Origin of the sequence: Kitasatospora sp. NPDC096204 (genome assembly GCF_044763205.1) — a bacterium.
GTDB lineage: Bacteria > Actinomycetota > Actinomycetes > Streptomycetales > Streptomycetaceae > Kitasatospora.
The window spans coordinates 1-50,602 of sequence record NZ_JBIWFT010000055.1 but is presented as its reverse complement, the minus strand read 5'-3'; the positions used below and the strand labels follow the sequence as shown (position 1 = coordinate 50,602).

General features: G+C 74.2%; 44 protein-coding genes. 22 read left to right on the top strand and 22 right to left on the bottom strand.

Annotated elements, in window-relative coordinates; genetic code table 11:
• Window positions 1–489 precede the first annotated feature (489 nt).
• Complete coding sequence (locus ACIQ87_RS37130) at window positions 490–1,305, bottom strand: polysaccharide deacetylase family protein (protein WP_402415955.1); 816 nt, start codon at window positions 1,303–1,305, stop codon at window positions 490–492.
• Between the two features lie 749 nt (window positions 1,306–2,054).
• Between ACIQ87_RS37130 and ACIQ87_RS37125 the strand changes: the two genes are divergently transcribed.
• From ACIQ87_RS37125 to ACIQ87_RS37115, 3 genes are all read left to right on the top strand, one after another.
• On the top strand, window positions 2,055–2,327 hold the full coding sequence (locus ACIQ87_RS37125) for a hypothetical protein (RefSeq protein WP_392883918.1): 273 nt from the start codon (window positions 2,055–2,057) through the stop codon (window positions 2,325–2,327).
• A 279-nt stretch (window positions 2,328–2,606) separates the two neighbouring features.
• Window positions 2,607–3,158 (top strand): sugar transferase, encoded by a 552-nt coding sequence (locus tag ACIQ87_RS37120; protein ID WP_402415952.1) that lies wholly within the window; start codon window positions 2,607–2,609, stop codon window positions 3,156–3,158.
• Window positions 3,159–3,168: 10 nt separating this feature from the next.
• Window positions 3,169–3,657: an NUDIX hydrolase gene (locus ACIQ87_RS37115; RefSeq protein WP_402415949.1), complete on the top strand. Its 489-nt coding sequence runs from the start codon at window positions 3,169–3,171 to the stop codon at window positions 3,655–3,657.
• Between the two features lie 85 nt (window positions 3,658–3,742).
• On the opposite strand, the gene ACIQ87_RS37110 is transcribed toward ACIQ87_RS37115, so the two are convergent.
• Window positions 3,743–4,282 (bottom strand): PTS-dependent dihydroxyacetone kinase phosphotransferase subunit DhaM, encoded by a 540-nt coding sequence (locus ACIQ87_RS37110; RefSeq protein WP_392883915.1) that lies wholly within the window; start codon window positions 4,280–4,282, stop codon window positions 3,743–3,745.
• 377 nt (window positions 4,283–4,659) lie between these two features.
• On the opposite strand from ACIQ87_RS37110, the gene ACIQ87_RS37105 reads away from it, so the two are divergent.
• The 4 genes from ACIQ87_RS37105 to ACIQ87_RS37090 all read left to right on the top strand — a co-directional run bounded on the left by ACIQ87_RS37105 (window position 4,660) and on the right by ACIQ87_RS37090 (window position 8,031).
• On the top strand, window positions 4,660–4,923 hold the full coding sequence (locus ACIQ87_RS37105) for a DUF397 domain-containing protein (protein WP_402415946.1): 264 nt from the start codon (window positions 4,660–4,662) through the stop codon (window positions 4,921–4,923).
• Between the two features lie 735 nt (window positions 4,924–5,658).
• Complete coding sequence (locus ACIQ87_RS37100) at window positions 5,659–6,153, top strand: hypothetical protein (protein WP_402415944.1); 495 nt, start codon at window positions 5,659–5,661, stop codon at window positions 6,151–6,153.
• A gap of 100 nt (window positions 6,154–6,253) precedes the next feature.
• Window positions 6,254–6,337 (top strand): putative leader peptide, encoded by an 84-nt coding sequence (locus ACIQ87_RS37095; RefSeq protein ID WP_402415968.1) that lies wholly within the window; start codon window positions 6,254–6,256, stop codon window positions 6,335–6,337.
• A 464-nt stretch (window positions 6,338–6,801) separates the two neighbouring features.
• The gene (locus tag ACIQ87_RS37090) at window positions 6,802–8,031 is read left to right on the top strand and encodes an acyl-CoA dehydrogenase family protein (protein ID WP_402415942.1); all 1,230 of its coding nucleotides are present in this window, start codon (window positions 6,802–6,804) and stop codon (window positions 8,029–8,031) included.
• A 59-nt stretch (window positions 8,032–8,090) separates the two neighbouring features.
• Here ACIQ87_RS37090 and ACIQ87_RS37085 read toward each other — a convergent pair whose 3' ends face one another.
• The gene (locus tag ACIQ87_RS37085; RefSeq protein ID WP_402415965.1) at window positions 8,091–9,098 is read right to left on the bottom strand and encodes an aminoglycoside phosphotransferase family protein; all 1,008 of its coding nucleotides are present in this window, start codon (window positions 9,096–9,098) and stop codon (window positions 8,091–8,093) included.
• Between the two features lie 745 nt (window positions 9,099–9,843).
• Here ACIQ87_RS37085 and ACIQ87_RS37080 point away from each other — a divergent pair.
• Entirely contained in the window at window positions 9,844–11,325 is a 1,482-nt protein-coding gene (locus ACIQ87_RS37080) for a hypothetical protein (protein WP_402415940.1), read from the top strand.
• A gap of 75 nt (window positions 11,326–11,400) precedes the next feature.
• On the opposite strand, the gene ACIQ87_RS37075 is transcribed toward ACIQ87_RS37080, so the two are convergent.
• Window positions 11,401–11,958 (bottom strand): PAS domain-containing protein, encoded by a 558-nt coding sequence (locus ACIQ87_RS37075; protein ID WP_402415938.1) that lies wholly within the window; start codon window positions 11,956–11,958, stop codon window positions 11,401–11,403.
• A gap of 288 nt (window positions 11,959–12,246) precedes the next feature.
• Here ACIQ87_RS37075 and ACIQ87_RS37070 point away from each other — a divergent pair, with 288 nt between their 5' ends.
• Window positions 12,247–13,758 carry a HEAT repeat domain-containing protein gene (locus tag ACIQ87_RS37070; RefSeq protein ID WP_402415935.1) on the top strand — a complete coding sequence of 504 codons (1,512 nt, stop codon included), beginning with the start codon at window positions 12,247–12,249 and terminating at the stop codon, window positions 13,756–13,758.
• 169 nt (window positions 13,759–13,927) lie between these two features.
• Here ACIQ87_RS37070 and ACIQ87_RS37065 read toward each other — a convergent pair whose 3' ends face one another.
• Together ACIQ87_RS37065 and ACIQ87_RS37060 are read right to left on the bottom strand one after the other, a co-directional pair.
• Window positions 13,928–14,770: an undecaprenyl-diphosphate phosphatase gene (locus ACIQ87_RS37065; RefSeq protein ID WP_402415963.1), complete on the bottom strand. Its 843-nt coding sequence runs from the start codon at window positions 14,768–14,770 to the stop codon at window positions 13,928–13,930.
• 252 nt (window positions 14,771–15,022) lie between these two features.
• Window positions 15,023–15,718, bottom strand: a complete 696-nt coding sequence (locus ACIQ87_RS37060) for a class I SAM-dependent methyltransferase (RefSeq protein ID WP_402415932.1) — start codon at window positions 15,716–15,718, stop codon at window positions 15,023–15,025.
• Between the two features lie 146 nt (window positions 15,719–15,864).
• Between ACIQ87_RS37060 and ACIQ87_RS37055 the strand changes: the two genes are divergently transcribed.
• Window positions 15,865–16,434 (top strand): DUF4396 domain-containing protein, encoded by a 570-nt coding sequence (locus ACIQ87_RS37055; protein ID WP_402415929.1) that lies wholly within the window; start codon window positions 15,865–15,867, stop codon window positions 16,432–16,434.
• Between the two features lie 160 nt (window positions 16,435–16,594).
• Here the strand turns inward: ACIQ87_RS37055 and ACIQ87_RS37050 are convergent, their stop codons facing one another.
• Window positions 16,595–17,140 carry a PadR family transcriptional regulator gene (locus ACIQ87_RS37050; RefSeq protein ID WP_392883906.1) on the bottom strand — a complete coding sequence of 182 codons (546 nt, stop codon included), beginning with the start codon at window positions 17,138–17,140 and terminating at the stop codon, window positions 16,595–16,597.
• A 135-nt stretch (window positions 17,141–17,275) separates the two neighbouring features.
• Here ACIQ87_RS37050 and ACIQ87_RS37045 point away from each other — a divergent pair, with 135 nt between their 5' ends.
• On the top strand, window positions 17,276–18,046 hold the full coding sequence (locus ACIQ87_RS37045) for an alpha/beta fold hydrolase (protein ID WP_402415926.1): 771 nt from the start codon (window positions 17,276–17,278) through the stop codon (window positions 18,044–18,046).
• A gap of 107 nt (window positions 18,047–18,153) precedes the next feature.
• A complete protein-coding gene (locus ACIQ87_RS37040) occupies window positions 18,154–19,077 on the top strand; it encodes an aminoglycoside phosphotransferase family protein (protein WP_402415923.1) in 924 nt (307 codons plus the stop codon).
• Window positions 19,078–19,110: 33 nt separating this feature from the next.
• On the opposite strand, the gene ACIQ87_RS37035 is transcribed toward ACIQ87_RS37040, so the two are convergent.
• The 5 genes from ACIQ87_RS37035 to ACIQ87_RS37015 all read right to left on the bottom strand — a co-directional run bounded on the left by ACIQ87_RS37035 (window position 19,111) and on the right by ACIQ87_RS37015 (window position 23,404).
• Window positions 19,111–19,974, bottom strand: coding sequence for a biotin-dependent carboxyltransferase family protein (locus ACIQ87_RS37035; RefSeq protein WP_402415920.1), 864 nt, complete (start codon window positions 19,972–19,974; stop codon window positions 19,111–19,113).
• 68 nt (window positions 19,975–20,042) lie between these two features.
• A complete protein-coding gene (gene pxpB / locus ACIQ87_RS37030; RefSeq protein WP_402415917.1) occupies window positions 20,043–20,669 on the bottom strand; it encodes a 5-oxoprolinase subunit PxpB in 627 nt (208 codons plus the stop codon).
• Window positions 20,666–21,430 (bottom strand): LamB/YcsF family protein, encoded by a 765-nt coding sequence (locus ACIQ87_RS37025; RefSeq protein WP_402415961.1) that lies wholly within the window; start codon window positions 21,428–21,430, stop codon window positions 20,666–20,668. The genes pxpB and ACIQ87_RS37025 overlap by 4 nt, the downstream gene beginning before the upstream one ends.
• A 174-nt stretch (window positions 21,431–21,604) precedes the next feature.
• Window positions 21,605–22,129: a hypothetical protein gene (locus ACIQ87_RS37020; protein WP_402415915.1), complete on the bottom strand. Its 525-nt coding sequence runs from the start codon at window positions 22,127–22,129 to the stop codon at window positions 21,605–21,607.
• Window positions 22,130–22,351: 222 nt separating this feature from the next.
• The gene (locus ACIQ87_RS37015) at window positions 22,352–23,404 is read right to left on the bottom strand and encodes an IPT/TIG domain-containing protein (protein ID WP_402415914.1); all 1,053 of its coding nucleotides are present in this window, start codon (window positions 23,402–23,404) and stop codon (window positions 22,352–22,354) included.
• A gap of 209 nt (window positions 23,405–23,613) precedes the next feature.
• Between ACIQ87_RS37015 and ACIQ87_RS37010 the strand changes: the two genes are divergently transcribed.
• The 4 genes from ACIQ87_RS37010 to ACIQ87_RS36995 all read left to right on the top strand — a co-directional run bounded on the left by ACIQ87_RS37010 (window position 23,614) and on the right by ACIQ87_RS36995 (window position 31,671).
• Entirely contained in the window at window positions 23,614–25,131 is a 1,518-nt protein-coding gene (locus ACIQ87_RS37010; RefSeq protein ID WP_402415958.1) for a hypothetical protein, read from the top strand.
• A 120-nt stretch (window positions 25,132–25,251) separates the two neighbouring features.
• Window positions 25,252–26,127, top strand: coding sequence for a hypothetical protein (locus ACIQ87_RS37005; RefSeq protein WP_402415911.1), 876 nt, complete (start codon window positions 25,252–25,254; stop codon window positions 26,125–26,127).
• Window positions 26,128–26,244: 117 nt separating this feature from the next.
• Entirely contained in the window at window positions 26,245–30,807 is a 4,563-nt protein-coding gene (locus ACIQ87_RS37000) for a hypothetical protein (protein WP_402415908.1), read from the top strand.
• A gap of 96 nt (window positions 30,808–30,903) precedes the next feature.
• Window positions 30,904–31,671, top strand: coding sequence for a metallophosphoesterase (locus ACIQ87_RS36995; RefSeq protein ID WP_402415906.1), 768 nt, complete (start codon window positions 30,904–30,906; stop codon window positions 31,669–31,671).
• A gap of 15 nt (window positions 31,672–31,686) precedes the next feature.
• Here the strand turns inward: ACIQ87_RS36995 and ACIQ87_RS36990 are convergent, their stop codons facing one another.
• Together ACIQ87_RS36990 and ACIQ87_RS36985 are read right to left on the bottom strand one after the other, a co-directional pair.
• Complete coding sequence (locus ACIQ87_RS36990) at window positions 31,687–32,184, bottom strand: hypothetical protein (protein WP_402415903.1); 498 nt, start codon at window positions 32,182–32,184, stop codon at window positions 31,687–31,689.
• Window positions 32,185–32,388: 204 nt separating this feature from the next.
• Window positions 32,389–33,084 carry a FadR/GntR family transcriptional regulator gene (locus tag ACIQ87_RS36985; RefSeq protein WP_402415900.1) on the bottom strand — a complete coding sequence of 232 codons (696 nt, stop codon included), beginning with the start codon at window positions 33,082–33,084 and terminating at the stop codon, window positions 32,389–32,391.
• Window positions 33,085–33,275: 191 nt separating this feature from the next.
• On the opposite strand from ACIQ87_RS36985, the gene ACIQ87_RS36980 reads away from it, so the two are divergent.
• Together ACIQ87_RS36980 and ACIQ87_RS36975 are read left to right on the top strand one after the other, a co-directional pair.
• Window positions 33,276–33,830, top strand: a complete 555-nt coding sequence (locus ACIQ87_RS36980) for a gluconokinase (protein WP_402415897.1) — start codon at window positions 33,276–33,278, stop codon at window positions 33,828–33,830.
• A 2-nt stretch (window positions 33,831–33,832) separates the two neighbouring features.
• Window positions 33,833–35,221 carry a gluconate:H+ symporter gene (locus tag ACIQ87_RS36975; RefSeq protein ID WP_402415957.1) on the top strand — a complete coding sequence of 463 codons (1,389 nt, stop codon included), beginning with the start codon at window positions 33,833–33,835 and terminating at the stop codon, window positions 35,219–35,221.
• A gap of 132 nt (window positions 35,222–35,353) precedes the next feature.
• Here the strand turns inward: ACIQ87_RS36975 and ACIQ87_RS36970 are convergent, their stop codons facing one another.
• Window positions 35,354–35,971 (bottom strand): TetR/AcrR family transcriptional regulator, encoded by a 618-nt coding sequence (locus ACIQ87_RS36970; RefSeq protein ID WP_402415894.1) that lies wholly within the window; start codon window positions 35,969–35,971, stop codon window positions 35,354–35,356.
• 151 nt (window positions 35,972–36,122) lie between these two features.
• Between ACIQ87_RS36970 and ACIQ87_RS36965 the strand changes: the two genes are divergently transcribed.
• A complete protein-coding gene (locus tag ACIQ87_RS36965; RefSeq protein WP_402415891.1) occupies window positions 36,123–37,343 on the top strand; it encodes an amidohydrolase family protein in 1,221 nt (406 codons plus the stop codon).
• Between the two features lie 197 nt (window positions 37,344–37,540).
• Here ACIQ87_RS36965 and ACIQ87_RS36960 read toward each other — a convergent pair whose 3' ends face one another.
• From ACIQ87_RS36960 to mmuM, 5 genes are all read right to left on the bottom strand, one after another.
• The gene (locus tag ACIQ87_RS36960) at window positions 37,541–39,136 is read right to left on the bottom strand and encodes an FAD-dependent oxidoreductase (protein ID WP_402415889.1); all 1,596 of its coding nucleotides are present in this window, start codon (window positions 39,134–39,136) and stop codon (window positions 37,541–37,543) included.
• A 172-nt stretch (window positions 39,137–39,308) separates the two neighbouring features.
• Complete coding sequence (gene glpK, locus ACIQ87_RS36955) at window positions 39,309–40,829, bottom strand: glycerol kinase GlpK (protein WP_402415886.1); 1,521 nt, start codon at window positions 40,827–40,829, stop codon at window positions 39,309–39,311.
• A gap of 113 nt (window positions 40,830–40,942) precedes the next feature.
• Window positions 40,943–41,662: an MIP/aquaporin family protein gene (locus ACIQ87_RS36950; RefSeq protein ID WP_402415885.1), complete on the bottom strand. Its 720-nt coding sequence runs from the start codon at window positions 41,660–41,662 to the stop codon at window positions 40,943–40,945.
• Between the two features lie 371 nt (window positions 41,663–42,033).
• Window positions 42,034–42,798, bottom strand: a complete 765-nt coding sequence (locus ACIQ87_RS36945; RefSeq protein ID WP_402415882.1) for an IclR family transcriptional regulator — start codon at window positions 42,796–42,798, stop codon at window positions 42,034–42,036.
• Between the two features lie 227 nt (window positions 42,799–43,025).
• Window positions 43,026–43,970, bottom strand: coding sequence for a homocysteine S-methyltransferase (gene mmuM, locus ACIQ87_RS36940; RefSeq protein WP_402415880.1), 945 nt, complete (start codon window positions 43,968–43,970; stop codon window positions 43,026–43,028).
• A 188-nt stretch (window positions 43,971–44,158) separates the two neighbouring features.
• On the opposite strand from mmuM, the gene ACIQ87_RS36935 reads away from it, so the two are divergent.
• The 3 genes from ACIQ87_RS36935 (at window position 44,159) to ACIQ87_RS36925 (ending at window position 47,819) form a co-directional block, all read left to right on the top strand.
• Window positions 44,159–45,061 carry an NUDIX hydrolase gene (locus tag ACIQ87_RS36935; protein ID WP_402415878.1) on the top strand — a complete coding sequence of 301 codons (903 nt, stop codon included), beginning with the start codon at window positions 44,159–44,161 and terminating at the stop codon, window positions 45,059–45,061.
• Between the two features lie 50 nt (window positions 45,062–45,111).
• Window positions 45,112–45,660: an NUDIX domain-containing protein gene (locus ACIQ87_RS36930; RefSeq protein WP_402415875.1), complete on the top strand. Its 549-nt coding sequence runs from the start codon at window positions 45,112–45,114 to the stop codon at window positions 45,658–45,660.
• 140 nt (window positions 45,661–45,800) lie between these two features.
• Window positions 45,801–47,819, top strand: coding sequence for an acetoacetate--CoA ligase (locus ACIQ87_RS36925; RefSeq protein WP_402415873.1), 2,019 nt, complete (start codon window positions 45,801–45,803; stop codon window positions 47,817–47,819).
• Window positions 47,820–47,890: 71 nt separating this feature from the next.
• On the opposite strand, the gene ptsP is transcribed toward ACIQ87_RS36925, so the two are convergent.
• Together ptsP and ACIQ87_RS36915 are read right to left on the bottom strand one after the other, a co-directional pair.
• Entirely contained in the window at window positions 47,891–49,561 is a 1,671-nt protein-coding gene (gene ptsP / locus ACIQ87_RS36920) for a phosphoenolpyruvate--protein phosphotransferase (protein WP_392883872.1), read from the bottom strand.
• A gap of 96 nt (window positions 49,562–49,657) precedes the next feature.
• Window positions 49,658–50,107 carry a PTS glucose transporter subunit IIA gene (locus tag ACIQ87_RS36915; protein ID WP_402415871.1) on the bottom strand — a complete coding sequence of 150 codons (450 nt, stop codon included), beginning with the start codon at window positions 50,105–50,107 and terminating at the stop codon, window positions 49,658–49,660.
• Window positions 50,108–50,602: the final 495 nt, after the last annotated feature.

Sequence of the window (50,602 nt, the reverse complement as noted above, 5' to 3'; positions counted from 1 at the left end):
TATTCTTCCTCGGCCCCATGCCCAAGGCATCGGCCGTTTCCGGCTCCGACGAAACCGATCCGTCAGGAACCGACTCGATCCGGTGGTCCGCCAGCGAGCTCATCAGTGTCTCCCTTGATCAGGGTGTCCACCGAATTCATGACACTCCCACTTCCCACGCTCGGTTGGACGGTCGCGGGTGTGGCCTGTTGCCCGTTGGGGCCCTGGTGGCGCATGGAAAGTCGGTCTGGCCGACTTCTCGTGCGCCCGCCTGTGGGCGTGCTTTATGGGGCGCTCTGGTTCCCCCAAAGGCCCGGGGTCGTGATTGGTGGGCGCAGGAAGTCGACCCGGCCGACTTCCTGCGCGGGGCTCTGAAATTCCTGGTGGCAGGCGAGGGTTCGAGAAATCCCTTGGTGCTGGGGGAGGAGATCTACTTGCCGACAGATCAGCCCGTGTGGTGCGCACAGGAAGTCGACCGGGTCGACTTCCTGTGCGGTGAGGGTGGGTTCGTCAGGCGACGGCTTGGCGGCGCCAGCGGCGGTAGGCGGGTTCCAGGCCGGAGAGGATCGTGTCGAAGCGGCGGGTGCTGGTGGTGGAGTCGACCTGGAGGCGGCTGATCTGGAGGGGGTGTGAGGGGAGGCGGGGGCCCAGGCGGTGGTCGGAGAGGAATCCGAGGCGGTAGCCGAGTTCCTGCAGGACGGTTTCAGCGCGGACGTCGTGGCCGCCGTCCGGGTAGGCGAAGGCGATCGGCGGTTCGCCCAGCCAGCGGGTGAGGGCCTCGTGGGCGCCGGTGATCTCGGTGCGCACGGTGTCGTCGTCGCAGCGCCCGAGGCAGGGGTGCCCCTGGGTGTGGTTGCCGATCGCGACGCCTCCGTCCCGCAGGGCGAGCAGGTCGGCCGGGGTCAGCTGTTCCTGCCGGGGCGGCCGGCGGTCGGCGCTGACCCGTAGCTCGTGCAGGCTGCGCCGGCGGTCCGGGTCCGGCATGGCCTTGAGCCGCGGGAGCAGCTGGGACGGGTGTCCGCAGTCGAGCGAGCGGGCCCGGCCCCCGTGCCGGGCGAGGAAGGCGGCCTCGTGCCACCAGAACGGCCGTTCGGTGCCGATGAGCTCCGAGATGACGAACGCGGTGGCCGGAATCCCCCGGGCGTCGAGGGCCGGCAGGGCGTGGGTGAACACGCTCCGGTCGGCGTCGTCGAAGGTGACCAGGACGCTCCGGGGTGGCAGGGGCCGCCGCTCGGCCACGGCCTGGAGGACCGCGCCGAGTGAGACGGGTGTGGCGAGCCGCTGGAGGCGGTCGAGCTGGGCGCCGAAGGAGCGGTGGTCGGTCACCCCGTGGTACGCGAGTACGGCCAGCCGTTGGGCGGCCCGGGCCCGGAACAGCGGCTGGACGGGGGCGAACCGCAGCCATTCGCCCCGAGCGTCCTGCTGTTCCGAGTCGACGGCCGTCCGGTGGCGGCCCCCGCCGTCCCGGCGCGCGCTGTCCCGATGAGCGCTGTCCCGATGCGTGCCGTCCCCGTGCGCGCCGTCCCGGTGCGCGCCGTGGCGATGGTCGCCGTGAAGAAGCTCGCCGTGTGGATGCCCTCCGCGCGGATGCCCGCCGCGTGGGCGGTCCGCCGCGCAGGCGACGGGTGGAGGCAGCGCGCGCACGCCGGGTGCCGGCCGCGCGCGGGCCATGGAGATCGATGTAGTGGACTGGGACTGCGGCACGGTTCCCCCTCGTTCGCCGAGCGGCGTGGCGGTACCGCCGGAGGACGGAGCCCGGCCTCCGACTCCAGGGGCGGCGGCTCCGCTCCTGGACTTTCCTGTTCTCGGTGGGGGGTTCACACCCGTCCCTCGAACGGCTCCTGGATCACTCAATGCCATTGAGACCGCTGCGCCGGACGGATGGTTGTGCCGGGGGGACGAGGATTTTTCGTGGACTGATTGTGGAGCTGGAATGCCCGTGCAGACGTCTCGGACACACTTCGCGGCGGCCCCGGCGAGCCCCTGACCTGCCCGGATCCGCCGGTTGCACAGTGCGTTCGAATGATCACTCCCTGCGGGCTGCCGCCCGCGCCGCCCGGGGGTACCTTGGGCTCATGGCAGATGCGGACCGTGACCCCTTCCACCTTCACGGGGCCTCCCGGATGGCTCGCGCGTGCAGTGGCGGAGCCCTGGTCACCCACCAGCTCCCGTTGACCCTGGTGGGCCTTGCCTGCCTGGCACTCGGCATCGTCGTGGCCGTGTTCGTGCCGGACAGTGACGGGCCGGCCTGGGCGATGGCGGTGGCCGGCTGTCTGGCCGCCGGCGTCCTGCTGCTCGGCCGGATCGCCTTCGGCGTGTTGCGTGACCGGCGCCGCGCCGCGCTCTGAGAACACCCCGGTCGGGTACCGGCCGTTCGGTGGGCGGGTTCCCCCGGCCGTCGCCCCCACCCCGTAACGTCGATCGCCCTCGGCATTCCGAAACGGCGAGTCGAGCGAAATTGGTCAGACCGACTGAATATCGTCCAGTCGGACAATCCTGGCCGCTCTTCTTTCCCCATTCCCGGACGGCGGCCACGTCCCGCCTCTACTGTGAATGCGTTCTTCCGGCTCGAGGTGCCGCGGAGGGGGAGCGATGGGCGGTAGACCGGACCGTGCCGTGGCCACCTCATGAGACGCGTCGGCGACCTCGCCGTCACCGCCCTGGCCGCGATCGTCGCGCTGCCGCTGGCCTTGCTGATCGCCGTCCTGCTCCGCCGCACCACCGGCGGCCCGGTCCTCCAGCGGCAGACCAGGACCGGACGGCACGGCCGCGAGTTCCAGATCCTGCGGTTCCGGAGCGACGGGGCCGGCCGGCTCGCCGTCCTGCTGCGCCGTACGGGCCTGGACGAGCTGCCACGGCTGTGGAACGTGGCGCGCGGTGAGATGGGGGTCGTCGGGCCGCGGCCGGCCGGTCCCGAGCAGGTGGTGCGCTACTCCCGCCGCGAGCGCGGCCGGCTCGCCGTCCGGCCCGGCCTCACCGGCTGGGCCCAGCTGCACGCGCTGAACCGCAGCCGGACGCCCCGCCCGCTCAGCCGCTCCGAGTGGGCCGAGCTCGACCTCTGGTACGTGGACCACCGCTCGCTCGGGCTCGACCTGCACATCCTCGGGCTCACCGTGCTCGCCCTGCTGCGGCCCGACACCGGTCGGGCGCTCCGGGTCGGCCCTGAACCGCCCCGCTAGGCTGCGCCCCATGGCCATTCCCCCCTTCCTCGCCGAACTCCGCGCCGTCGTGGGCACCCGTCCGCTCTGGCTGAGCGCCGTCGTCGCCGTCGTGCTGGACGACCGTGACCGGGTGCTGCTCGCCCGCCGGGCCGACGACGGCCGTTGGGCTCCGGTCGGCGGCATCCTCGATCCCGGCGAGCAGCCCGCCGACGGTGTGGTGCGCGAGTGCGAGGAGGAGACCGGGGTGGTGGTCGTGCCCGAGCTGCTCGCCTCCGTCACGGTCTCGCCGCAGGTCACGTACCCGAACGGCGATGTGACGCAGTACCTGGTACTGACCTTCCGCTGCCGCGCGGTCGGCGGCGAGGCGCGGGTGAACGACGACGAGTCGCTGGAGGTCGGCTGGTTCGGGCTGGACGAGCTGCCGCCGATGATCGAGAGCGAGCACGAGCGACTGCGCCACGCGCTGGAGTGCGAGGGCCCTGCGGTCTTCAGCTGGGAGGGCAAGGAGCGCCCCTGAGCCCGCGCCCCCGGGCCCCGCGCCCCCGCTCCCCGCCAAGCCTGCCACGCCTGCCCGCCCACGCCCCCGGGCCCGCCCGCGCCGTTCAGCCCTTGTACTGCCGGTAGGCCTCCTCCGCCGCGTCCAGCACCGCGGCCAGGTCCCCGCCCGCCGTGGCGGTCGCGGCGGCGGCCACGGCGCCCTCGACGAACGGCGCGTTGGCGAACCGGACCGGGAACGGCAACCCGTGCTCGTCCGCCTCGGACAGCAGCGCGCGGACGGTGGTGACCGCCCGGCCCAGGTCCGCGAGCACCACCACGCCGTGGCCCTGGTCCACCCGGCGGGTCGCGGCGGCGACCAGGACGGCGCTGATGCCCGGTCCGTCGGACGGGTCGCCGCCGGTCGCCGCGATCGGTGCGGGGGAGTCGGATCCGGTCAACACCAGCGCGAGGGAGCGTACGGCGGTGGCCAGTTCCTGGCTGTGCGAGACCAGGACGATCCCGACCCGCCCGTGCGCGGCGGGCCGGGCGGGGGTCGGCCGGGGCAACGGGGTGCGCGAAGGGGGCGTGCGGGGTGCCGGGGGATGGGCCGAGGGGGCGTCGGAGATGGGGATGACGTCGGCGCGGGTGCCGTCCCGGCGGCTCATCGGCTGCTCCCTTGAGCGGATCGGTGGGGGAACGTTCGGACCGTCAAACAGAGCGGACCGTCAAACAGTTCGGACCATCAGGCAAAGCGTTCGAATCCAGTATTCGGGCCCGGCGGCTCTGTGGGGCAGTACGGCGGCGGCCCGGCCTCCGCGGAACCGCCGACGGCCCCCGATGGCCCGCGGGCCGGGCGGACGGTCGGGCGGCGCCCTGGCAGCACTCTGGCAGCTGCCCGCCGCCCCCGCCGGTCGGGACACGCCTCGACCCTTCCTCCGGCCGTGCCCGTCCCCGCCCGGGGGAGTCCTCGTCAACCCGCTGACCGGGGCCGGGCGGTGTGGCTAGGCTGGCCCCGGAACGCCGTCGGGAGGAGATCGGTCAAGTGGGATCCAACAGCGGGACGGACGCGGAGGCCGGCGTGGCACAGCCGGAGCTGGCGCGGAACGGGAAGCCCAAGGTGGACTTCACCGGCGCGGAGTGGCTGTGCAGCAGTCAGGGCGTCGGGGACGTGCAGATCGCCTTCGTGGACGGGCACATCGGGATGCGGGACGGCCGCCAGGAGGACGGGCCGGTCCTGGTCTTCACGCCGGGCGAGTGGCGGGCCTTCGTGCTCGGTGCCCGGGACGGCGAGTTCGACCTCACCTGAGGCGGCGCGCCGGGCCGTTGACGGCGGGAGCGGACCCCCGACCGACGGGGGTCCGCTCCGCGGACGATCTTTCGGGTCCGAACATCACAAGTGATGATCCATTGAGCGCGCCACGTCAGAATTTCTGTTGACTGTTAGACAAACGCAGCTCAGAGTAAGAGCACGGGCAGACGCCGTGCCCACCGCCCCCACGCGGCCAGACACGGCGCCTGCTGTGCGGCCCGGCAGTTGCCAGGCCATCCTCCCAGTCATCCCCTGCGCACCGGGGGGGTGCGTCGGCCGGTCCCGGCCCCACGATGGGGCCGGCAGTCGCCGGGAGGTTTGGCGCCGAAGCCGAGAGCGACTCGGATGACGGCACCGGTGCTCGGGACCCGCACGCCCCCACGCGGCGGCGTCCCGAGCAGATCCACGGGAGCGACGGGCCGGGGCCCCGCGGATCTGGCTTGTGATGCATGGAACTGTTGGCTTGTGTTTGTGCTGTGTGCGACGACGAAGCTGGGTGCTCGGCAGTTCGGCACGACAAGTGCACGGTGAGGGAAACGCGTGTAGGGCCGCGTTGCGACATGCCGTCCCCCCGGAGGGTGAAACCCAGAACGGCTGTCGTGCTGAACCGAACGTAGCCCGGACGGTTGCTCAGAGTCAACATTGGTCTCTGAGCGTCGATCTCCCGGCCGCCCCTCGGCGGTGCCCCACCCACCTCGCGAGCGTGGTGTGCCGGGCACGTACGATGTTCCCATGTCTTTTCTCCGCCGTCGCTCCGGACAGCCCGCCGGCCCGGACTTCGACGTGCTCGCGATGGACCCGGGCGACTGGCCCGGTGACTTCGGTGCGGCCATGATGTCCGGCCCGGACGGCTCCTGCCAGGGGATTTTCCTGCGCTACGACCTGTTCGGCGGCAGAGGCCCGGCGATGTTCATCGGCAACCTCCCCGAGGGTTCGCCCGCCCGGGAGACCGGTGACGAGGTGCCGTTCGAGGTGCGTCAGCTGCTCGCGGCGCTGGAGAACGACGAGCCGGTCGAGTTCGTCTCGGCCGAGGACTTCCCGGTCATGCTCGGGGACGACCTGCTGATCGTTAAGAAGGTCAAGGTCAGCGAGGAACGCGCGTTCTGCGCCCAGTTCGGCCGCAGCGACGGCGTCCTGGTCACCATCGCCTCCTGGGACCGACCGATTTCGGACGACCTGTATCAGCTGCTGAAGCCGCTCCCGGCGGACATGTTCCAGCAGGGCTGATCCCGGCGGAGCCGCCCGGCTCCAGCCGACTCCGACCGGCTCCGCCCGGGGGCCGGACGCCGCTTGACGGTATCGATCAACGGTTCGTACAGTCGCGAACATGCCACGCCGTCTTCCACTGCTGACCCGTCGCAGGCATCTGGACCTGCGGCGGACCGCCAGCGCGGCGTGTCCGGGCCGCTGAGGGGGGATTCCTCCTCCGGCGGCGGGCGGTCGGCCGGGTTTCTCCGGTCGGCGCCGAAACCAGGGGCGGCCGTGAGCCGGCCTCCGGGGCCGCCGATCGGTACCGCGCGCCCCTACGGCGTGCCGCCCGCATTCGCCGAGCCCACGCTGCCCGCCCGGAGGCACAGCATCATGACGACCCGCGCCGCCAACCGTTCGACCGCCGATCGTTCGTCCGAGGACCGCGTGTCCGCCGGGCGCTCCGCCGACGACCGTTCGCCCGGGAGCGCTCCGGCCAGGACGGCCTCCGCCGGGCGCGGCTCCCGGACCGCCGCTCCGTCGGCGAGTTCCGACCGGTCCGAATCCGGCCATCTCGAATCCACCGGTTCCACACCCGCGGGTTCCACGCCGACCCGGTCCGCATCCGGCGGTTCCGCATCCGCCGCATCCGCCGCATCCGCCGGTACCGACGACGCCGCCGACCGCGTGCCCGACCGCACCGCGATCCGGACCGCCCTCGCGGGGCTGCCCCGGGTGGTCGACCTGCTGGCGGCCCGGGCCGAGGAGCACGACCGCGACGCGACCTTCCCGTACCAGGGGATCGAGGCCGTCCACGAGGCCGGACTGCTCACCCTCACCGTCTCCGCGCGGTACGGCGGGCCGGGCGGAACGCTCGCCGACACCGTCCGGGTGCTCTCCCAACTCGGCCGCGGGGACGCCTCGGTGGCCGTGGTCACCGCCTTCACCCTGCTCCGGCACGCCGAGCAGGCCCGCCGCGCCGACTGGCCGGCGGCCGGCTACCGGCGGCTGCTCGCCGAGTCCCGGCGCGGCCCGGTCCTGGTCAACACGCTGCGGGCCGAGCCCGGTGCCGGGGTGGGTGAACTGCCCGCGACGGTCGCCCGACGGGACGGTGACGACTGGCTGCTGACGGGCCGTAAGACCTACTGCGCCGGCGCCGAGGCACTTGCCTGGATGGCGGTCACCGCGCGGACCGACGAGGAGGAGCCGAGGATCGGCACCTTCCTGGTCCGCGGCGAGAGCGAGGGTCTGGAGATCGACCCGACCTGGGACCAGCTCGGCCTGCGGGCCAGCGCCAGTCACGACGTCGTGCTGAACGAGGTCCGGGTGCCGGGCGACCTCGCGCTCGGCCTGACGACCGGTCGCCGGACGGGTCGTCAGGGTGCCGTCTCCGGGGCCGAACCGTCCCGGGCCTCCGAAGCGTCCCGGGCGTCCGAGCCCTCCGAGCCCTCCGAGGCCGAACTCTCCCGTGCCTGGCACGACCTGGCCCTCTCCGCGGTGGCGATCGGCGTCGCCCGGGCCGCCGAGGCCTGGCTGATCCGCTTCCTCAACCAGCGCACCCCGGCCAACCTGACCGAGCCGCTCGGCATCCTGCCCCGCTACCGGACCGCCCTCGGCGAGATCGAGGCCCAGCTGATCGGTGCCGAGGAACTGGTCGAGGGCCTGGCCCCCCGGGTGGACCGTGGCGAGCCTGAGGCCGTCGCCCGCACCGGCCCGGCCCACCTGCTGGCCACCCGGGCCGCGACGGCGGTGGTCCAGCAGGCCGTCGCCCTCACCGGCAGCCCCGGTCTGAGCCGGCGCCACCCGCTGGAGCGCTACCTACGGGACGTGCTCAGCAGCCGGGTGCACCTGGCGCCGGACGAGACCGTGCTGGAGGCCGCAGGCCGGGCCGCCCTGGAACGGGGCGCCCGGCCGTGAGGCCCTGAGCCGCGGGACCGTCGCAGGACTCCCGCGGCTCGGCGGGTTCCGAGCGTGGCTCAGCGGGTTCCGACCGCGGCGCGGACGGCGCGGCGGGCGAGCGCCGCGTCGTCGTAGAGCCGGCGGATCATGATCCGCTGCTCCTCGCCGGCGCCCGGCACGTCGTACAGCCGGATCTCCCGCATCAGCACCAGCACCAGGTTCACCAGGAAGGCGTCCCGGGCCATCGTGCCGCCGCTCTGGGCGAGTTGGCTGATCTGGCGGCGCGCCGCGGTGTCCCCGGACAGGACGCTCCAGAGCACCGCCAGGTCGTAGCCGGGCAGGTACCAGCCGGCCTGCTCCCAGTCGACCAGCACCGGGCCGGACGGCGCCAGCAGCATGTTGCTGAGCAGGGCGTCGCCGTGGCAGAGCTGGAGCGGGGTGTTGCCGAGGCCGTGCAGCAGGCCGCGCAGGTCGCCGGCGTCCCGGTCGGTGAGCTGGCCCACCGAGTGGTAGCGGGCGATCTCCAACTGGTAGTCCAGGCGCGGCTGGAAGACGTCGGTCGGGGGCCGCCACAGGTTGAGCGTGCGGACCGCGGTGAGCAGTGCCCGCACCTCGCCCGGGGTGGGCGCGTTGACCGGGTGGCGCTCGCGGGCCGCCGGGCGCCCCGGGACGCGCTCCATGACCAGCACGCACCGGTCGTGGTCGGCCGCCACCAGCCGGGGCAGCCGCACCGGCGGACGGTGCCGGACGAACGCCCGGTAGACCGCCACCTCGTGGTGGAAGTCGGCCACCAGCTGCTCGAAGTGCCCACTCCGCACCGCCTGTGGCGCCAGGCACTTGGCGACCACCGGAGCCCGCCCGATGGTGCCCGCCACCAGGATGTGGCGGCTGCCCTCGCGCAGGACCTGGCGCGGGGTGAACGCGGGACATATCCGCGCGACACTGGCGAGCGCCGCCCGGACCGCCGGGGTCTGGAGCGCGGAGGGGTCGATCCGCTCCGGGCCGCCGGGCTGGACGGGCCGCCGGGCCCGCAGCACCTGGCCGTCGGCCTGCCGGGCCAGCGGCATCCGGCCACCGGCCGGCATGCCCGTCTCGGGGCCGCGCAGGCCCAGCGCGGTACGGCCGGCGGGGCCCAGTGCCGTACGGCCGGTCGGGACGACCCGGGTGTCCGTGGCCCGGCCCTCGGTGCCGCGCGGAGCCGAGGGCCGGCTCGCCGGGGGCACCACCCTGGGGCCGGTGCGGCCGGCGGCTGCGGCGGGGGGGCGCAGCGCGGGGCGGGCCGCGGTGGGCGTGGGGGTCGTCGCTGAGGAGTACATGGGCTGAGGGTGGTCCCTTCCGGTCCGTCGGCGGGTGCTGCCCCGCGGGGGCGGGGGAGGGCCGGTGCCGTGTGCTTCCTGGCGTGACGGCGGCCCTGCGGGTGGTGCGGTACGTCGTGCGGTGCGGTGCTTCACGCGTACGTCGTGCGGTGGGTGGTGCACGGGCGCCGGGCACGGACGCGGGGTCGGGAACCCCTTCGGCGGTGTTCCGGCCGTCCGCACCCTGGGGAATGCGGTCGGCCGGACTGCCGTGGCCGTGCCCGGCGCTCCCGCGCCACCCGGCCGCGCCACCCCCTCGGGTGAGGACCGGGAGCGCCCCGTGCCACCGTCGGGGGACAGTCCCGACGCTGGTGGGACGCCGCCCGACCCGGGGGGCGAGGTGGCGCACCCCTACAACACACCCGTCGGGCACTGGCTTTGTAGTCTGGCGGGCCCTGGCGAACGGTGGCGAATGCTCGCCCGGTGCTCGCCGGAGCCTCTAGCCTCGGATCAGCCGAGGAACCTGGGGGCTTCGTTGAGCAGGGAACCCAACACCCGACTGGCCGATCTGTTCGTCCTGACCGGATGGTCGAAGGGCGAGCTGGCGCGGCTGGTCAACCGTCGGGGTGCCGCGATGGGGCAGCTGCAGCTGTCCACCGACACGTCGAGGGTAAGGCGTTGGATCGAGCAGGGGGAGATCCCGCGCGATCCGGTGCCGAGGGTGTTGGCGGCCGTGTTCACGGAGCGGCTCGGACGTGTCGTCACCACTGAGGACCTCGGTCTGGAACGACACCGGCCCACCAGGTCCGGGGCGGACGCGTCCGCAGCAGTGCCGTGGTCGCCGGATCGAACAGCCGCGGTCCTCACCGAGTTCACGGGAATGGACCTCATGCTGAACCGACGTGGATTGGTGGGTGCCGGAGCGGCGCTCACGGCCGGGGCGGTCATCGCCGACTCGCTGAAGGGCTGGTTGTCCGGGGACGCGGTCGCGTACGCGGCCTCCGTCCCCGGGCCACGACAGGTGGTCACCGGGAGCGGAGCGCGCCCGGCGGTGGACGTGTACGACGCGGGCCCGGTCGGGCTCGACGAGGTGGAGTCGCTGGAGCACTCGGTACAGGTGTTCCGGGCCTGGGACGCGGCCCGCGGCGGCGGCTTGCAGCGCAAGGCGGTGGTCGGTCAACTGAACGAGGTCGGCGGCCTGTTGACGCACCGGCACGCCCCCGCCGTGGAGCAGCGGCTGTGGCTGGTCGCGGCCAACCTGGCGGTGCTGGCGGGCTGGATGTCGCACGACGTGGGCCTGGAGCCCACCGCCCAGAAGTACTTCATGATCGCGGCCGACGCGGCCAAGGAGGCCGGCGACCGGCCGCGGGCCGGCGAGGCGATCTCCCGGGCCGCACGGCAGATGGTGCACCTGGGCCGGGCCGACGACGCGCTCGAACTGATGGCGGCGGCCAAGGCGACCGGTGGGCGGCCGGCGCCCAGAACGCGCGCCATGCTCAACACCGTCGAGGCGTGGGCGCACGCCTCGATCGGGCACTCCCAGGACACCTACCGGCTGCTCGGGGAGGCCGAGGAGCTGTTCGGGGAGGAGGCGCCGGAGCCACCGCCCTCGTGGATGCAGGTCTTCGACGAGGCGGAACTGCGCGGCATGCAGGCCCTGGTGCTGCGCACGCTCTCCGAGCACGACCCGGGGGCGGCTCCCGAGGCCCGCCGGCACGCGGAGCGGGTGATCACCCTGCGGGAGGGCACCGGGCAGTTGCGTTCGGCGCTGTTCGACCGGATCACCCTGGCCTCGGTGCACCTGATCACCGGCGAGCCGGACGCGGCGCAGTTCCAGGCCAAGATGGTGATGAACCTGATCGGCCAGAACTCCTCGCACCGGACCTGGGACCGGCTGCGCGAGATGTACCGGCTGACCGCGCAGTACCGGGGGCTGCCGGTGGTGGACGAGCTGCGGGAGGAGCTGGGCCGGGCGCTGCGGACGGCGGACGCCAAGAACCGGCCTCGGCTGACCTGACGGGCCGGGGGCGCCCCGGGCGTGCGGGCCCGGGAGCGGGTCCCCCCGGGGGGCGTGCCGGGGCGGGGCGTCGGCTCAGACCGGCGGGGCCGGGCGGAGCAGCATGTGCAGCGCGACGACGGTGCCGTCCGTGCCGAGGACGGGCTCGCCCGCGCACTCGACGCCGTGATGCCGTCCGTCGGGGCGGCGGACCCGCAGGGTGCCGGCGGCGTGGCGGCCGTGCACCAGGGCGTCGGTCATCATCCGCCGCAGCAGCGGCCGGTCCGCCTCGGGGAGGCGGTCGGGCAGCCGGTCGAGGCTGAGCGGGCCGTGGGCCGGGTCGCAGCCGAGGATGAGGTACGTCTCCCGGCTCCAGCGGATCCCGTCGGTCAGCAGGTCCCATTCGGCGGAGCCGAGCAGGCCGTCGTCGATCCCGTGGTGGTCGCCGCCGTCGCCGAGGTACGGGCCGGACGGCTCCTGTGCGGTGCCGTCCACTCTGCCGTCCGTTCCGCTGTCGGTGTCACCCGTGCCGTCGCCGCCGCCCGCGTTCGCCGCGGTGCCGCGGCCGGCGCCCGGCGCGCCGCTCCCGCCTGTCGGGGCGCCGTCCACGGTGGCGGCTCCCGGCGGGCGGGTGGCGGCTAAGGGCATGGTCATGGCGGGCCCATCGCTCGGGTGCGGCCCGCGGTGGGCGGGTCGTTCGGACAGTGAGGAAACTGTCGCACAGCGTCGTCACCCGTGCGGGCGATTTGGACAGAACGCAGGCAAAGTTCCTCTGGCATATGCCACTGTGGCCGGAGCCTCCGTCGCCCTGTGTGCGGACGGGGTCCCGAGGCGGTAACCTTCGGTGATTCCGGCGCCCGGGCGCCCACCGCAGTACCGACCAGAGACCCCGGCGACGGAAATCCCGTTGCCACTACGACCGCCGCAACGGATGCTGACCTCATGTTCGAGCCAGTGATAGCACCCAGTGCCAGCCTCCTAGGCCTCCTGCAGAGAGGTCGCGGAGACGGGCAGCTCCACGCGCTGGCCGCCGACCGTGCCGAGGCCATCGCCGCGCTGGAGGAGTGCGTCACCAGGGACCCGCGAGCCGACTGGCAGGTCGAGAGCCGGTCCCTCTACTACGCGCGCATCTACATGGAGCTGGAAGCCCCCCTCGAAGGCATCGAGGACCACCTCCACTCCGCCGAGGACCTGATCACCGACGACGAGAGCCGCACCGGCCTCGCCCTTTCCGTCCTGGGCCACCTCGCCGCGTACGGCCGGCGCGACGCGCTGCTGATGCTGCGCGAGTACGCCGCCACCGGCGCCAACTGGTCCTGGGCCCTCGACGAACTCGCCCTGCGCGACGACGACCGCGGCCTGCTGCTGCTCGGCACCGCCGTGCTGGACCGCTTCGCGCCGGGCCCCGAGGGCGACGCCGAGCTGCGCGAGTTCATCCGCAACGCGTACGAGCCCCGGCCCTGGCGGCTGTGGGCGGCCTACCACCCCAGAGTGGCGGCGGCCAGCGAACAGTCACCCTTCGACCTGTGGCAGCGCCAGGTCAACCGCAGCGGCGTCACCCCCGGGTGGTCCACCGCCGACGTGCTGGCCTGGGCCGACCAGGGCGAACTGGGCGGCCTCGGCGTGGGCGCCTTCCTGGGCCGGCCCGACGCCCGCCCGGAGCCCGCCCGCGGCAGCGACGCGCAGTCCGGCCCCGACGCGGTGGACCGCCGCGCCGCCGCGGCCGCCCGCTGCCTGACCGCCGTGGTCCGGCCGGAGGACCGCCCGCTGCTGCTGGAAGCGGCCCGCGACGGCCTGCCGGGCGCCCGCCGGGCCGCCCTGCGCTACCTCGTCGACCAGCGCGACCCGGCAGCCGTCGAGCTGATCGAGGCCGCCGCCGCGGACGTGGACGACCGGATCGTCCGGGCCGCCCTGGAACTGCTCGGCCGGATGCGCGGCCCGGAGGTGCTGGCACACGCCCGCCGCTGGGCCGACCCGGCCAGCGGCGGCGCCGACAGCGCGCTCGGCGAGGCCGCCGTCCAGTTGCTCGCCGACGCCGGCGAGCCGGCCGACGCGCCGCTGGTGGTGGCCGGGCTGCGCCGCTGGATCTCCGTGCGCGGGGTCAGCGGTACCGGGCTCGGGTCGCTGGTGGACGGTGCGGGGCGGCTGGCCGCCGCCGACGCCGTACCGGTCCTGCGCCACATCTACGGGGAGGCCGCCTCCTCGGAACTGCGCCGCCGCGCCGCCCAGGCGCTGGCCGCGACCGACGTGCACTTTCCCGAGGGGCCCGCCGTCGAGTGCCTCTGGGACTGCGAGGAGTCCACGCGTGAGCTCGCCGCGCGCCATGTCGCCACCACGGGCGACGCGCGTGTGCTGGAGCGGTTGCGCAGGCTCGCCGCCGACCCGGCCGAGGAGGCCGAGGTCCACGCCGCCGTACGCGGCCGACTGACCGCCGCCCGGGAGTTCGGGCGTTAGGGCCTGTCGTCGCGTCGACAGGCCGGGTCCTCAACGTTCAGTGGGTCGGGACACCGTGTCGGTGTCCCGGCCCACTCGCTTTCCGCGGGTCCGTGTTTTTGGAACCCGGTTCTAGTTCGGTCGGGTGCCGGACCGAGCGGATTCCGGTTCGACCCGGTCCCGCTTCGATCTACTTCACCGCGCCCGCGTCCGGAGTCAGGACGCCGCCGAAGACCAGCCCGATGATCAGAATGCCGAGCAGCACCCGGTAGACCACGAACGGCATGAAGCTGTTGTTCGAGATGTACTTCAGGAACCAGGCGATCGCCGCGTAGCCGACCACGAAGGCGATCAGGGTGGCCAGGATGGTCGGCCCCCAGGCCGGGGCCGGGCCCTCGCCGATCTTGAACAGCTCCAGCGCGCCCGAGGCGAGCACCGCCGGGATGGCGAGCAGGAACGAGTAGCGGGCCGCGGCCTCCCGGCTGTACCCGAGCAGCAGGCCCGCGCTGATCGTGCCGCCGGAGCGGGACACGCCCGGGATCAGCGCCAGCGCCTGGGCGAGGCCGTAGACGCCCGCGTGCGGCAGCGTCAGGTCGGTGATCGGACGGGCGCGGCGGACGGCCCGGGTGCGGTCGGCGAAGGCGAGGATCAGGCCGAAGACGATCAGCGTGGTGCCGATGATCCGCAGGTCGCGCAGGTGGGTCTCGATGGTGTCCTGGAACAGCTTGCCCAGGATGCCGATCGGCAGGGTGCCGATGATCACGAACCAGCCCATCCGCGCGTCCGGGTCCGAGCGCAGGGCCGGGCGGAACAGGGACAGCACCCAGGTCTTGATGATCGAGGCGATGTCCTTGCGGAAGTAGATCAGCACCGCCGTCTCGGTGCCGAGCTGGGTGACGGCCGTGAACGCCGCCCCGGGGTCGTCCCAGCCGAACAGGGCGGAGAAGACCCGCAGGTGGGCGCTGGAGGAGATCGGCAGGAACTCGGTGAGCCCCTGGATCAGGCCGAGGACGGCCCCGTGGAACCAGTTGATCACCGGGCACCCGCCGGGGATATCGGTCGGGCGTGGGGCAGGGGCGGCATGGGCGGGTCCTTGCGGGTCGGAAGGGCGTTCGGGACCGCCATGACCCGCCGGGCCCACGGGCCGCGCGCGAGCCAGGCGCGCGGCTGATGGTACGGGGTGAAGGTAACGGTTCTTTGTTCACCCTTTGTTCCGGCTTTGCGCACAGGTGCACTGCCGTGGCCGGAAGGGCGCAGGGGGTGTCGGTCGCCGGAAAGACGGTCGCTAGAGCACCGGCCGCGCCCGGACCCAGGTGCGGTCCGCGGTCAGGTAGCGCTCGACCACCAGGCCGGCCTCCGCGAGCGCCCGTTCGAACGCCTCGGTGCTGAGCGGACGGGACAGGAAGGTCTGCGACCAGGTTCCGTCCGGGAAGTCGTACTCGAAGCGGACCGAGTTGACGCCGTCTCCGACCGGCGTGGCCGAGACCATCCGGGCCCGGGCGTCCGGGCCGATCGAGCTCTCCCGCGGCACGTTCAGGTGCCAGTCCTCGCCCTCGCGCTGCACCAGCACGCAGCCGTCCTCGGTGACGTGCCGGCGGCAGGTCTCCAGCAGGCCCCGGCGGACCGTCACGTCACCGGCGTGCACCAGGAAGGAGGCGAGCATGACGACGTCGAAGTGCTCGCCGAGGTCCAGCCCCTCGATCGGGCTGCGCACCGTGCGGACGTCGGCGCGGACCCGGGCCAGCATGTCGGCGGACTCGTCCACGGCGGTCACGGTGAAGCCGCGGTCGGCCAGCGGGTGCGTCATCCGGCCGACGCCGCAGCCGAGTTCGAGGATGCGCGCGCCGGGCGGCACGGCCGCCTCGATCACGTCGGGGGCGTCGCCCACGGGCAGGCGGCTCCAGACCTCGACGGCGCAGCCGTCCGGGGTGATCGGGCCCGCGCCCGTTCCTTCGTAACCCTCGCGTCGCTCAGATGCCATGCCGTTCATCGGAACACGGCCGGGTGTGCGGGGGGAAGAGGGCGTCGGGAGGGGGTTGCCGCATACCCCATGGGGGTATATGTTCGGCGTCGACGGAGCGAGAGAAGCGGGCGTCCGACAGGGCGCCGGAGCAAGTGGAGGACGACATGGCGCACCCCGCGCAGCACGGGCACCACGAGCACGCCGACCGGGGGCAGGCCGCTCACGGGAGCCACGGGCATCCCGAGCACCACGGGCACGACCACGCGGGCCACCGCCAGGCCCACGCCGGTGGCGGCGCCGGCTGGCGGACGGCCGCGCAGGCGACCCTGCACTGCCTCACCGGCTGCGCCGTCGGCGAGATCCTCGGCATGGTGCTCGGCACCGCCTTCGGTCTCCACAACGGGGCGACCGTGGTGCTCTCGATCCTGCTGGCGTTCGTCTTCGGCTACGCGCTGACCATGCGTGGGGTGCTGAAGGCCGGTCTTGAGGTCGGTGCCGCGGTCAAGGTCGCGCTGGCCGCCGACACCGTGTCGATCCTGGTGATGGAGCTGATCGACAACACCGTGATGGTCACCGTCCCGGGGGCGATGGACGCCGGCCTCGGCGACCTGCTGTTCTGGGTGGCGCTGGCCGGCTCGCTGGCGCTGGCCTTCGTGCTGACCGTTCCGGTCAACAAGTGGATGATCGGCCGGGGGCGCGGCCACGCCGTGGTGCACGCCTACCACGGGCACTGATCCCGCTCCGGGGTGCCGGAGACTCTCGCCTGCGGCCCGTGCCGACCGTTCGACGGTCGGCACGGGCCGCGGCGCGTTGTGGGCGCGGCCCGTTCGGGCGGCGCACCGGCCGCGTGCGGGTCGCGGTGCGTTCGGGCCGAGGTGTGTTCGAGGGGTCGGTCTACGGCGCGTCCGGCCGCCCGTCGCCCTCCAGCTCGGCCAGGGTCGCGTGCAGCCAGGCGAGTTCGGCCTCGGTGGTGGCGCGGGCGACCAGCAGCAGCCCGCGCCGGAACGGGTCGGTGAACTCCTCGGCGCCGACGGGGCGGTCGCCCTCGTAGAAGAAGCTGGCCGGCTCGGCGAGGAAGGCCAGCCGGCGGCGGAGCACGGCGGCCTGGGCGGCCGGGTCGGCGAGGTGCCGCAGGAAGGCGAGCAGGGTGAACCAGCGGTTCTCGTCGCTGACGTCGAGCGCCTCGGGCTCGCGGAGCCGGTCGAGCAGTGCGGCTCGGCCGGCCTCGGTGAGGTGCAGGGTGTGCCGGGGCGCGGCGGCGCTGCCCGGCTCGGTCTCGCGGACCAGCAGGCCGTCGGCCTCCAGACGCTTGATCGCGGGGTAGAGCGTGCCGTCGCTGATCGGGCGGACGTGACCGGTGAGCGCGGCGAGGTGGCGGCGCAGCTCGTAGCCGTGCAGGGGGCGGTCGTACAGGAACCCGAGGATCGCGAGCTTCAGCATGGGGCCACTCTCTCAGATCTCTCCCTCGGAGCATGGGTATCTCGCTATCGCGATACCTCGAATTCGAGGTATCGTCCTCGTCGTCCGCCGGACCCCTCGGGAACCGGCATCCCCTTGGAACAGGAGCGAGCGAGCATGCGCGAGACACCCGTCACCCCGAACGGCGACCGGATCCGCTGGGTCGAGCTGCCCGGTGCCGAGCCGGCCCGGCTCTACCTGCACGGGCTCGGCGCCAGCTCGCCGGCCTACTTCGCGGCCGCGGCCGCCCACCCGCTGCTCGCCGGTCGGCGCTCCCTGCTGCTGGACCTGCTCGGCTTCGGCCTCAGCGACCGGCCGACGGACTTCGGCTACACGCTGGAGGAGCACGCGGACGCGGTCGCGGCGGCGGTGGCGGCCGCCGGGGCGGACCGGGTCGAGGTGGTCGGCCACAGCATGGGCGGGGCGGTCGCGATCGTCCTCGCCCAGCGGCACCCTCGGCTGGTCCGGCGGCTGCTGCTGGTGGACGCCAACCTGGACCGGATCGACCCCGACCGGAGCCACCCCGGCAGCAGTGGCATCGCGGCCTACGCCGAGGAGGAGTTCCTGGCCGGAGGCCGGGACGAAGTCGCCGAGCGGGTCGGCCCGTTCTGGTGGTCCACCATGCGGCTGGCCGGACCGGAGGCGCTCCACCGCAGCGCCCGCTACCTCGCGCGGGCGACCGTGCCGACCATGCGGGAGCTGCTGCTCGGGCTCGACCTCCCGCGCACCTTCCTCCACCCGGCGGCGGACGGCGAGCCGGCGGGTGCCGACGCCCTGCGCGCGGCGGGCGTACGGGTGGTCGCGGTGCCGGACTGCGGGCACAACATCATGCTCGACAACCCGGACGGCTTCGCGGCCGCCGCGGCCGCCGCGCTCGGGCAGGACTGAGCGGGGGCCGAGCGGAGGCGATCGCGGTGCGGTGGGGCCGAGCCGGGCGGACCGAGCGGGCCGCCCGCCGTAGGCTGGGGCGGACCACCCGAGAGGAGCCCGCCCCGATGCCCGTCGAGGTCCCGCCCGCGCTGGCCGCGTCCCTGGAGGAGTTCCTCGGCACCGAGGGACGCGCCTGGGCGGCCCGACTGCCCGCCCTGGCCGAGGAGTTGCTCGACCGCTGGGAGCTGCGCCCGGACGGACCGGTCGCGCACGGCGTGGTCGGGCTGGTGCTGCCGGTCCTTCGCGTCGACGGGTCGCCGGCCGTGCTCAAGCTCCAGCCCGTCGACGAGGAGACGGTGGGCGAACCGATCGCGCTGCGGACCTGGGACGGCCACGGCGCCGTCCGGCTGCTCGACCACGAACCGGCCACCGGCTCCCTGCTGTTGGAGCGGCTGGACCCGGCGCGCTCGCTGGTCGCCCTGCCCGACGACCTCGCGGCGCTGGCCGTGATCGCCGAACTGCTCAGGGAATTGACGCAGCATCAGGCGCCGTACGGGCTAAGGACCTTGGCGGGTACGGCGAGCGACCTACTGGACCGCGCCCCGGCGGCCGTCGCCGCCCTCGCCGACCCGGCGGAGCGTCGCCTGCTCGCCGACTGCGCGGCCGCCCTGTGCGAGGTCCGCGCCGACCCCGGCGACCGGCTGTTGCACTGGGACCTGCACTACGGCAATGTGCTGGCCCCGCTCCCGGGCAGCGGCCGGGCGCCCTGGCTGGCCATCGACCCCAAGCCGCTGGCCGGCCACCCGGGCTTCGAGCTGCTCCCGGCGCTGCGCAACCGCTGGGCGGACCTGGTGGCCACCGGGGACCCGGCCCGGGCGCTGCGGCGGCGCTTCGACCTGCTCACGGAGGCGCTGGAGCTGGACCGCGGGGTGGCGGCGGCCTGGACGCTCGCCCGGGTGCTGCAGAACGCGCTCTGGGCGGTCGAGGAGGGCGCGGAGCGACTGGATCCGGACCAACGGGTCGTCGCCGAGGTGTTGTCGGGGCGCTGAGCGCGGAGCCTTCGCGCCGTTCGGCGTTCCCGCTCAGCGCCCCCGCAGGGGCACGAAGCGCACCGGCGTCCCCGGCCGGGCCTGTGCGGCGGCCGGGAGGTCGCCGGTCGGCACGACGCCGACCACCGGGTAGCCGCCGGTGGTCGGGTGGTCGGCCAGGAACACCACCGGCTGCCCGTCCGGCGGTATCTGCACCGCGCCCAACACCATGCCCTCGCTGGGCAGTTCACCGTTCCGGGCGCGGGCGACCGGCGGGCCCTCGGTGCGCAGCCCGACCCGGTTGCCGGTCGGCGAGACCAGGTACCGGTCGCGGCCGAGGCGGGCCACCGCCTCCGGGGTGAACCAGTCCGCGCGCGGTCCGAGCCGCAGCCGCAGCACCAGTTCGGCCGGGGGAGCGGGCAGCGGCACCAGCTCGGGCCGGGCCCGGTACGGCGGCGGGCTGCCGACCGGCAGCCGGTCCCCGGCGGCGAGCGGGGCCGGCCCGAGCCCGGAGAGCAGGTCCGCCGAGCGGCTGCCGAGCACCGGTGGCACGGCGATCCCGCCCGCCACCGCCAGGTAGCCGCGCACCCCGGCCGTCGCCGCCCCCACCTCGAGCACGGACCCGGCCGGCACCACGACCGGCGCACCCCAGGCGGCCGGCCGCCCGTCCACCCGTACGGGCGAGGGCGCGCCGGTGACGGCGACCAGCACCGTCCCGACGGCCCGCAGCGCGACCCCGCCGAGCGTGGTCTCCAGCCCGGCCGCCCCCGGGCCGTTGCCCACCAGCCGGTTGGCGGCCCGCAGCGCCGGTTCGTCCAGTGCCCCGGCCCTCGGCACCCCGAGGTGGGCGACCCCGCGCCGCCCGAGGTCCTGGACCGTGGTCAGCGGTCCTGGCCGTTCCACCACCAGCTCGTTCAACTCCGGCTCCCCTCAGGGCTTGTCCGACAAGTGGCGTCGCCCGCCCGGCGGGAACCGTCGGGCACGTCCTACGCCCGTTCCGCGGTGAAGCGGACCCTGGTGCCCGGGGCCAGCAGGGCCGGCGGCTCCCGGTCGGCGTCCCAGAGGGTGAGCACCGTCCGGCCGACCAGCTGCCAGCCGCCGGGGGAGGGGTGCGGGTAGACGCCGGTGTACGGCCCGGCCAGGGCGACGGAGCCGGCCGGGACGGAGCTGCGCGGGGTGGCCCGGCGCGGCACCTCGTACCGGGCCGGGAGGCCGGTGAGGTACCCGAAGCCGGGGGCGAAGCCGCAGAACGCGACGACGTACTCGGCTTCGGTGTGGATCCGGACGGCGGCCTCCACGGACACCCCCCACAGCGCGGCGACCTCGGCCAGGTCGGCGCCGTCGTAGACGGTCGGGACCTCCACCGGCGGCCCGGGCGCCGCCCCGGCCGCCGTCGGACGGGCGGTGCGCAGCAGCGCCGCCACGGCGTCGACGTCCGCGACGCCGTCCAGCAGCAGGGTGCGCGCGGCCGGTACCAGCTCCTCCACCGTGCCGAGCGCCCCCGCCTCCCGGCGCTCGCTCAGCCAGCCGTAGAGCGCCGCCACCTCGGGCGTCCCGGGCAGCTCGACCAGCAGGGCCCGCTCGCCGACCCGGTGCACCGCCCGGACCGTCACGTGAAGGCCTCCACCCGGAGCCCGGCGGAGGCCAGGGCGCCGCGGATCCGCCAGGCGAGCTGGGCGGCCCCGGGGGTGTCGCCGTGGACACAGAGCGAGCGGGCCTCGACGGGGACCCGCTCGCCGCCGGAGGCCTCCACCATGCCGTCCCGGGCGATGCCGACGGCGCGGGTGATGACCGACTCCGGGTCGTGCACCACCGCGTCCGGCTCACGGCGCGGTACGAGGGCGCCGGTGCGGGTGTACGCGCGGTCGGCGAAGGCCTCGGCGACCACCGGGAGGCCGACGCCCTCGGCCACCTCCAGCAGCAGCGAGTCCGGCAGGCCCAGCACGGGCAGCGGTCCGTCGCAGACCGCGCCCGCCCGCAGCACGCCGGCCACCACGGCCTCGGCCTGCTCGGAGTCGCCGACCACCCGGTTGTAGAGGGCGCCGTGCGGCTTGACGTAGGAGACCTTGGAGCCGGCCGCGCGGGCGAACACCTGGAGGGCGCCGATCTGGTACGCGATCTCGTCGGCGAGCTCCTCCGGGGGCACGTCCATGGCGCGGCGGCCGAAGCCGGCCAGGTCGCGGTAGGAGACCTGGGCGCCGATCCGGACACCGCGCTCGGCCGCGAGCGCGCAGACCCGGCGCATCGTCGACGGGTCCCCGGCGTGGAACCCGCAGGCGACGTTGGCGCTGGTCACCACGGACAGCAGCGCCTCGTCGTCGGTCAGGGTCCAGCGTCCGAACCCCTCGCCGAGGTCCGCATTGAGATCGATCACCGCATCGGCCACGCCCGTCCGCCTCCCAGCAGCTGTTGAGCCAGATGGTAGGGCCTGCGGATGAAGGCCGTTGCCCGTGACCCGGAGCCCCGCGGGCGCCGCGGCGTGTGCCCGGGAGTGCACGCCCCCGGGCGGCGGCGCGGGGGGTGGTGCGCGGCCGGGGCCCGGCTCGTGTCAGCGCGCGGGCGCCGGTTCCCGGGAGGCGCGCTCCAGCGGCCGCAGCGCCCGCAGCACGATCAGCAGCGGTATGGCGCCGAAGACTCCGAACGACATGTCGATGAATCGCCATGCCACCGGGATCCCGCGCAGCGGACCGCAGACCAGCGCCAGCGGGATGACGGCGCCGCAGGCGAGCACGGCCCAGCGGATCACCCAGATGTTGCGGACCGGGTCCCTGAGCGGGCCCCAGAAGGCGGCGGCGATCACCAGGTGGGCGAAGGCCAGCCAGTCGGTGCCGTAGGCGAGGAAGGGGTAGCGCTCGTCGGTCTCGACGAGGCCGGTGTGAACCCGCTCCAGCCAGGCCGTCGCGGCGGGGACGCGGTCGCTCAGCGGGGCGGCCGGCCCGGAGGCGAAGTCGACCAGCCAGCGGGTCTCGGTCTCCAGCGGGAACGCGGTGAGACCGCTGAGCACCAGGCAGACCAGGAAGAACCAGAGCCACCGTCGGACCTTGCGAAGGATGACCGCCGGGTCATCGTCCATCTCGCACCCCTCCGTGCCGAGCATGCCGAGCATGCCGAGCATGCCGAAGTACAGGCGAAGCCTTGTGCCGCCTGCGCGGAACCGACTCTAGACCCATCTTTTGAACATGTTCAACTTGCCTGTCGAGGGGCGGGGCGGCAGCCGGAACGCACCGGTGCCCGGGTTCCGTGGAACCCGGGCACCGATGGGGGTGGCACGCCGCGCGCGGCGTGCGGACGGCCGCTACGCCGTGTAGGTGTACGTCGCCGGCGCGCTGGTGCCGCCCGGCGTGGTGACGGTGATGCCCACCGGTCCGGGCTGGGTGCCCGCCGGGGCCGTGGCCGTGCAGGCGGACGCGCCGCAGGAGACGTGGGTGGCCGGAACCCCGCCGAAGGCCACCGTCCCGTACGTCAGGTTGCTGCCGGACACGACCACCCGGGTGCCGCCGGCGGCCGGGCCGGAGGCGGGGGACAGGCTGTTGATCGTCGGCGCGGCCGGGGTCGGCGGGGTGCCGGTGTAGTCGAAGGTGACCGGCGCCGCGGCCGTGCCGCCGGGCGTGACCACGCTGACCGGGGCGCTGCCCGAGCCCGCGGGCGTGGTCACCGTGCAGGCGGTGTCGGTGCAGCGGCCGGGCGCCGGGAGGCCGCCGACCAGCACCATGCCGTTGGCCAGGTTGCTGCCGCTGACGGTCACCGCGGTGCCGCCCGCGGCCGGGCCGGTGACGGTGTCGAGGCCCGTGACGGCCGGGGCGGCCTGGACGGTCGCCGGCAGGTGGCTCTTGCTGACGAGGTCGTAGCCGGATATGTGCCCGGTCGGGTCGGTGTCGTTCGGGTTGGCGACCGTCGCGATGATCGCGCCGGCGATCGGCACGCCGGGCGTGGTGGCCAGGTTGAGCTTCATGAAGTTGTAGCTTCCGGGTGCCCGGGTGGCGGTGAACACGGCCTCCAGGTGACGGTGGTCGGGGGAGAGGGCCGTGGTGAAGGTGTAGTCCGGCGGCGTGGGGAAGAACATCGCGCCGTCGGTGGTGACACCCGGCGGCAGGTCGAGGGTGATGTGCGTCGGCCCGGTCAGGTCCGCGGTGCCGGACGTGGTCCAGCCCACCGACATGTTGCCGGTGGTGAAGAAGCCGCCGGGGTAGTTCCCGCTCTGTGACACGGTCACGTGCTGGGCGGAGGCCGACGGGGTGTCGGCCGGGGCGGCGGTCGCGGTCGCACCGGTGGCGAGGACGGCGCCGGTGGCGAGGGTGGTCACGGACAGCGCGGCGGCGAGGCTCGCTTTGGCCAGTCGGGTGATCATGGGTCGATCATCACCGAACCAACGCGCCGCCCTCACGGTTTTCTCGAATACGAGTTCGGGAATGGCGGAATTCCGTCGAAACGACGTTCCGAATCGGTCACCCGCACCGCCGCCCACCTGCTGCTCCGCCCGCCCGCAAGGTCCGTTTCGGTCGATGTCGGTGCGAACCTCTAATCTTGTCCCCCGTGACCGCCATCGCAGACCCGCCCATCGAGCCCGGCCTCCGCCCGCCCGCCGGCCCGGCCGCCGCCGCGCGCCCCGCGCCGGGCCCCGCCGCCGACGAGGGCCTGGCCCGCCGGCTCAAGGCGCTGGCCTGCACCGCCCCGCTGCACGACCTGGACAACCGCAAGGTCAACCTGGCCGGCGAGTACGGCGGCTACGCGATGGCCGAGGTCGGCCTCGCCGCGATCGACCTGGTCACCCTGAACATGGACTTCGACACCGGGGCCGACCGCGAGACAGTGCTCGCCCGGCTGCTGCCCAGGGTCGCCGCCCAGGCCGTCGACCGCCCCGCCACCGAGCACGAGCGGGTCGCCCGCTGGGTGCTGGAGTCGATGATCAACGTCGGCAGCGTGGACCGCGGCTTCCGCGCCGTCTACGGCACCTTCGGCGCGGACGGCGAGTACATCCGCCGCGACTACGACTTCAAGCTGATCGAGGAGGTCCCCGGCCCCGACGGCGGCGTCTACCTGCGCACCACCGACGAGGCGGTCAACGTCCTGGTCGGCGCGCTCGACACCGACGTCACCTCGGCCCAGATCGCCGCCGAGGTCAAGCTGGAGGTGCTGATCCGCCGCGGCCGCCTGGCCGACGCCCAGCTCGCCGCCGAGCAGGCCCGCTACCGCACCGTCCAGTACGCCGAGACGCTGCGCCGCGCCCTGGACGCCACCCGCCGCAACGTCCGCGCGGTCGACTGGATGCGCGCCATCCCCGACCTCATCGAGGAGGCGCTGGACCACATCGCGGACCGCTACCGGCACGAGAACGCGATTCTCACCAACATCCGCAAGGCCCGCGACGAGGCCGAGGACCCGGAGCACAAGCGCCGCGCCGCCGAACTGGTCGACATCGTCAAGGACTGCATCCGCCGCCACACCCAGCTCCAGACCCGCCTGCTGGAGGCCGGCCCGCTGTTCCGCGCCGAACAGGACCGGCAGGCCTTCGCCACCCCCGGCGCCCGCAGCGGCATCGACCTCTACGGGCAGCTGCTCGCCCCCGTGCTGCGGCTGCCGATAGAGCAGGCCGTCCGCCCCACCGGCGCGTTCTTCGCCCGCGGCGCCGGCCTGCGCACCCCGGTCTCGGTCCGGGTCGCCGACCTGGTCGACCTACTGCTCACCCCGCCGGTCGAGCGCGAGCACCTCGGCGCCGAGCTGCCCGACCCGGACCTGGTCGCCACCCCGGACGACAGCCGGTTCTCCGAGGCCCAGCTGGAGTCCGCGATGGTCCTGCTCGACCTGCCCCCGGACGCCCCCCGCCGGCTCTCCGGCCTGCTCGCCGACGCCCGCAAGCAGGACCCGGACCTGCCGTACCTGGTCGCCCTGCTCGCCGTGCACGCGGCCAGCCCGCCCGTCGGCACCGCCTACCGCCAGGGCGAGGAGCGGCTGCTGTTCGCCGTGGACGACGGCACCCCGCTGCGCGACCCGGAGTTCGGCGGCGCCGACCTGATCGTCGGCAGCGCCCTGCTCGACGCGGTCGGCATGGCCGCCGACCGCAAGGACGCCGGCTGACCGGCCTGGCGGCACACCCCGCCGGAGCCGGCCCCGCCGCAACGACCTCGCCGCAACCGAACCCGCCGGAACGACCTTGACGAACCGTAACCACCGCGCCACCCCCGAGGAGCACCGCCCGTGACGACCCACCACGACACGTCCTGGGCGGCCGAGAGCGAACCCGCGGCCCCCGCGCCGATCACCCCGGCGGACGTCGCGGACGCCGCCCGGCTGGTCTCCTTCGGCCTCCAGGCCAAGCTGCTGCCCGCCCGGGACGCCGAGTACGCCGAACTGGTCCGCCGCCACCGGGAGGACCCGCCGTTCGCCCGGCTCGCCGACGCCATCGCCACCGGCATGGGCCTGGTCGTCCTGGAGGTCTCCCCGCGGGCCGGCATGGCCGTGGCCGCCGCCGAGGACTCGCTGTTCGCCGTCCGGCTGGGCGACTACTCGCGCCGCGCCGCCTCCGAGTCCACCGACCGCTTCCTGCACGGCCTCGCCCACCTGGCCGTCGCCGCGATGGCCTTCCCCCGCCCCGAGGACCTCGCCGACGACGGCTACCTCGGCCGGATCACCGTCAACGGCGTCGACTCCTTCGTCCGCCAGGCCTGCCGCCGCCTCGAGGAGCAGGCCGACGCCGAGGGCGCCAACACCGACCCGGCCTCCGACGCCCCCGGCCTGGAGGCCGCCTGGCGGGTGTGGGCCCGGCGCACCGCCACCGGCGCCACCAAGGACGCCCGCCGGCTCTCCGGCTCCACCATCGGCATCGTGGCCAAGGCCGTGCTGTTCCTGGTCGACTCCGGCTTCCTCCAGAAGGTGTCCGACGACTCCGGCGGCACCTACCGCACCACCGCCCGCTACCAGCTCCAGGTGCGCGACCTGGCGGGCAGCGCGGCCATGGCCGAACTGCTCGACCTCGGCATCGTCCCGGTCTCCGACGGCACCGCCAGCCTGCTGCCGCCGGACACCGGCGACGAACTGGTCGCCGACGCGGGGCTGCCGTTCCACTCGCTCTGAGCCCCGGCGCTCCGAGTCCACCCGCTCCGAGCCCACCGCGCCGGCCGCGGCCCACCCGCCCCGATCCGGCCCGCCGCCCATCCCTCACGCCACGCAAGCCACGGAGAACCGCCGCACATGTACGAGCTCAACCGGGTCCGCCTCTACTCGATCGGACCGGCCGGCGCCCGCTACGCCGACACGGTGCTCGACCTGCGCGGCGTCGGCGAGCCGGTCGCCGACCCGGCCCCGCAGCAGATCGGCCTGTTCGGCGAGGACCCCGACGGCCCGGTCCGCCGCCCCGCCCCGGCCGGCGTGCTCTTCCTGGAGAACGGCGGCGGCAAGTCCGTCCTGCTCAAGCTGATCTTCTCGGTCATGCTCCCCGGCCACCGCAACACCCTCGGCGGCGCCAGCTCCGGCGTGCTGCGCAAGTTCCTGCTCGCCGACGACTGCGGCCACGTCGCCCTGGAGTGGCAGCACACCGTCACCGGCGAGCTGATCGTGGTCGGCAAGGTCAGCGAGTGGCGCGGCCGCCAGGTCTCCTCCGACCCGCGCAAGTTCGCCGAGACGTGGTACTCCTTCCGCCCCGGCCCCGGCCTCACCCTCGACTCGCTGCCGGTCGCCGAACGGGTCAGCCTGGCCGGCGACCAGAAGGCCCGCGGCCGCCGCCGCACCATGAAGGGCTTCCGCGACGCCCTCACCGAGGCCGGCAAGGCCCACCCCCACCTCGACCTGGTCTTCGAGGACGGCCACGACCGCTGGACCGAGCACCTCGGCGAACTCGGCCTCGACCCCGAACTCTTCCGCTACCAGCGCGAGATGAACGCCGACGAGGGCGAGGCGGCCGGCCTCTTCGCGGTCAAGCACGACAGCGACTTCACCGACCTCCTGCTGCGCGCCGTCACCGACACCCGGGACACCGACGGCCTCGCCGACCTCGTGCACGGCTTCGCCGCCAAGCTCGGCCGCCGCGCCGAACTCACCGCCGAACGCGACTTCACGGCAGGGTCGTTGGACCTGCTGGAGCGCATCGCCGAAGCCACCACCGCCCGCGAGACCGTCCGCGAGGCCCACCGCACCGCCGAGCGCCGCACCCGCCGCCTCGCCCACGCCCTCGCCTCCCGCGCCACCGCCGAACGCGACCGCGCCCAGGACCTCGCCATCGAGGTCGCCGCCGCCGCGAGCGCCGTCACCGCGGCCGAGGCCGACCGCACCCGGCACAGCCTGATCACCGACGAACTCACCCACCGGCACGCCACGTTGAGCCTCACCGCGGCCACCGCCGAGGCCGCCGCGCTGCGCCGCGAACTCATCGACGCCCGCACCCTGCACTCAGCCTGGCAGGCCGCCGAGGCGGTGCTGCGCCAGCGCGCCGCCGCCGACCGGGTCGCCCGGGTCGCCGCCGCCATCCGCGAGGCCGAACTGGACGCCGCCCCCGCGCTCGCCGCCCGGGCCCGCGCCGCCACCGCCCTGGCGCGCGCCCTGGAGGCCGCCGCCGCGGCCGCCGAGTCCCGCGCCGACACCGAGGAGGAGCGCGCCGGCGAACTCCAGGAGGAGGGCGGCAAGGCGCAGTCCGACGCCACCGAGGCCGCCACCGCCGCCCAGAAGGCCCGCAGCGAGGCCGAACACCTGCGCCAGCGCCTCGCCGAGGTCGAGCAGGAGACCGAGGCCGCCGTCTCGGCCGGCTTCATCGACGCCGACGGCGACGTGGACCCGGCCCGTGCCGCGCTGCACGCCGCCGACGTCGAGAAGGCCGCCGCCGCCGGGCTCGCCCAGGCCCGCACCGCCGCCGAGGCCGCCGCCACCCGGCTGCGCGAGGCCGCGGCCGCCACCTCGCGCGCCGAACTCGCCGCCGAGCGGGCCGGCGACGCCCGCAAGGACGCCGCCCGGGCCCTCGCCGCCGAGCAGCGCACCGCCGCCCTGCTCGCCACCGAGGAGCGCCTCGCCGACCTGCTCTCCCTCACCCCCTACCAGGAGGACGCCGAGGAGGACGCCGGCTTCCTCACCCCCGCCGTGCTCGACCGCAACGCCGAGTACCTGCGCGAGCTCCTCGACGAGTCCATCGCCACCGCCGAACGCACCCTGTTCGACCTCCGTACGGCCGCCGCCGACGACTCCCGCATCCTCGCCGCCCTCGGCGACGGCGGCCTGCTGCCGCCCGGCCCGGACGTGCTCGCCACCGTCGAGTACCTCGCCGAGCACGGCATCCCGGCCCTGCCCGGCTGGCGCTACCTCGCCCAGTCCGTCGACCCGGCCGACCACGAGGCGATCCTCGCCGCCCGCCCGGAACTGGTCGACGGCGTGGTCGTCACCGACCCGTCGTCGCTGGAGCGCGCCCGCGAGGCCCTGCAGGCCGCCGCCCTGCTGCCGCGCTCCACCGTGGCCGTCGGCGCCGCCGCCTCGCTGATCGCCCCGATCACCGACCAGCCCGCGTTCTTCCTGGTGCCGCCGAACCCGGCCATGCACGACGAGTCCGCCGCCGACGGCGAGCGCCGCGAACTGCGCGCCCGGGCGAGCGCCCGCGAGGAGCACATCCGCGAACTGGCCGGCCGCCTCGGCGCCGACCGCGCCCTCGCCGCCCGCCTCGCCTCCTGGCACGCCAGCTGCCCGCCCGGCACCCTCGCCGAACTCGCCGCCGCCGCCGAGGCCGCCCGCGAGCACGCCGAGCAGGCCGCCGCCGCCCTGGCCACCCTGCGCGCCGACCACGACGAGGCCGAGACCGACCACGCCGCGGCCGCCTCCGCCCACGAGGAGCACCGCGAGGCCGCCCAGCGCGCCCGCCGCCGCGCCGACGCCCTCTCCGGCCTCGCGTTCCGGCTGCGCGAGCGCGGCAACTGGGCCCGCCGCCAGCGCGAACTCGCCGAGGACGCCACCGAGTGCGACCGCCGCCAGGCGCTGTGCGCCGAACGCGCCCGCACCTGCGACGAGGACCGCCGCGCCGCCCAGCGCGCCGCCGACGACGCCCGCCGCACGGCCCGCGCGCTGCGCGCCGAACGCGCCGAGATCCCCGCCGCCGAGCAGGCCGACGAGCCCGCCGAGACCACCCCCGTCGCGCTTCCCGCCCTGCGCGAGGCCTACCGCGCCGCCTCCCAGCTGTACGAGAAGGTCGGCGTCGGCGCCGACCTGCGCGCCGAACAGGCCCGCGCCGAGGGCGACGAGGCCGCCGCCGCGGCCGAACTCGACCGCCTCACCAACAAGGTGCGCACCCGCGCCGAGGAACTCCTCGGCAGCCCCGACGGCGCCGACGGCCCGGCCCGCCAGGCCGCCGCCGCCCGCGCCGAGGAACTGGTCGCCACCATCGAGGCCCGCTCCGCCACCGCCAGCGAGCAGCTCGGCCGCCTGCGCGGCGAGGCCGAGCGCTCCGCCCCCGCCGACGGCGAGGCGCACACCGAGCTGCCCGAGGACCTCGTCCCCACCGACCCGGAGCACGCCCAGGTCCTGCTGCGCACCGCCACCAGCCGCCTCGCCGAGCGCCGCGAGGCCCTGGACGCCGCCCGCACCGCCCACACCGACCTCCAGCGCACCTTCGACACCGCCCAGGCCGCCGCCGCCGACTTCGACGAGCTGGCCGGCCAGCTGCGCGACGGCCTGCGCGACCACCAGGAGGACCCGGACGACCCGGTCGAGCCGTACCTGGGCTCGCTGGCCGAGGCCCGCAACGGCGCCACCGAGGCCCGCCGCTCCCTGCGCACCGCCGCCGGCGAGCTGTCCTCCGCCGAACTCGCCGTCCGCGACGCCTCCGACGCCCTGGTCCGGCACGCCAACGCGGCCCGCTACGAGGCCGTCCGCACCCCCGCCCGCCAGCAGATCCGCGAACTGCCCGCCTCCGCGCTGCCGGAGCACGCCGCAGCCTGGGCCGCCGCCTTCGCGCCCCGGCTGCGGGTGCTCACCGACGAGCTCGCCCAGCTGGAGAAGAACCGCGGCTCGATCGTGGACCGGCTGCGCGGCCTGGTCGAGTCCTCGCTCACCACCCTGCGCGCCGCCCAGCGGCTGTCCCGGCTGCCCGAGGGCCTGGGGGAGTGGTCCGGCCAGGAGTTCCTCCGGATCCGATTCGAGGACCCGGACCACGCCACCCTGGTCGAGCGCCTGGGCGAGGTCATCGACGAGGCCACCCGGGCCGCCGTCAAGAAGAACAGCGACCTGCGCCGCGACGGCATGTCCCTGCTGCTGCGCGGGGTCGCCGCGGCGATCGGGCCCAAGGGCGTCAGCGTCGAGATCCTCAAGCCCGACGCGGTGCTGCGCGCCGAGCGGGTCGGCGTCGGCCAGATGTCCGACGTCTTCTCCGGCGGCCAGCTGCTCACCGCCGCCATCGCGCTCTACTGCACGATGGCCGCGCTGCGCGCCAACGACCGCGGCCAGTCCCAGCTGCGGCACGCCGGCACGCTGTTCCTGGACAACCCGATCGGCCGCGCCAACGCCACCTACCTGTTGGAGCTCCAGCGGGCCGTGGCGGACGCGCTCGGCGTCCAGCTCATCTACACCACCGGCCTGTTCGACACCACCGCGCTCGCCGAGTTCCCGCTGGTGATCCGCCTGCGCAACGACGCCGACCTGCGCGCCGGCCTCAAGTACATCTCGGTCGAGGAGCACCTGCGCCCGGGCCTTCCCGCCGCACCGGACCCGGACGGCCCGGCCATCCACGGCGAGATCACCGCCACCCGGATGTTCAAGCGCCCCGCGGAGGTTCCCGCCCAGCCGTGACGGATCCCGTACGGGCGGGAGGTTCCCTCGCGGGGGAGGTTCCCGCCCGGGGGCGGGAGGTTCCGGTACGGCGGTGAACTGACTAGCGTGACGGGCATGCTGACGATCGCGCACCTCAGTGACATCCACCTCGGCCAGGTACACGGCCGGGACGGCGGCAAGCGCGCCCGGCGGCGGGCCGAGCAGGTGATGGCGTACCTCGACGCCCTGCCCGGCCCGCTGGACGCGGTGCTGGTCACCGGTGACCTCGCCGACCACGGCCTCCCGGAGGAGTACCGGGAGGCCGTCGAGGTGCTCGCCTCCCGGCACCCGGTGCTCACCTGCCCCGGCAACCACGACCGCCGCTCGCCGTACCGGGAGGTGCTGCTGGGCGAGGAGCCGGGGGAGGAGTCGGTCAACCGGCTGCACCGGCTGCCGGGCGCCGACGTGCTGATGCTCGACTCCTCCGTGCCCGGTCGGGACGACGGCCTGCTGGACGAGCGCACACTGGACTGGCTGGACACCGAACTCGGCGCCGGTCGCGGCGAGTTGCCCGCCCTGGTGGCCTTCCACCACCCGCCGGTGGAGCTGCACCTGCCGAATGTCGACCCGATCCGGCAGTTCGGCGAGGAGCGGCTGGCGCGGGTGCTGCGCCGACACCCCCGGGTGGCCGCCCTGCTCTGCGGCCACTCGCACACCCCCGCGGCGACCACCTTCGCCGGCCTGCCGCTGCTGATCGCCCCCGGCGTGGTCTCCACCGTCACGCTGCCCTGCGAGGGCGGGCGCGGCATCTCCTTCGACCACCCGCCGATGCTGGCCTTCCACGTCCTGGACGGGGACCGCCGGCTCACCACCCACTACCGGGCGCTGCCGGTCCGGCGCTGACCGGCTCGCCCGGCGCTACGGGTGGTTCGTCTGCACCCTGGCCTGGCGCGGCGGCTGTTGCGGTGACTGGCGCGGCGGTTGGTACGGCTGCTGCTGGTACGGCTGTTGGTACGGCGCCTGCTGCGGCCGCTGCTGCCCCGGCCCGTACGGCTGCGGCGACTCGTACGGCTGCCGGTAGACCGAGGAGGAGTCGCCCCGGGGGGCCGGCCGCGGGGCCGGCGGCCCGGACGGCGGCCTGCTGCCCGCCATCGGGTACGCGGAGCCCGGTGCCCGCATCCGCTGGGCCGCGATCTGGCGGGAGATCAGGATCTCCAGCAGGCACCACATGGTGCCGAACACCCCGAGCCCCATCGCCAGCAGCGCCGGCGTCAGCAGCCAACTGCCCGCGTACGAGGCCAGCGTGGCCACCACGACGCCCACCAGGGTGAAGGACAGGCAGAGCACCGCCCGGACTGCGGCGGCGCGCACCTCGTCGGGCAGGCGACGGCGACGGCGGCGGCGTGGCACGGACATCGAGCGACCCCCAGGCGCGTGGCGCGCGTTCGGTGTTCGGTGACGGAATACGGGCGCGGAACGGGCGCCCACGAAACGCGCCCCCTCGGCACACTCTGCCCCGCCGAACCAGGACTATGCGTCCGAAACCGCCGAACTGCCGCCAAATCGTGTCATCCCGGCGGCCGTGCGACCCGGCGACCCCGGCCGCCCCGCTGCTCGGGCTCAGTCCAACTGGAGGTTGAGCTCCTCCAGCGCGCCGGTGACGATCGTCCGCATCGCCCGCTCGGCGTGGGCTGCGTCCTGGGTGCAGATCGCCTCCGCGACCTCGCGGTGCAGCCGGATCGCGTACGGCTCCGGCTGATGGGGCATCAGATGGTACTCGGTCCGGCCGGTGAGCACAGCCGCGACGGTGTCCCCGAGGTGGGCGAACATCTCGTTGCCGGAGGCGCGCAGCACCAGGGAGTGGAAGGCGATGTCGTGCCCGAGGAAGGCGGTCAGGTCGGCGGCCCGTGCGGTGACCGTCAGATCCACGGCCAGTGAACTGAGTTCGCGCCGGTCGTCGTCGCTCGCGTGGGTGGCGGCGAGCGCGGCCGCGGCCGGTTCGACGGCCACCCGCAGCGAGCCGAGCGAGCGCAGCTGGGCGGGGCGGTCCGAGCCGGCCAGGCGCCAGCGGATCACCATCGGGTCGAAGACGTCCCAGAGCGACTTCGGCTGCACGGTGATCCCGACCCGGCGCCGGGAGGCGACCATCCGCATCCCCTCCAGGACCCGCACGGCCTCGCGGACCACCGTCCGGGACACCCCGAACCGGTCCTCCAGCTCCTCGCCGCGCAGCACCGCTCCCTCGGGGATCTCCCCCGACGCGATCGCCGGCCCGAGCTCGTCAAGCAGCCGCCCGGGCAGCCCCTGGATCTCCATCCGCCCAGCGTAGACGTCGGCCCGGGGTGCGTTCACGCCGCCCTGCGCGCGCTCACCCCGCTCCGTGCGCGTCCACGGTGCCCTGCGATCCAGACCACACCGCAAAAGTATGACGATTTGGTTTCTGTCACTTGAATACGTCATATCTTTGAGGCGATAGTGGCGGCCAGGCAACGAAGGAGCACCACCCCATGGGTCTCAGCGTCGAGAACCACGACCTTCCGAAGACCCCTCTCACCGTGGTGGTGATGGGCGTCTCGGGCGTCGGCAAGACCACCCTGGCCCGCCTGCTGGCGGACCGCCTCGCTCTCCCCTTCGCCGAGGCGGACGACTTCCACCCCGCGGCCAACATCGCCAAGATGTCGGCCGGCATCCCGCTGGACGACCAGGACCGCGCCCCCTGGCTGCGCGCCATCGGCGCTTGGCTCAGGGAGCGGACCGAGGCCGGCACCGGCGGTGTGGTCACCTGCTCGGCGCTGAAGCACCGCTATCGCGACACCCTGCGCGCGGCCTGCCCGGGCACCTTCTTCCTGCACCTCAGCGGTGGTCACGAGCTGGTCGAGGACCGGCTCAGCCACCGCACCGGCCACTTCATGCCGTCCTCGCTGCTCGACTCGCAGTACGCCGCCCTGGAACCCCTGGCGGCGGACGAGCGCGGCGGCGTCCTGGACGTCGGCCCGTCCCCCGAAGAACTCGTCGAGATGGCCGTGGCGCTGCTGCGGCCCGTCAATGGAGACCTCGCGTGAGTATTGCCCCCACCCTGCTGGCGGCCACCCCACCGGCCCTGCCGCACACCAGCAGCGACTCCCAGCTGCTGATCGCGGTGCTGCTCAGCATCGGTGCGATCGTCGTACTGATCACCAAGCTGAAGCTGCACCCGTTCCTCGCCCTCACGCTCGGCTCCGGTCTGCTGGCCGCCGTCGCGGGTGCCCCCTTCGACAAGCTGCTCAGCAGCTTCTCGACGGGCTTCGGCTCCACCGTCGCCAGCGTCGGCCTGCTGATCGGCCTCGGCGCGATGCTCGGCAAGCTGCTCGCCGACTCCGGTGGCGCCAACATCATCGCGGACACCGTGCTCTCCCGCACCGGTAACAAGGCGCTGCCCTGGGCGATGGCGCTGATCGCGGCCGTGCTCGGCCTGCCGCTCTTCTTCGAGGTCGGCGTCGTCCTGCTGATCCCGATCGTGCTGCTGGTCGCGCGCCGCGGCAACGTGCCGCTGATGCGGGTCGGCATACCCGCCCTGGCCGGCCTGTCGGTGCTGCACGGCCTGGTTCCCCCGCACCCGGGCCCGCTGGTCGCCGTCGACGCCCTGAAGGCCGACCTCGGCATCACCCTGGCGCTCGGCCTGCTGATCGCCGTCCCGACCCTGATCATCGCCGGTCCGCTGTTCGCGCGGCTGGCCGAGCGCTGGGTCGGCCCGCTGGAGATCCCGGCCGCCACCGCCCCCGAGGAGACGGCCAAGCGCGACCGCACCCCGTCCTTCGCCGCGGTGCTGGCCACGATCCTGCTGCCCGTCGTGCTGATGCTCGGCAAGGCGCTGGCCGACGTGGTGATCGACGACCCGAAGGCGCTGGGTCAGCGGGTGTTCGACTTCATCGGCTCCCCGCTGATCGCGCTGCTCGCCGCGACCCTGCTCGGCATGGTGACCCTCGGCAAGGCGGCCGGCTTCGACAAGGCCCGGATCTCCGACACCGTCGGCAAGTCGCTCGGCCCGATCGCCGGCATCGTGTTCATCGTCGGCGCGGGCGGCGGCTTCAAGCAGACCCTGATCGACGTCGGCGTCGGCAACGCGGTGAGCGAGTGGTCCGGCAAGTGGCACATCTCGGCGCTGCTGCTGGGCTGGCTGATCGCCGTGCTGATCCGCCTGGCCACGGGCTCGGCGACGGTCGCCACCATCACCGCGGCCGGCATCGTCTCCCCGCTCGCCGCGAACATGTCCTCGACCCACGCGGCCCTGCTGGTGCTCGCGATCGGTGCCGGCTCGCTGTTCTTCTCGCACGTCAACGACGCCGGCTTCTGGCTGGTGAAGGAGTACTTCGGGATGAGCGTCGGGCAGACGCTGAAGTCCTGGTCGGTGATGGAGACGGTGATCTCGGTGGTCGCCATCGCCCTGATCATGCCGCTCAGCCTGATCATCTAGCGGCCTCGACCGCAGCGCGCCGAGGGGCGGCACCCGTGACGTACGGGTGCCGCCCCTCGGCGTTGCCACCAGGCCGTGGAGCCGTGGAGCCGTGGAGTCGTAGAGCCGTGAAGTCGTCGAGTCGTCGAGTCGTCAGTCCAGCAGCCCGGACAGCACCGCCGCCGTCGCCGCCAGCAGGTCCTCCGCGACCGCGCCGCCCGCCGCCGTCCGGGCCAGCAGCCCCTCCCGCGCGGCCAGGATCACCGACGCGGCCTGCGTGGCGCTCGCCCCCGGAGGCACCAGCGCCGGCAGGGCCCGCTCCAGCACCTCGGCCAGCGCCCGCGCGACCGCCCGGTCGTGCGCGGCGACCTGCTCGGCCAGCGCCTCCGTCCGGGCCGCGACCAGCCGGAACTCCAGGAACAGCAGGATCCACCCGGTGTCCGCGGGCTCGACCCGCAGCAGCGCCTCGACCAGCCGCTCCGCCCGCTCCCGGGGCGCCAGCCCCTCGCAGGCGGCGGCCAGTTCCGCCAGCTCGGTCATCCGCTGCGCGGCGTGGTCGTCGAAGAGCGCCAGCAGCAGCTCCTCCTTGCTGCCGAAGTTCGAGTAGAAGGCGCCGCGGGTGTAGCCGGCGGCGGCGCAGACGTCCTCGATGCTCGTCCGGGCGAAGCCGACGGAGAGGAACAGCTCGCTCGCCGCGGCGAGCAGCCGGGCCCGGGTGTGGACGCGGCGTCGGGGCGGTCGGGGAGCGGTATCGGAGGGGGGTGGGTTCACAGCAGAACGATACATGGTGTATTCAGTACGAGTCGTATTCAATACGAGCCGTACTGAAACGAGGGGCCACTACCGTGAGTGAGCGAAGCGAGCGAACCATCAAGAGGCGCGAGTGGGCGAATGCTCCTGCCGAGCGCAGCGAGGTGGGCGCATGAGTCGACTGCTGATCACCAACGCCCACCTGTTCCACCCCGAGGACGGAACCCGTACCGACCTCGGCTGGCTGGAGGCCGCCGACGGCCGGATCGCCGCCACCGGAACCGGCCGCCCGCCCACCGCCACCGAGGGCGTCAGGGTCCTCGACGCCGCCGGCGGCACCGTGCTGCCCGGTCTGATCGACGCCCACGTCCACCTGCTGGTCACCTCGCTCGACCTGCGTGACCTGGCCGACTGGACCCCGGGCTACGCCACCGTGCGGGCCCTCGCAGAGGCCGAGCGCATGCTGCGCCGCGGCTTCACCACCGTCCGCGACGTCGGCGGCGCCGACCACGGGATGGCCCGCGCGCTGGCCGAGGGCCTGGTGCCCGGTCCGCGGCTGCTGCACGGCGGCAAGGCGCTCTCCCAGACCGGCGGCCACGGCGACCTGCGCCCGCTCGGCGACGACGCCCTGCCCTGCTGCGAGGCCCGCCCGCACTTCGGCCGGATCGCCGACGGCGTGGACGCGGTGCGGGCCGCCGCCCGGGACGAGTTCCGCAAGGGCGCCCGCCACCTCAAGGTGCTGCTCTCCGGCGGCGTCGCCTCCCCGCACGACGAGATCGCCGCCGTCCAGTACAGCGAGGAGGAGATCCGCGCGGCCGTCGAGGAGGCCGACAACCACAACCGCTACGTCACCGTGCACGCCTACCACCCGCGGGCGATCGACCGCGCCCTGCGGGCCGGCGTGCGCTGCGTCGAGCACGGCAACCTGCTGGACGACACCACCGTCGCCCTGCTGCTGGAGAAGGAGGCCTTCCTGGTGCCGACCCTGGTCGCCTACGAGCAGACCGCCAGGCTCGGCGCCGCCTCCGGCCTGCCGGCCGCCTCCCTGGGCAAGCTCGCCGAGGTCCGCGACCGGGGCCTGGAGGCGCTGGAGCGCGCCCACCGCGCGGGCGTCGACCTGGTCTACGGCAGCGACCTGCTCGGCCCGATGCACCCGGCCCAGCTGGAGGAGTTCACCCTGCGCGCCCGGGTCCAGCCGGTCGCGGACGTGCTGCGCTCGGCGACCACCACGGCGGCCCGGCTGCTCGGCATGGCGGGGGAGATCGGCACCCTCGCCCCGGGCGCCCACGCGGACCTGCTCGTGCTCGACGGCGACCCGATCGCCGACCTCACCGTGCTCACCCGTTCCGACCTGCACCCGAAGCGGGTGGTCAAGGCCGGCGTCCCGGTCTGACGGCCGGAGGGTACGGCGAAACGGCGGGCGGGCGCCCGGGGAATCCCCGGACGCCCGCCCGTCAGAAGCGATGTGGCTACTTCCCGCGCTTCGCGGGACTGCGCGTGCTTGTTCCCGCGCTTCGCGAGACTGTGCCTGCTTGTTCCCGCGCTTCGCGGGACTGTGCCTGCTTGTTTCCGCGCTTCGCGAGACTGTGCCTACTTGTTTCCGCGCTTCGCGAGGAAGGCCTCGACCTCGGCCTTGATCTCCGGCGTGTCCAGCCCGCGCACCGTCATCGTGGTGCGGCGGCGCAGCACGTCGTCCGCGGTGTACGCCCACTCGTTGTCCGCCGCGTACGCGACCTGCGCCCAGACGTCCGGGCCGTCCTCGTGGATCGGGCGGCCGAGCTCCGGGTTCTCGTCGATCATGCGGGCGATGTCGAAGGACAGGGTGCCGTAGTGGCTGGCCAGGTGCTTGGCCACCAGCGGCTCCATCCGCGAGCCCGGCTCACGGTCGATCAGCAGGCGGTGCGCCACCGCGTTCGGCGCGCCGACGCCCGGCAGCGGGACGGTCGGGGCGATCGGGGACATGTCCTCGCCGAGGCTGGTGCCGGGCACGTGGGCCAGCTTCTCCAGCACGGTGCGGCCGATGTGCCGGTAGGTGGTCCACTTGCCGCCGGAGACCGACAGCATGCCGCCGCGGCCCTCGGTGACGACCGTCTCGCGCTTGGCGGCGGCGGTGTCGCCCGGGCCGCCCGGCAGCACGCGCAGGCCGGCGAAGGAGTAGGTGACCAGGTCGCGGTCGAGGTGCTCGTCGCGGATGGCGTGCGCGGCCTCGCCCATGATCTGGTCGATGTCCGCGTCGGTGGCCCGGACGTCCTTCGGGTCGCCCGTGTACTCCTCGTCGGTGGTGCCGAGCAGGACGTGGTCCTCCCACGGGATGGCGAAGGAGACGCGGTACTTGTCGATCGGGATGGTCAGCGCGGCGCGCCACGGCGAGCGGCGCTTGACGACCACGTGGGCGCCCTTGGAAAGGCGGATCGACGGCGCGGCGCCGGCGTCCTCCATCTTGCGCAGGTGGTCGACCCACGGGCCGGTGGCGTTCAGCACCAGGCGGGCGTCGATGCCGAACTCGCTGCCGTCCAGGCGGTCGCGCAGCTCGGCGCCGGTGACCCGGCCGCCGGTGAAGCGCAGGCCGGTGACCTCGGCGTGGTTGAGCACCACGGCGCCGGCGTCGACCGCGGCGCGCACGGTCATCACGGCGACGCGCGAGTCGTTCATCTGGTGGTCGCCGTAGACGGCCACCGAGCGCAGGCCCTCGGTGCGCAGCGCGGGCACCTGCTGGGCGGCGTGCGCGGCGGTGGAGACCCGGCCCATGCCGTCGCGGAAGGCGGACAGCGCCGAGTAGAGGAAGACGCCGGCGCCGAGCTTGGCGGCGCCGTGCGGGCCGCCCTTGTAGACCGGCACGAAGAAGGTCAGCGGGTTGACCAGGTGCGGGGCCACGTCGGTGGAGAGCGCGCGGCGCTCCTTGTGGTTCTCCGCGACCAGCTTGACCGCGCCGGTCTGCAGGTAGCGCAGACCGCCGTGGACGAGCTTGGAGGAGGCGCTGGAGGTGGCGCCGGCGAAGTCGCCGGCGTCGACCATGGCGACCTTCAGGCCGGCCTGGGACGCGGTCCAGGCGACGGCCGTGCCGAGGATGCCGCCCCCGATCACCAGCAGGTCGTAGGTGGCCTTGCCGAGCAGCTCGCGGGTCTCGGCGCGGGAAGCGGTGCGGCCGGCGGTGCGCTCGGCGCCCAGGGTCGGGATGGTTGCCATGGTGGTTGTGTACGGCGCGCGGGTCGGGCGGCGCCGTTACTCCTCTCGTGTGCTGTGCGGCCCCTGCGGGAGAGGCCGGTCGGCCCGGTGCGGCGGGCCGTGAAACCAGTGACGCCCGTTGCCGGAACAGCGGGCGGCCGGCCGGGGCGCGGGGCCCCGACCGGCTCGTCGGTCAGTTGTTCTCTTCCTCCTCCACCCAGTCCATGGTGCGCTCCACGGCCTTGAGCCACTTCTTGTACTCGCGCTCCCGGGTGGCCTCGTCCATGCGCGGGGTCCACTCGGCGGCGCGGTGCCAGTTGGCCCGCAGGGTGTCGAGGTCGTTCCAGAAGCCGACGGCGAGACCGGCCGCGTAGGCGGCGCCGAGGGCGGTGGTCTCGGCCACGTACGGGCGCTCGACCGGGGCGTCCAGGACGTCGGCGATGTTCTGCATGAGCAGGTTGTTGCTGGTCATGCCGCCGTCGACCTTGAGGGCGGTGAGCTCGACCCCGGAGTCCTTCTGCATGGCGTCGACGACCTCGCGGGTCTGCCAGGCGGTGGCCTCCAGGACGGCCCGGGCCAGGTGGCCCTTGGTGACGTACCGGGTCAGGCCGGCGATCACACCGCGGGCGTCGGAGCGCCAGTACGGGGCGAACAGGCCGGAGAAGGCCGGGACGAAGTAGGCGCCGCCGTTGTCCTCGACGGTGTTGGCGAGGGTCTCGATCTCGGCGGCGGTGGAGATGATGCCGAGCTGGTCGCGCAGCCACTGGACGAGCGAGCCGGTGACGGCGATCGAGCCTTCCAGGGCGTACACCGGGGCCTGGTCGCCGATCCGGTAGCCGACGGTGGTCAGCAGGCCGTGGTACGAGTTGACGATCTTCTCGCCGGTGTTCAGCAGCAGGAAGGTGCCGGTGCCGTAGGTGGACTTGGCCTCGCCCTCGTCGAAGCAGGTCTGGCCGAACAGCGCGGCCTGCTGGTCGCCGAGCGCGGAGGCGACCGGGACGCCGGCCAGGTCGCCGACGGCCTCGCCGTACACCTCGGCGGAGGAGCGGATCTCCGGCAGGACGGACATCGGGACGTCCATCGACTCGGCGATCTTGTCGTCCCACTGCAGGGTGTGCAGGTTCATCAGCATGGTGCGGCTGGCGTTGGTGACGTCCGTGACGTGCTTGCCGCCGTTGACACCGCCGGTGAGGTTCCAGATGACCCAGGTGTCCATGGTGCCGAAGAGGATGTCGCCGGCCTCGGCGCGCTCGCGCAGGCCCTCGACGTTGTCCAGCAGCCAGCGGATCTTCGGGCCGGCGAAGTAGCTGGCCAGGGGGAGGCCGGTCTCGCGGCGGAAGCGGTCCTGGCCGACGTTGCGGCCCAGCTCGCGGCAGAGCCCCTCGGTGCGGGTGTCCTGCCACACCAGCGCGTTGTGCACCGGCTCGCCGGTGTTCTTGTCCCACAGGACGGTGGTCTCGCGCTGGTTGGTGATGCCGATCGCGCGGATGTCGTCCTTGGTCAGGCCGGCCTTCTCCAGCGCGCCGCGGACGACCGACTGCACCCGGGTCCAGATCTCGGCGGCGTCGTGCTCGACGTAGCCGGGCTGCGGGAAGATCTGCCGGTGCTCCTGCTGGTCGACGGCGACGATCCGGCCGTCGGCGCCGAAGATGATGCAGCGGCTGGAGGTGGTGCCCTGGTCGATCGCGGCGATGTAGTTACCGGTGGAGGTCATGGGGAGGGTCCTCGGCTCTGGTTCGGGGGATACGGGGTGGGTGGGCCTGACGAGCCTGCTCGGTCAGTCCCCGTGTGCGGCGGGGTCGACACCGCTCATTTCGAGAGGGGTCTCTAGAAGATGGCGTTGTAGACGCCGCCGGCCGCCAGGCCGCCCAGGACCGGGCCGACGACCGGGATCCAGGCGTACGACCAGTCGGAGCCGCCCTTGTTCGGGATCGGCAGCAGGGCGTGGGCGATGCGCGGGCCGAGGTCACGGGCCGGGTTGATCGCGTAGCCGGTCGGGCCGCCCAGCGAGAGGCCGATGCCGACGACGGTGAAGGCGACCATCAGGGTGCCGGTGCCGGACTGGGAGAGCCCGGAGTTGGTGCCGATGGTGAGGATCGCGAAGCAGAGCACGAAGGTGCCGATGACCTCGGTGATCACGTTCTGGATCGGGTTCCGGATCTCGGGGCCGGTCGAGAAGATGCCGAGGGTGGGCTCCTCGTTCGCGTTGAACTGGCCCAGGTAGGTGGCCCAGACCAGCACGGCGCCGATGATCGCGCCGAGCAGCTGGGAGCCGAGGTAGAGCGGCACCTGGCTCCAGTCGCCGCTCTTGACCGCGAGGGCGATGGTGACGGCCGGGTTGAGGTGGGCGCCGGACTTCGGAGCCGACATGTAGGCGGCGATGAGGACCGCGAATCCCCAGCCGAAGGTGATCGCCAGCCAACCGGCGTTGACGGCCTTCGACTTCTTGAGGGTCACGGCGGCGCAGACGCCACCGCCGAGAAGTATCAGGGCGGCGGTGCCGAGGGTTTCGCCGACGAAGACGTCGCCGTTGGAGAACGCGGACACAAAGACTCCCTTGTCCATATGGCCCGGAGGGTGGTGGGGGCAGGTGGCCGGTCGATCGCTGTGCGGGTGAGTTCACCGTGGGAGTGATCTCTCCGGCCATCGTTCGACAATGTCGACCGTCATGCGGAAGCTTCCTCCCCAGGTCGCCCCCACGTCAAGGCGGGGTTACGCAGCTGTGACCCTCGCCTCGACGGGTCCGTCGAGGCTACCGAGCGGAGCGTCCCGAAACCGGACAAAACGCCAGAGGCGCGGACAGGCCTCCCGGCCGTCCGCGCCTCAGCGTGACGAATCGGCGGCTCTGGGCGAGCCGTCCGTGGATGTGTTCGGAGATGTGCTCCGAGATGTGCTCGGGGGTGCGCTCGGGGGTGCGCTCAGAACCGTCCGGCGCCCAGGTCGCGGGAGATCGCCCGTGCCGCGCTGCGCACCGAGGCCACCAGCGAGGGCTTCACGAAGCCGTCCTCGCAGACCCGCTCGACCGCCCCGCTGATGCACACCGCGCCCACCGGGTTGCGCCGCCGGTCCTGGATCAGCGCGCCGATCGAGGCCACGCCCTCCCAGGTCTCCTCGATCGAGTCCGCCCAGCCGCGCTCCCGGATCAGCGCGCACTCGGCGTCCACGTCGGCCGCCTCGGTCAGCGTCCGCACGGTGTACGACTCGTACGGTCCGTCGCCCAACTCCCCGCGCGCGACCGGGTCGTAGGCCACCAGCACCTTGCCCAGCGCGGTGCTGTGCAACGGCTGCATCGAGCCCACCTCCAGCACTTGCCGGGTGTCGTCCGGCCGGAACACGTGGTGCACGATCAGCACGCCCTGCTGGTGCAGCACGCCCAGATAGACCGTCTCCCCGGCCGCCCGGGCCAGGTCGTCCGCCCACACCAGAGCCCGCGCCCGCAGCTCGTGCACGTCCAGGTAGCTCTGCCCCAGCCGCAGCAGTTCGGCGCCCAGCTGGTACTTGCCGCTCTCCGGGTCCTGCTCGACGAACCCCTCCTGCTGCAGCGTGCGCAGGATGCCGTGCGCGGTGCCCTTGGCCAGGTCCAGGGCCGTCGCGACCTCGGACAGGCCCAGCCGGCGCTCGCCGCCGGCCAGCAGGCGCATGATCGCGGCGGCCCGGGAGAGCGACTGGATCGGGCCGGGCATGGGAACCTCCGCGCTGACAGGCGGTCGACATTGTCGACCGCAGTGGTGACGGGACGAGTCTGCCAGGCCGCCGAGGCTCCGTGCACCTTCCCCCCGGGTAACCGGCCCCCGGCCCCTGTCGATCCGCGGCGTCGACCCGGGGTGTGCCCCCGGTACGGCCCCGGTCCGGCCCCGGTCCGGGCCGCCGTGCGCGCGCCCGCCCGCCGCGCGCACCCCCGCCCGCGCCGTCAGCCCGACGCCCCCGCCCGCTGCGTCCGCTGCACCGTCACCTCCGCCGCCAGCGCGGCGATCCCGTCCGTCCCGACCCGGCAGCAGCCACCCACCAGCCGCGCGCCGTCCGCGAGCCAGCCGCCCACCCGGGCCGAGCGGAAGGTCGGCTCGCCGCGCCAGCCCCGGCGGGCGGCGTCCCAGTGCTCCCCGCTGTTCGGGTAGACCACCACCGGCTTCCCGGTCACCTCGGCGGCCACCGCCACCGCCCGGTCCGCGTCCTGCGGCGTGCAGCAGTTGACGCCCACCGCGACCACCTCGTCCACCCCGGCCGCCACCGCGAAGGCCTCCGCCAGCGGCTGCCCGGCCCTGGTCCGGTCACCGTCGATGCTGTACGACAGCCAGGCCGGCACCCCCAGCCCGCGCACCAGCCCCAGCAGCGCCCGCGCCTCGTCCACGTCCGGCACCGTCTCCAGCGCCAGCACGTCCGGGCGGGCCGCCGCCAGCACCTCCAGCCGCGGCCGGTGGAAGTCCGCCAGCTCCGCGACGCTCAGCCCGTACCGCCCCCGGTACTCCGAGCCGTCCGCCAGCACCGCCCCGTACGGGCCCACCGAGGCCGCCACCCAGCGCCGCCGCCCGCTCGGCTCCGGGCGCGCCGCCTCCCGGGCCAGCTCCACACTGCTCGCCAGCAGCCGCGCGGCCTGCGCCCGGCCGACCCCGCGGCGCGCGAAGCCCTCGAAACTCGCCTGGTAGCTCGCGGTTATCGCGACGTCCGCGCCCGCCGCGAAGTACGCCCGGTGCGCCGCCAGCACCGCCTGCGGGTCGTCCGCCAGCAGCCGCGCCGACCACAGCTCGTCCGAGAGGTCGTGCCCGTCCGCCGCCAACTGGTTCGACATCCCTCCGTCGAGCACCAGCGGACCGGCGGCCAGCGCGGCGACGAAGTCGGGCGGGGGAAGAATGGGCATGTCGGTCTCCTCTGGCAGAGTTCCTGGTCACAGCCTAGGGCGGGGCGTCCCGGCCGAGTGACCGGGCCGAGGAGGAAAACCGTTTGCCGCGGGGGAAAGCGCTCGTTACGTTGTGCTCAGCCCGAGAAGAACAGCACCGGCGGCCAGGCCGGTGGCACCGGAACGCACAGACAGAAGGGAGCCCGACGATGGCAGTGGACGACCGACCGCCCTCCACCGGGCCCCGAGCCGAACAGGAGTGGCTCGCCGCGTACGATCCGCGCGCCTACGCCCCGGTCGCCGTCACCGTGGACGTGGTCGCCCTGACCTTGCGCCACGGCAGCCTGCACGTGCTGCTCGTCGAGCGCGGCGCCCCGCCCCACCAGGGCTGCTGGGCGCTGCCCGGCGGCTTCCTGCGGGCCGGCGAGGAGAGCCTGGACGAGGCCGCGGCCCGCGAGCTCGCGGAGGAGACGGGCCTGCGGAGCGCCTCCGAGGCCGAGACGCTCTGCCGCCTCCACCTCGAACAGCTCGGCAGCTACGGCGCCCCCGAGCGGGACCCTCGGATGCACGTCGTCTCCGTCGCCTACCTCGCCTTCGCCCCCGACCTGCCCGACCCCCAGGCCGGGACGGACGCCGCGGCAGCCGCCTGGCACCCCGTCTCCGACCTGGACCTCCGGCCCCGTGGCCGGTCCCGAGCCGCCGGTGCGCCCGCCGACACCCACGGGGGTGGCGTCGACGGGCGCACCGGCCCCGGCCCGCTCACGCTGGCCTTCGACCACGCCCGCATCCTCGCCGACGGCCTCGACCGGGTGCGCGCCAAGCTCGAGTACAGCCCGCTGGCCACCGCCTTCCTGCCGTACGACTTCACCATCCCCGACCTCCGTGCCGTCTACGAGGCGGTCTGGGACGAGAAGCTCCACCCCGGCAACTTCCACCGCAAGGTGCTGTCGGTGCCCGGCTTCGTCGAGAGCACCGGCACCACCACCGAGCGCGGCGGCGCCCGCGGCGGCCCCCGCGCCCGCACCTACCACGCCGGCGACGCCCGGCTGCTGCACCCCGCGCTGCTCCGCCCCGCCCGGGACGAGAGCGCCGAAGGCGCCGAGCCGTCCTGAGCTTCCCCGGCCCGGGGCACCACCGCAGACGGCCGGGCTACCATCCGGCCATGACGACTGACGAAGCGATCCAGAACGCCCACCGGCCGTTCTCGCACTGCCACTTCTGCGGCACGCCCTACCCGCCCGGCACCCTCGCCTGGCCGCGCGCCTGCCCCGGCTGCACCGAGATCAGCTACCGCAACCCGCTGCCCGTCGCGGTCACCGTCCTCCCCGTCACCCGCCCCGACGCCGACCCCGCCCTGGTCGTCATCCGCCGCACCATCGAACCCGGCTACGGCGAACTCGCCTTCCCCGGCGGATACATGGACTACGGCGAGAGCTGGCAGCAGGCCTGCGTCCGTGAACTGCACGAGGAGACCGGCATCACCGCCGACGCGGCCGAGGTCACCCTGATCCACACCGCCTCCGACCCCAACGGCCGCTTCGTGATGCTCTGCGGACTGCTCCCGGCCCGACCGCTCGCCGACCTCCCGCCCTCGCAGCCCACCGACGAGACCGACGGCTGGCTGCTCGCCACCGCCGAGACCCCGCTCGTCTGGGACTTCCACAACGGCGTCCTGCGCCGCTGGTTCGGCGGCGAGTTCACCCGGCGCTGACCTCCCGCCGGCCTCCCGTCCAGCCATCGGCCGACCCTGGCGCGGCGGGCGATCACGTGGCATGGTCTGCACCGACAGCCCAACCGGACGGGTCTGCCACGAGCCCTCCCGTCCCCACCACCGGCCGGGAGACCACCACCGTGAGCACCCCACCGCAGGACCAGCCGCTCTGGCGCCCCACCCCCGCTCGCGCCGCCGACACCACCCTGGTGGCCTTCCAGGCCTGGGCCGCCGAACACCACGGCGCCCCGGCCGCCCCCCTCGCCCCGGCCACCGACGACCAGCAGGCCGCCGAGCGCTACGCCGCCCTGCACGCCTGGTCCACCGAGGACCTCGACCGGTTCTGGACCGCGATCACCCAGTGGTTCGACGTCCGCTTCCGGCAGGCCCCCGAAGCCGTCCTCGCGGACGCCGGCATGCCCGGAGCCCGCTGGTTCCCCGGCGCCCGCCTCAACTACGCCGAGCACGCCCTGCGCGCGGCGGAGAAGCCCGCCAACGCCGACCACCCCGCGATCCTCCACCTCGACGAGACCACCGAGCAGCCGGCCGTCCTCACCTGGTCCGAACTCCGCCGCCAGGTCGGCTCGCTGGCCGCGGCCCTGCGCGCCCGCGGCATCGGCCCCGGCGACCGGGTCAGCGCCTACCTGCCCAACGTCCCGCAGGCCGCCGTCGCCCTCCTCGCCACCGCGGCCGTCGGCGCGGTCTGGACCAGCTGCGCCCCCGACTTCGGCGCCCGCAGCGTCCTCGACCGCCTCCAGCAGATCGAGCCCGCCGTCCTGTTCGCCATCGACGGCTACCACTACGGCGGCAAGGACCACGACCGCACCGAGGTCGTCGCCGAGCTGCGCCGCGAACTGCCCAGCCTGCACACCGTCGTCCACGTCCCGCTGCTCGGCGCCCCCGCCCCCGAGGGCGCCCTGAACTGGGACGACCTGGTCGCCGACGACGTGGAGCCGGTCTTCGAGGCCGTCCCCTTCGACCACCCGCTCTGGGTGCTCTACTCCTCCGGCACCACCGGCCTGCCCAAGGCCATCGTCCAGAGCCAGGGCGGCATCCTGCTCGAACACCTCAAGCAGGCCGGCCTCCACCTCGACCTCAGCCCGCGGGACCGCTTCCTCTGGTACACCTCCACCGGCTGGATGATGTGGAACTTCCTGCTGGCCGGCCTCCTCGTCGGGTCCACGATCGTCACCTACGACGGCAGCCCCGGACACCCCGACACCGGCGCCCTCTGGTCGGTCGCCGCCCGCACCGGCGCCACCGTCCTCGGCACCTCCGCCGCCTACGTGATCGCCAGCCGCAAGGCCGAACTCCACCCCGGCCGCGACCTCGACCTGTCCGCCGTCCGCTGCATCGGCACCACCGGCTCCCCGCTCCCGCCCGACGGCTTCCGCTGGATCTACGACGAGGTCAAGCAGGACGTCTGGCTCGCCTCCGTCAGCGGCGGCACGGACGTCTGCTCCTGCTTCGTCGGCGGCGTCCCGACCCTCCCCGTGCACCTCGGCGAGATCCAGGCCCCCTGCCTCGGCGCGGCCGTCGAGTCCTGGGACGCCCAGGGCCACCCTCACACCGACACCGTCGGCGAACTCGTCGTCACCAAGCCCATCCCGTCGATGCCCACCGGCTTCTGGAACGACCCCGAGGGCACCCGCTACCACGACAGCTACTTCGACACCTACCCCGGCATCTGGCGCCACGGCGACTGGATCACCGTCACCTCCCGCGGCACCGTCGTCATCCACGGCCGCTCCGACTCCACCCTCAACCGCCAGGGCGTCCGGATGGGCTCCTCGGACATCTACGAGGTCGTCGAGCGCCTCCCCGAGATCGCCGAGTCCCTGGTCATCGGCCTGGAGGAGCCCGACGGCGGCTACTGGATGCCGCTGTTCGTCGTCCTCGTCCCCGGCGCGGAGCTGACCGACGAGGTGATCGGGCGCATCCGCACCTCGCTGCGCACCGAGCTCTCCCCGCGCCACGTGCCCGACGAGGTCATCGCCGTCCGCGGTCTCCCGCACACCCTCACGGGCAAGCGGATCGAGGTCCCGGTCAAGCGCATCCTCTCCGGCACCCCGCTGGAGCAGGCCGTCAACCCCGGCTCCGTGGACCGCATCGAGCACCTGCGCTTCTTCGAGCGGCTCCGCCTCGACCGCCAGGCCTGACCGGCCCGGCGCGAACGAAAGGGGCGCCCCCACCGCGGTGGTGGGAGCGCCCCTTCTCGTCTCTTACGTCGTCACTCGCCGGAGAGCACCTGCTGCGCCGCGGCCCGCGCCTCCTCGGCACTGTCCGCTGCCCGGGCCGCCTCGGCCGCCCGGCGGCACTGCGCCAGGGTGTACTTGGCGAGCGTGGTCCGCACGTAGGGGATCGAGGCCGCGCCCATCGACAGGCTGGTGACGCCCAGACCGGTCAGCACCACGGCCAGCAGCGGGTCGGAGGCCGCCTCGCCGCAGACGCCACAGCTCTTCCCGCTCACCCGCGCGGCGTCGGCCGCCGCGGCGACCAGGTCCAGCAGGGCCGGCTGCCACGGGTCCTGGAGCCGGGCCAGCGCACCGACCTGACGGTCGGCCGCGAAGGTGTACTGGGCAAGGTCGTTGGTCCCCAGCGACAGGAACTCGACCTCCTGGAGGATCGCCCTGGCACGCAGCGCGGCCGACGGGATCTCCACCATCGCACCGAACTTGGCGTCCAGCCCGGCCTCCCGGCACGCGGCCGCGAAGTCCTTGGCGTCCTTGCGGTCGGCCACCATCGGGGCCATCACCTCAAGGTGCACCGGCAGCCCCTCGGCCGCCTTGGCCAGCGCCTCGAGCTGGGTGCGCAGCACGTCGGGGTGCTCGAGCAGGGTGCGCAGCCCGCGCACGCCCAGCGCCGGGTTCGGCTCGTCGGCCGGGGTCAGGAAGTCCAGCGGCTTGTCCGCGCCGGCGTCCAGCACCCGGACCACGACCCGGCCCTCGGGGAAGGCCTCCAGCACCTTGCGGTACGCCTCGACCTGCTTCTCGGCACTGGGCGCCTTCGCCGAGTCGTCGAGGAAGAGGAACTCGGTGCGGAACAGGCCGACGCCCTCGGCGCCGTTCTCCAGCGCGGCCGGCACGTCGGCCGGACCGCCCACGTTCGCCAGCAGCGGCACCCGGTGACCGTCCGAGGTCTGCCCCGGGCCGGAGGAGGAGGCCAGCGCGGCCTTGCGCTCGGCGGCGACCGCCCGCAGTTCGTCCTGCTTCTCCCGGGACGGCTCCACCAGCACGTCGCCGGAGCTGCCGTCCACCGCGACGACGGTGCCCTCGGCGACCTCGATGGCACCCGGCAGCGCCACGACGGCCGGCACGCCCATCGCCCGGGCCAGGATGGCGCTGTGGCTGGTCGGCCCGCCCTCCTCGGTCACGAAGCCGAGCACCAGCGTCGGGTCGAGCAGCGCGGTGTCGGCCGGCGCCAGGTCCCGCGCGAACAGCACGTACGGCTCGTCGCTGTCCGGCACGCCCGGCATCGGTACACCGAGCAGCCGGGCCACGATCCGGTTGCGCACGTCGTCCAGGTCGGCGACCCGCCCGGCCAGGTACTCCCCGGCGGAGGCGAGCAGCGCCCGGTAGGCCGCGAACGCGTCGTAGACGCCACGCTCGGCACTGCTGCCGACGGCGATCCGGCGGGACACGTCGGCCATCAGCTCAGGGTCCTGCGCCATCAGCGCCTGGGCCTCCAGCACGGCCTGCGCCTCGCCCCCCGCGAGGTTGCCGCGCGCGATGAGGTCGGCGGCGACCGCCTCGACGGCGGCCTGGGCCCGGGCCTGCTCCCGCGGGGCGTCCTCGGTCGGGATCTGGGTGGCCGGGGGCTCCAGCACCGCCGTCCCCATGTGCCGCACCTGGCCGATCGCGACCCCGTGGCTCACGCCCACGCCGCGCAGCGTCTTCTCCATGTCACCTGTCTCCGCTGAGATGAGCGGCCCCGCCGGGAACCGCTGTGTGGGGGCCGCCCCGTCATCTCGCTCGGGGCGGGTGTCGGAAGGAAGAGATCAGCTCCAGCTGAACAGCTGGTCGCCCGCCTTGGCCTCGCCGTCCTCCCGCAGGCCGCCGAGCGAGTCGGCGGTGGCCTCCAGGGCCACGATCGGCGAGATCGGCGACTTGCCGGCGGCCTCGACGGCGGCCGGGTCCCACTTGATGACGGCCTGACCGCGGGTCACCGTGTCGCCCTTGGCGACGAGCAGCTCGAAGCCCTCGCCGTTGAGCTGGACGGTGTCGATCCCGAGGTGGGTCAGCACACCGTGGCCCTCGGCGTCCACCACGACGAACGCGTGCGGGTGCATGGAGACGACGACACCGTCCACCGGGGCGAGCGCCGTGGTCTGCTCACGCACCGGGTCGATCGCGGTGCCCGGGCCGACCATCGCACCCGAGAAGACCGGGTCGGGCACGCCCGCGAGTCCCACGATCTTGCCGGTCAGCGGCGACGTCACAGTGGTCATGGTTGTGCCTCCCAAGTACGCAGTACAGCGAGCGGCCGCGAGGAGCGGCACGACGATCAACTGAAGCCTAAATGATGTCAACTACGGACATCTGCTGACATTCACGGGCGAAGAACCGCCCGCTCCTGCCCAGCCGGCCGGCGGCTCGCCGGCCCGCGAGTGGTCTAGTCCTCTTGGCCGATGTGCCGCACTCTACAGGCATCTTGGCGAATCGGGACCATTGCTGTATATGCTCGCGAGAGCAACAAATCATGCCGCCGTCCGGGGGACTCCCGGTGCGCCTCGATTCGCGCTCCGGTCGGCCACCCGCTATGGTTGGTCGAGTCGCCGCGACTCCGCGGTTAACGCCAGATTTCAGATGCGAAAAGCCCCGGTAAACGGAGCGGAAAACATCTGCTAGGCTGGAAACACGAAAGAACGAAGCCCGGAGGGTCCGCTGGAAGGCGGTCCGAAGGAAGCGTCCGTTCCTTGAGAACTCAACAGCGTGCCAAAAGT

Bases quoted from the DNA above. Each gene is read 5' to 3' on its own strand.
- ACIQ87_RS37125 (WP_392883918.1), top strand. From the start codon at position 2,055: ATGGCAGATGCGGACCGTGACCCCTTCCACCTTCACGGGGCCTCCCGG.
- ACIQ87_RS37120 (WP_402415952.1), top strand. From the start codon at position 2,607: ATGAGACGCGTCGGCGACCTCGCCGTCACCGCCCTGGCCGCGATCGTC.
- ACIQ87_RS37115 (WP_402415949.1), top strand. From the start codon at position 3,169: ATGGCCATTCCCCCCTTCCTCGCCGAACTCCGCGCCGTCGTGGGCACC.
- ACIQ87_RS37110 (WP_392883915.1), bottom strand. From the start codon at position 4,282: ATGAGCCGCCGGGACGGCACCCGCGCCGACGTCATCCCCATCTCCGAC.
- ACIQ87_RS37100 (WP_402415944.1), top strand. From the start codon at position 5,659: ATGTCTTTTCTCCGCCGTCGCTCCGGACAGCCCGCCGGCCCGGACTTC.
- ACIQ87_RS37095 (WP_402415968.1), top strand. From the start codon at position 6,254: ATGCCACGCCGTCTTCCACTGCTGACCCGTCGCAGGCATCTGGACCTG.
- ACIQ87_RS37085 (WP_402415965.1), bottom strand. From the start codon at position 9,098: ATGCCGGCCGGTGGCCGGATGCCGCTGGCCCGGCAGGCCGACGGCCAG.
- ACIQ87_RS37075 (WP_402415938.1), bottom strand. From the start codon at position 11,958: ATGACCATGCCCTTAGCCGCCACCCGCCCGCCGGGAGCCGCCACCGTG.
- ACIQ87_RS37070 (WP_402415935.1), top strand. From the start codon at position 12,247: ATGTTCGAGCCAGTGATAGCACCCAGTGCCAGCCTCCTAGGCCTCCTG.
- ACIQ87_RS37060 (WP_402415932.1), bottom strand. From the start codon at position 15,718: ATGGCATCTGAGCGACGCGAGGGTTACGAAGGAACGGGCGCGGGCCCG.
- ACIQ87_RS37055 (WP_402415929.1), top strand. From the start codon at position 15,865: ATGGCGCACCCCGCGCAGCACGGGCACCACGAGCACGCCGACCGGGGG.
- ACIQ87_RS37050 (WP_392883906.1), bottom strand. From the start codon at position 17,140: ATGCTGAAGCTCGCGATCCTCGGGTTCCTGTACGACCGCCCCCTGCAC.
- ACIQ87_RS37045 (WP_402415926.1), top strand. From the start codon at position 17,276: ATGCGCGAGACACCCGTCACCCCGAACGGCGACCGGATCCGCTGGGTC.
- ACIQ87_RS37040 (WP_402415923.1), top strand. From the start codon at position 18,154: ATGCCCGTCGAGGTCCCGCCCGCGCTGGCCGCGTCCCTGGAGGAGTTC.
- ACIQ87_RS37020 (WP_402415915.1), bottom strand. From the start codon at position 22,129: ATGGACGATGACCCGGCGGTCATCCTTCGCAAGGTCCGACGGTGGCTC.
- ACIQ87_RS37015 (WP_402415914.1), bottom strand. From the start codon at position 23,404: ATGATCACCCGACTGGCCAAAGCGAGCCTCGCCGCCGCGCTGTCCGTG.
- ACIQ87_RS37000 (WP_402415908.1), top strand. From the start codon at position 26,245: ATGTACGAGCTCAACCGGGTCCGCCTCTACTCGATCGGACCGGCCGGC.
- ACIQ87_RS36995 (WP_402415906.1), top strand. From the start codon at position 30,904: ATGCTGACGATCGCGCACCTCAGTGACATCCACCTCGGCCAGGTACAC.
- ACIQ87_RS36990 (WP_402415903.1), bottom strand. From the start codon at position 32,184: ATGTCCGTGCCACGCCGCCGCCGTCGCCGTCGCCTGCCCGACGAGGTG.
- ACIQ87_RS36985 (WP_402415900.1), bottom strand. From the start codon at position 33,084: ATGGAGATCCAGGGGCTGCCCGGGCGGCTGCTTGACGAGCTCGGGCCG.
- ACIQ87_RS36980 (WP_402415897.1), top strand. From the start codon at position 33,276: ATGGGTCTCAGCGTCGAGAACCACGACCTTCCGAAGACCCCTCTCACC.
- ACIQ87_RS36965 (WP_402415891.1), top strand. From the start codon at position 36,123: ATGAGTCGACTGCTGATCACCAACGCCCACCTGTTCCACCCCGAGGAC.
- ACIQ87_RS36960 (WP_402415889.1), bottom strand. From the start codon at position 39,136: ATGGCAACCATCCCGACCCTGGGCGCCGAGCGCACCGCCGGCCGCACC.
- glpK (WP_402415886.1), bottom strand. From the start codon at position 40,829: ATGACCTCCACCGGTAACTACATCGCCGCGATCGACCAGGGCACCACC.
- ACIQ87_RS36945 (WP_402415882.1), bottom strand. From the start codon at position 42,798: ATGCCCGGCCCGATCCAGTCGCTCTCCCGGGCCGCCGCGATCATGCGC.
- mmuM (WP_402415880.1), bottom strand. From the start codon at position 43,970: ATGCCCATTCTTCCCCCGCCCGACTTCGTCGCCGCGCTGGCCGCCGGT.
- ACIQ87_RS36935 (WP_402415878.1), top strand. From the start codon at position 44,159: ATGGCAGTGGACGACCGACCGCCCTCCACCGGGCCCCGAGCCGAACAG.
- ACIQ87_RS36930 (WP_402415875.1), top strand. From the start codon at position 45,112: ATGACGACTGACGAAGCGATCCAGAACGCCCACCGGCCGTTCTCGCAC.
- ptsP (WP_392883872.1), bottom strand. From the start codon at position 49,561: ATGGAGAAGACGCTGCGCGGCGTGGGCGTGAGCCACGGGGTCGCGATC.
- ACIQ87_RS36915 (WP_402415871.1), bottom strand. From the start codon at position 50,107: ATGACCACTGTGACGTCGCCGCTGACCGGCAAGATCGTGGGACTCGCG.